Origin of the sequence: Pseudidiomarina insulisalsae, from assembly GCF_003987065.1 — a bacterium.
In the GTDB taxonomy this organism is placed as follows: Bacteria; Pseudomonadota; Gammaproteobacteria; order Enterobacterales; family Alteromonadaceae; genus Pseudidiomarina; species Pseudidiomarina insulisalsae.
Genome location: NZ_PIPY01000008.1, coordinates 57,672 through 114,455, shown reverse-complemented (window position 1 = coordinate 114,455; position 56,784 = coordinate 57,672). Strand labels below are relative to the sequence as shown.

Sequence of the window (56,784 nt, the reverse complement as noted above, 5' to 3'; positions counted from 1 at the left end):
TAAGCGTAGCTGCGCACAACGTTCTTCGGTCAAAGTTAAGCAAATTAAGCCGCGACCAAAGCGGGCCATAAAGTTAATCGCCTCAGGAGTGATGCGATCGGCAGCGATGATCAGATCGCCCTCATTCTCGCGATCTTCGTCGTCCATCAGAATCACCATTTTTCCCTGGCGAATATCTTCAATAATTTCAGCCGCACTGTTTAACTGGCTCACGACACTATTTCTCCTCTTGCTGCACCACCGTGTTTCGGGTAGGCAATAATACGTATGTCATCACCCACCTGAGTGATACTCTCAAACGTCAATTCCGGCACCTGCTCCAGCCCATGAAACGCCGGTAATTGTAGTAATCCGCGACCACTGTCGCCAAGTAACTTCGGGGCCATGTAAATCACAAACTCGTCGACCAGCTCGGCAGCTACCAAAGCACCCGCAAGCTCGGCGCCACATTCAGTCCAGACTTCGTTGATGTCATATTCAATCAACTTATTGAACAGCGCACGTAATGGCAGTCGCCCCTTTGCTACAGGCAAGGCTAAGGTAGTGACATGCTCCGGCCAATGCTCATCACCGCCAGCGCTGTCACGTTGCTCAACGACCCGCAGCACCGGACTGGTTATCGCAAAAAAGTCATGCTCAGGAGGTAACTGACGCAGCCGATCCAGCACAATCCGTAATGGCTGTCGTTCAGCCTGCGGGTGGCGCGCGGTCATGCGGGCCTGGTCCATCAATACGGTACGCGCGCTGGTCAGGATCGCGCCACTTTGCGCCCGGTAACGATGTACATCTAAGCGGGCCTCTGCCCCGGTAATCCATTGGCTTTTACCGTTTGCCAGTGCGGTGCGACCGTCCAGGCTCATTGCCATTTTCAGCCGCAACCAGGGGCGTTGACGCTCCATCCGCGAGACAAAGCCCCGATTCACCTCGCGCGCCTGTTGCTCCAGCAGCCCCACCTCGACGTCAATACCTGCCTGACGCAGTCGCTCAATACCCTGCCCTGCGACCAACGGATTGGGATCACGCATGGCCACTACCACGCGGCTGACCCGGCCTTTGATAAGGGCATCGGCACAGGGCGGCGTACGGCCATGATGACTGCAGGGTTCCAGAGTGACATAAGCCGTCGCGCCATGACTGCGGTCACCGGCTTCGCGCAGGGCATAAACTTCCGCATGGGGTTCACCTGGGCGCTCATGCCAGCCGCTGCCAACTACCTGATTGTCGCGAACCAACACACAGCCCACCTGCGGATTCGGAGACGTGCTAAAGGCGCCCCGGGCCGCAAGCTCAAGGGCCTGTTGCATAAACTGGGTGTCAAGCTGGGCCATGCCGGGCTCCTCGCTTAGTCATTCAGACGGGCGATTTCTTCACCGAACTCGCGAATGTCATCGAAGGCGCGGTAAACAGAAGCAAAACGAATATAGGCGACCTTGTCGAGCGCCTTCAGATTGTCCATCACCAGCCCGCCGATCACCTGACTGGTAATCTCACGCTCGCCAGTGGCACGCAATGCCGACTTGACGTTCTGAATGGCTTGTTCCATCGCTTCAAGGCTTACCGGGCGCTTCTCTAAGGCGCGCAACAGACCGTTACGCAACTTATCTTCATTGAAAGGTTCGCGCGAGCCATCGGACTTGATGACTCGCGGCATGATCAGTTCTGCAGTTTCAAAGGTCGTGAAGCGTTCACGGCAATCGCTACACTCGCGACGCCGGCGCACCGAAGCGCCGTCGGCCACCAGCCGTGAATCAATTACTTTGGTGTCTTGGGTACCACAGAACGGACAATGCATAATGTATTACCCGTAGACCGGGAAGCGTTGGCACAGCGCCTTCACTTCTTCACGTACCCGTTCAATAGTGTCTTCATTACCAATGTCGTCCAGCACATCACAGATCCAGTGGGCGACCTGCTTGGCTTCTGCGGCCTTAAAGCCACGACGGGTAATTGCCGGGGTACCAAGACGCAGGCCCGAGGTCACAAAAGGTGAGCGTGGGTCATTCGGTACTGAGTTCTTGTTCACCGTAATATACGCACGACCTAAGGCTGCATCAGCGTCTTTACCGGTAATATCTTTATTGATCAGGTCGACCAGAAACAGATGGTTCTGGGTGCCACCGGAAACGATGTTATAGCCGCGTTCCTGCATAACATTCACCATGGCATTCGCGTTTTCCAGTACCTGCTGCTGATAGGCCTTAAACTCTGGCTCCATTGCCTCTTTAAACGCCACGGCTTTCGCCGCAATGACGTGGCATAAAGGGCCGCCCTGACTGCCAGGGAACACGCCGCTGTTGAGTTTCTTATGCAGCGCTTCATCGTCTTTACCAGACAGGATTAAGCCACTACGTGGACCCGCCAGGGTTTTGTGCGTCGTGGTGGTGACCACGTCAGCATGAGGGATCGGACTTGGATACAGGCCGGCAGCAACCAAGCCGGCGACATGCGCCATATCAACCAACAAATAGGCACCCACCTCGTCGGCGATTTCACGGAACTTCGACCAGTCGACAATACCGGAGAACGCAGAGAAACCAGCTACGATCATCTTGGGCTTGTGCTCATGCGCTAACTGACGGACTTCAGCGTAATCGATTTCACCGGTGTTCTCATCGAGGCCATACTGCACCGCATTGTAAAGTTTACCCGAGAAGTTAACCCCTGAACCGTGGGTCAGGTGGCCACCGTGCGCCAGACTCATACCTAAGACGGTGTCGCCGGCTTCGAGCAGGGCCAGAAATACCGCAGAGTTGGCCTGCGAGCCAGCATGCGGCTGCACGTTCGCATATTTTGCGCCAAACAGTTCTTTCGCCCGCTCAATGGCCAGGTCTTCAACCATGTCGACGTATTCACAACCGCCGTAATAACGCTTATGCGGATAACCTTCAGCATATTTATTGGTAAGTTGCGAGCCCTGAGCCTGCAGCACCCGTGGACTGGTATAGTTTTCTGAGGCAATCAGTTCAATGTGTTGCTCCTGGCGCTCTACTTCACCAGTCATCGCTTGCCAAAGTTCTGCATCATAATCGGCAATGTTCATGTTGTTTTTTAACATCGGTGCTCCTGACTTCTAACGGGACAACATTTATCGCGGTAGTTTACCAATATACTTGGGTTCACGCCAACTTAAGGGTTAAAATAACGACTTTGTTTCAGCCTGAGAAAGGAACCGTCGCTGTTATGGCACAGTATATCTATTCGATGACGCGGGTGAGTAAAGTTGTCCCGCCGAAAAAGACTATTTTAAAAGACATTTCGTTGTCGTTTTTCCCTGGCGCCAAAATTGGCGTGTTAGGTCTGAACGGCGCCGGTAAATCAACGCTTTTACGCATCATGGCCGGCGTCGATAAAGAAATCGACGGTGAAGCACGCCCGTTGGCTGGCATTGAAATTGGCTACCTGCCGCAGGAGCCGCAGCTGGATGAAAATAAAACCGTTCGCGAAACGGTGGAAGAAGCCGTTGCCGAAGTGAAAGAAGCGCTGGCTGAAATCGACCAGGTTTACGCCGCCTATGCTGACGAGAATGCAGACTTTGACGCTCTGGCAAAACGTCAGGGCGAACTGGAAGCGATTATTCAGGCCAAAGACGGGCATAACCTCGAGAATATCCTTGAACGCGCGGCTGACTCTCTACGGCTACCTCCGTGGGACAGTAAAATTGGCGTGCTGTCAGGTGGTGAGCGGCGCCGGGTCGCAATTTGCCGTTTGCTGCTGAGCAAACCTGACATGCTGTTGCTCGATGAGCCGACCAACCACCTCGATGCTGAATCGGTTGCCTGGCTGGAACGCTTTTTACACGACTACGACGGTACCGTGGTCGCTATTACCCACGACCGTTACTTCCTCGACAATGTCGCTGGCTGGATTCTTGAGCTTGACCGCGGTTACGGTATTCCGTGGGAAGGTAATTACTCATCATGGCTGGAGCAAAAGGAAAAACGTCTCGAGCAGGAAGAGAAATCTGAGAAAGCGCGTCAACGCAGTATTAAACAAGAGCTTGAGTGGGTGCGTCAGAATCCGAAAGGACGTCAGGCAAAAAGCAAAGCACGTATGGCGCGCTTTGAAGAGCTGCAAAGCGGTGATTACCAGAAACGCAACGAGACCAACGAGCTCTTTATTCCGCCTGGCCCGCGTCTGGGTGACAAAGTGGTCGAGGTGCAAAACCTGAAAAAAGCCTATGACGGCCGGGCACTGATTGACGATTTGAGTTTCAGCGTCCCGAAAGGCGCGATCGTCGGTATTATCGGTCCGAACGGCGCCGGTAAATCGACCTTGTTCCGGATGTTAACCGGCAAAGAACAAGCCGACGGCGGCCAGATTCAGTTGGGCGAGACGGTACAGTTAGCCAGCGTTGATCAGTTCCGCGATGACATGGACAACAACAATACGGTCTGGCAGGAAGTATCTGACGGCCAGGACGTGCTACGTATCGGTAACTTTGAGATCAATAGCCGTGCCTATGTCGGCCGTTTCAACTTCCGCGGCAATGACCAGCAAAAACGTATCGGCGAACTCTCTGGTGGTGAGCGTAACCGCGTGCATCTGGCCAAACTTCTGAAAGCCGGCGGTAACCTGCTGTTGCTTGACGAACCGACCAACGATCTCGACGTGGAAACCTTACGGGCGCTGGAAGAGGCCTTACTGGAATTCCCGGGCTCCGCGATGGTGATCTCGCACGACCGCTGGTTCCTTGACCGGGTAGCGACACACATTCTTGATTATCGTGATGAAGGCAAGGTGAACTTCTACGAAGGTAACTACACTGATTACGAAGCCTACATGAAGCAGACCCATGGTGAACACGCGATGGAACCCCATCGCGTGCGTTACAAGCCTATCGGCTAAGATAGCCTACAACAGGACGTTCGCTATGAGGCGAACGTCCTGTCTTTAATTGACCCCGCAGCGAATTGATCCACGGCAATCGCGCGCATCCGCAACTGTTCCACTTTTTTCAGTGATTTCGCTTCATCTGCACTGATCAGGTCCGCCTTGCGGGCAGCTTTCACCAGTTCGTCCCCTGCCAGATTCGGCTCTAACTCGCCACGGCGTTCGGCTTTTTGCAAACGCTTGTAGACCGCTTCATGCTCCTTCATGCCCACAAATGCCAATTCCATATGCCCGGTCATATCCTTGGGATCATCTTTCCAGTAACACAGGAAAGTATGGCGATCGCGGGTCACGCCCGGCTCCATCATGCTGTCGGCAATATCCTGTAGCAGCTCGTCACTTGGCTTACGGTAGTGCATACCCAGCGGGAAGATAGCCAGGCGCAGACTCCAGGCAATCCAACGATTCGGGAAGTTGGCAAAGAAACCTTTAAAGGCTTCGCCGATAGCGTGCAGATGATGCTGCACCGCGTAATCGACATAGACGAAATCGCCGCTCTGACGACCATCGTCCTCATAGCGTTTTAGCACCGCCGACGCCATATAAAGGTGACTTAAAACATCGCCCAACCGCGCCGAGAGCATCTCTTTGCGCTTGAGATCACCGCCCAGAATCAGCATGGCAACGTCGGCCGTCAGTGCCAGCGCCCGACTCATTCGGGTCAGCTGTTGGTAATAACGTGAGGTGGCACCACTGACCGGACTTTCATTAAAGCGCGCGCCGGTGAGCCCCATCCACAGACTGCCAAAGAAGTTACTCGCAGCGAAGCCAATATGCTTGATCAGCAGTTCATCAAACTCGCGCAAGCCCTCTTCTTCGTCCGGGTTTGACGCTGCTTCCATTTCTTTGAGCACGTACGGGTGACAGCGCGTTGCGCCCTGCCCGAAAATCATCAGATTACGGGTCAGAATATTGGCGCCTTCAACGGTAATTGAAATTGGATTCCCCATGTAGTTATGCCCAAGATAGTTCTTAGGGCCCAGCTGGATACCTTTTCCGGCATGAATATCCATGGCGTATTCGATCATGTTACGCCCCATCTCGGTCATATGGTATTTGGTCATTGCCGTGATCACCGACGGGCTTCTGCCGTCTACCAGCGCAGCCACCGTCAGACGGCGCATCGATTCCACTGTGTAATTGGTGCCGCCAATACGACCCATGGCCTCCTGCACACCTTCGAATTTACCGATAGGTAAGCCGAACTGTTGCCGCACGTAGGCATATGCGCCAGTCATACGCTGCGTCACATGGCCGGTGGCAGCCGCAAGCGCCGGTAATGAAATCCCCCGGCCTGCCGACAGACACTCCATTAGCATGCGCCAACCTTTACCAGCGTAATCGGCTCCGCCAATAATCCAGTCCAATGGAATAAACACATCTTTACCACTGGTCGTGCCGTTCATAAATGCCTGGTTTAACGGCAGATGGCGATCACCTGTGGTGACACCGGGATGATCACTGGGGATCAGCGCACAGGTAATACCTATGTCCTCCTTGTCACCGATCAGGCCGTCGGGGTCATAAAGCTTGAATGCCAACCCGACCACCGTCGCTACAGGCGAAAGGGTGATGTAACGCTTGTCCCAGTTCAGGCGAATGCCGGTAACTTCTTCACCCTCAAATTCACCCTTACAGATAATGCCGGCATCTGGAATAGCACCCGCGTCAGAACCCGCCTCCGGTCCGGTCAATGCAAAACATGGAATATCGGTACCGTCAGCCAGTCGCGGCAACCAGTAATTTTTCTGCTCGCTGGTACCATAATGACTTAACAGCTCACCAGGACCCAGTGAATTTGGCACCATAACGGTCACAGCGGCGCTGATAGAACGGCTGGCAATACGCGAAACAATATGTGAATTCGCTGCCGGAGAAAAATCAAGGCCACCATATTCTTTGTCGATGATCATCGCAAAGAACTTCTCTTTACGCAGGTAATCCCAGACCTTTTTCGGTAAGTCGGCATCTTGCTGAACGATTTTGAAATCATCCAACATCGCCAGCAGTTGCTCTAACTGATTATCAATAAATGCCTGCTCTGCTTCGCTAAACTGTGGCGCTTTGGCCTGATGGAATTTATGCCAGTCCGGGCGCCCGCGAAAGAGCTCGGCATCCCACCAGACATCGCCGGCAGTCATCGCTTCGCGCTCAGTTTGTGACAACGGCGGTAATACCCGCTTAAAAAAACCAAACATTGGACGGCTGATAAGACTGCGACGGATCTCTTTCACCGCAAATAGCAGCACCACGGCAACTATTAGTATAATGAGAATTTCCATAACTTATCTGGGCTCCACGGTTGATGCTTTGGAAAGCTCATGCACCGGTGCATCCATACCACCAGCAATGAACGGAATTAAACGATCAATCACCTGATCGGCGGCAACGGCCTCGCCAAAATCTGCGGCAGCAATTTCGCGCAACGCTGGACCCGAAACCTGAGCAAACACAGTGGCCCCTAACACAAAATGCAGACGCCAGAACATGTCGATCGGGCTCAATTGCGGGTTCGCTTCGTGCAGGGCGTCGAGTAACAGCGTCATGACCTCACCAAATTGCTCCATAGTGTAGCGCCGTAAATGACCCTGTATTTCAGCATAGGCGAAACCGAGCAAACTTAGAAATAATGTCGGACCATGTTTTCGCACTTGCCGCATATCGGCAAGCGGCTTACGAAAACAGTTAAATACGTCATTGGTCGAGAAGCCGGGATGAAGCCGATTTAACTCCTGTTGCAGCGACGGCATAAAAACTTCCAGATAACGCGCCATTACTGCTTGAATAAGTGCCTTTTTCGAGCCAAAGTGGTAGTTCACTGACGCCAGGTTGACTTCGGCATCGGCCGTTATCTGCCGCAAGGATGTTTGCTCAAAGCCATGCTCGGCAAACAGCGCCTCGGCCGCATCTAAAATTTTGTCTTTGGTAGTCGCCCGTTTGCCCATAGGGTGCCTCGGTCAGTGCATTCATTCGTGCGGATGTATGTGTTTAGAACATACATTTTAAACATGTGTTTTAATTTAAATGAGTTTTCACTTAATCTCAAGCCAATGGAAGGACTTGCCTACATGAAAAAAATCACCCACCTGCTTTATCTGGGCGCCATCGCTGTGCTGTCAGTGGCCTTATGGCAGCAGTCCACGACTCCCGCCGCTACGCTTTCCCCGGCGGGCGACAACGATAACCAACGCCTGACTCACCAAGGCAGCGAGCGTCTGGCCGCCGCAACGCAGCCAAGCCAATCGGCAGACAGCGCTCCGGTAATGAACGCGAACGCAAATCAGGCCGCGATGTCACAGAACGCACCGCCTATGACTGAGTCTGACCCATTAGCAGGAACTGAACTAAAACTGAGTGAGCTCAAAGAGCAACTCTCACCCGAGCAACTTGATCAGTTAATACGTAACCATTTGAACGTAGATGATGTGGAACAGCGACTGCTCACAGAGGCGGTTGATCAGGACTGGGCGTATGAAATGAAAGAAAATATTATGCTTATGTACGAAGATAACGAAGCATTGCAGACTGCGCAAATCAACAGTATTGAATGTCGCACCACGGTCTGTGTGGTTGAATTTGCTGGCTCTGACACCCCCCTTGACTATATGTCACGATTTCATCACGCCATGGCAACGTCGAACTGGTTTAACAGTGACTATCGCAGTGCGATGATTTCAAACTCAACGGACAACACGCATAAAATACATATTGTCCGCCCCTGAACTAAAAAGGCGCTCAGTGAGCGCCTTTTTTATCGCTAACTGACAGTTAGTTACCGGTGTCTAACTCAGCAAAGTCCTTCACCAGTTGGTCAACCGCCTGCATTTGCTGCAAATAAGGTTCTAACTTGGCAAGTGGCAAGGCACACGGACCATCACACTTGGCCTGATCCGGGTCGGGGTGGGCTTCGATAAACAATCCAGCCAGACCCAATGCCATACCGGAACGCGCCAGCACGGCCGCCTGCGCACGGCGACCGCCCGCTGAGTCAGCGCGCCCACCGGGACGCTGCAAGGCGTGGGTTGCATCGAACATGACCGGGGCCATTTGGCGCATCTCGTCCATGCCCAACATATCGACCACCAGGTTGTTATAACCAAAGCAACTACCACGCTCGCACAGTATCACCTGATGATTATCTGCTTCTGCGAACTTTTTCAGAATGTGGCGCATTTCCTGGGGGGCCAGAAACTGTGGTTTTTTCACGTTAATGACAGCGCCGGTTTTGGCCATGGCCACTACCAGGTCCGTTTGTCGCGCTAAAAATGCGGGTAGCTGAAGAATATCAGCAACTTCCGCCACCGGTGCTGCCTGATGAGGTTCGTGCACATCAGTAATTATCGGAACATTGAAGGTGCGCTTGATCTCAGCGAAGATTTCGAGACCTTTGTCCAGGCCGGGGCCGCGATAAGAATGCACCGATGACCGGTTGGCTTTATCAAACGATGCTTTAAAAACGTAAGGAATACCCAGGCGCTGGGTGACTTCGACGTAATGCTCGGCCACACGCATGGCCAAATCACGGGACTCCAGCACGTTCATGCCGCCGAACAAAACAAACGGCAAGTGGTTACCCACCTGCACGTCACCAACTTTTATCACTTCAGTATTAAACACGTTGTTTCCTTAGCCTGTCGCGATAACGCGAAGAATTTGTCCACAAATATAGGCCATGTAAGTACCTAATGCATAACCTAATACCGCCAGCAACACACCCACTGGCGCCAGTGACGGATGGAAAGCCGAGGCAACGATCGGCGCCGAGGCGGCACCCCCAACGTTGGCCTGACTACCTACGGCCATATAAAATACCGGGGCTTTAATGAAGCGTGCGACCAGCAGCATTAAGCTGGCATGAATAAGCATCCAGATAGCACCAATCAGGAAGTATTTCGGCACTTCGACAATCGCACTGACGTCCATATGCAGACCGATGGTCGCAACCAGAATATAGACAAACAGCGAGCCAACCTTCGAGGCACCTACCCCTTCAAGACGGCGAGCCCTGGTGAATGACAAAGCAACACCTAAGGTCGTCGCAATCACAATCAGCCAGAAGAACTTCTTATCCAGACTGAAATCAACTAAGGCAGGAACGTTTGCCGAAATATAAGGGGCAATAATGTCTGCACCTAAGTGGCCAAGACCGGCAACGCCAAAACCTACGGCGAGAATAAAGACCAGGTCGGGCAGCTTCGGTTCGCGACGGTGCTCGGCTTCGTAATGCTCAATGCGCTCTTTAATACTTTCAATTGCTGAGGTGTCAGCACCAATGCGGGTATCGATTTTTTTACTGTTCGCAGCCATGTAAAGCAACACCGCCATCCACAGGTTGGCAACAATAATGTCGACCGTGACCATGGCTGAGAAGATCTCGCCACCCACCTCATAGACTTCTTTCATTGCCGCCTGGTTAGCACCACCACCAATCCAGCTACCGGCAATGGTGGTCATACCGCGCCACACCGCGTCCGGACCAGCACCCCCCAGCATCTCGGGGAACAGTACCGAGACCAGCAACAGGGCAATCGGACCGCCGATGACAATGCCGACGGTACCGGTTAAAAATAAAATAAGGATTTTCGGACCCAGGCGGAATATTGCTTTTAGATCGAGGCTCAGGGTCAGCAGCACCAGACAGGTCGGTAGCAAATAATCCATCACCAGCGGGTAGATGGCCGTTTCGCTACCGTTCACGATATTAAAAGTATTCAGTAGTGAGGGAACGAAATAGCACAGCAACAGTGCCGGCACCCACTGATAGAACTTCTGCCAGAACGAGTGGGTGCTTTGCTGAGTATAAAAAATAGCACCAAGAATGACGGCAATAAGGCCAAAGATAATACCGTCATTGGTAATTAAAGGAGCTGCTTCCACGTTCACCTCTTATTGTTGTTATGTTCAATGTAAAACGGTTTGCGGGGTGGTCCAGTTTTCTAATTGCAGGCGCAATAATTGCGCGCTTGGATCATCGGGGCATTGTTCGACAAAATACTGGTAGTCGTCAACTGCTACATGATTACAGTCAAGCTCTTCCAGAATGTAACCACGATCGCGAATTTCATAGGGATCGTCAGGCAATATCGCCAGCAGCATATGTACGGTGGTCAGGGCATCGGCAAACCGGCGATCGCTGATCAACGCATGCTTTACCTCATTCAGATAACGCACCAGTACAATTTTCTGATCCGCTGCTTCGAGTTTATCCCAGCTGAAGCTTTCACCGCCTTCGGTGGCGTCTTCAAAACGTTCCTGTACCTGCTGGCCACGCAGCAAGTCGCCACTGGCCGGATCGACAAAATAGCTATGCTGATCGTGGTCAAAGCGTAACAGCGGGTAATCAGGGAAATCAATGAGTTCCAGTACCAGGCCAAAGTGATTCGCTGCCTCTTGCAGCAACAGCGCCAGAGTAAAGGGTTCACCGGTTCGTAAGCGAATGGCGCGATCAATAAGCACCCGCTTACTGCTTAATAGTGGCTCCGGGGCTTTACTGAAACCAAGTTGCCAGTAAAACGCGCGCGTCAACGCGCGTAGTTTTTCCACGCCTTCAAGCTGCGCCAGGCCGGAGTGCTCTTTGAGCTCGTTCAGTTGCTGATAAAACGAACTGACATAAAGGTCACTGTCGGCGTGAAATACGCGGCTGACTTCCCACACAATTTCAATGGTGGGAAGTAATTCATGATCAACATGTTCTAAGTACGAAAACTGCATAGTACCCTTTTGTTAAAGATGGCGAATCGGCGGTGGCCCTCGCCGTGCTTAACCTATCAGTGCCTGTTTGCTGAACGCCACATGCAACAGGAAGGCTATCGAGGCCAGCGCACCGACGAAACCGGCGTAACGCAAGGCAGCGACTTGTGCCTTCATTGCCAGCAGACCAAACAGGATATAGGCCACCAGACCAAATGTTTTATTTAATAACCAGGGCGTCTCCCACGGCCACTGCTGCCAATGCAGCAACATGCCGACAATGGTCAGCAGTAAGAAAGTGTCAATTACGTGGGGAACGATTTTTACCCATTTTTGCCGGGCAACTCTGGCATCAATACTGCGCCAGAAAAAGCGCAGCACAAATAATAACACACTTAGAACAACAAAAGTGACATGCAGGTGTTTTAGCGCAATGTAAGGGATCACGATGCTTCCTTTTCTAATAATTGTTGGACCGCCTGAGCGGCTTGTGGATAGTCGTCTTGCAACAGGCGCTGTATTCGCTGTAAGCGTTGCTCCAACTGTCTGCGTTGGGTCTCCACCTGCATAATGTCACGGTAGGATCGCAATGCGGACATGACGCTGGTAAACAGCTTCTGCGAGGTCAGCTCTGTTTTCGCCTTGTAGTCATTTATATCATAATTTAGTACCACAGCGCGTTCTGGCGCCTGGCCAGGCTGTCCGGTACGCAGAATAATACGTGCCTGCTGGTTGCCTTTTTCTTTTCGAATGTAGTTCGCAACCTGTAAGCCTGCGTCATCGGTTTCCATCACCACATCCAGCAAAACCAGCGCCAGGTCACTGTGCTCATCTATTTTGCTGCGTGCTTCGGCAATGGAGTGGGCGCTGATAAACTCCAGTCCCGCGCCTTCAAACACCACGTCCATCAAGGCCAGACGAGTGACCGCATGGACTTCTTTCTCATCATCGACGATCAGAATCTTCCATTTGTTTTTCGGTAATGCTGGCTTGCCTGACTCTGGCTCGGGCTGCTCATTTGCGAATATAAATTCGTTCGACATAGCTTAATTCGCCTCCTTATTGCGCCAACGTCCATAACTAATGCGCTCCAGATTAGCATAATCGCGCAGGCTTTGAACTGCGCTAAAGCCGCGGCTCGCTAATAAGTCGCGACATCCCTGCGCCTGCTCATAGCCGTGCTCCAGCCACAACCAGCCGCCGGGTTGCAGGTAATCAGGGGCCTGATGAATAATGCTGGCCAAATCTGCAAAGCCCGCGGCATCGGCTACCAACGCTGAATGCGGTTCAAACCGCACGTCTCCCTGCTGCAAATGCGGGTCGTCTGCGGCAATGTACGGCGGATTACTGACAATCAGGTCGTAGTGCTCATCCGCTAAACTGCTGAACCAGTCACTCTGAAAGATCTGCAACGCCAGTTGCAGTCGTGCAGCGTTCGCTTTTGCCAGCGCCACTGCCGCAGCTGACTTGTCGACGGCCGTCACCTGCCACTGCGGACGCTCGCTCTTCAGGGCTAAGGCAATAGCGCCGGTGCCGGTGCCCAGATCCAGAACCCGTGCTTGTGACGGCAGATTGAGCTCGAGAATTTTCTCGACTAACAGTTCGGTGTCCGGTCGTGGAATCAGGGTACTGTCGTTGACTTTAAGTGGTAGCGACCAGAATTCGCGCTCACCTAATAAATGTGCGACAGGTATTCCGGACTGGCGTTGTTGCAGCAGTGCCATAAACTGCTGCAACACAGGTTCACTGACCTCACGCTCAGGCCAGGTATGCAGATAGGTGCGGCTTTGTTGCAGCACATGCGCCAGCAGCACTTCAGCGTCCAGCCGGGGGGTCTCACTGGCGCTGAGACACTGTTGGGCGTGCTGTAACAAAGCACTGATGTGCATGATCAGCCTTGTTGCTCGGCCAATGCCGCCAGCTGGTCCGCCTGATGCTCCTGCACAATCGCGTCGAGAATAAGATCCAGCGCGCCGTTCAGTACTTCATCAAGCCGGTACAAGGTCAGATTGATGCGATGATCGCTGACCCGACCCTGCGGGAAGTTATAGGTGCGGATACGCTCTGAGCGGTCACCACTGCCCACCAGACTACGACGGGTTGACTGTTCTTCATGCCGGCGCTTTTCATCGGCCTGTTGCTGTAGACGCGCCTGCAATACCGACATCGCCTTCGCCCGGTTCTTGTGTTGCGAGCGTTCATCCTGACACTCTACGACAATACCTGAGGGTAAGTGGGTAATACGAATCGCTGAGTCAGTACGGTTTACGTGCTGACCACCGGCACCTGATGCCCGGTAGGTGTCTACCCGCAGATCCGCCGGGTTAATTTCGATCGCCTCGGCTTCCGGCACTTCAGGAAGCACCGCCACTGTACAGGCCGAGGTATGAACCCTGCCCTGCGACTCGGTCTCAGGCACGCGCTGCACGCGATGGCCACCGGATTCGAATTTCATCCGACCATAGGCGCCGTCGCCCGACATATGGGCTATCACTTCCTTGTAACCGCCGTGCTCGCCCTCGTTGGCATTGACAATACTGACTTTCCAGCCATGTTGCTCGGCATAACGGCTGTACATACGGAACAAATCACCGGCGAAAATAGCGGCCTCGTCACCGCCGGCACCGGCACGAATTTCCAGATAGCAAGGCCGGTCATCATTTGGATCGCGGGGTAACAGCAGTACTTGTAGCTCTTGCTCGAGCGTTTCCTGTTTGGTTTGCGCGCTTTCCAGCTCCAGCGCCCCCATTTCGCGCATCTCGGCGTCGTCTTCGGCCAGCATTTCTTCAGCGGCCTGCGCATCTTCCTGCGCCTGTTGGTAATCGCGGAAGCATTTCACCAGCTCTTCAAGCTGTGAATATTCCCGTGAGAGCGCACGGAAGCGCTCCTGATCCGCAATAATGCCAGCGTCGCTTAACAAGTGCTGCACTTCCTCATAGCGCTCAAGCAGCGCTTCAAGTTTGCGGGTAATCGAAGGATTCATCATGAATAAGAAACCTTAGTCGTTATCATTGTAAAGTTGCTGAAACACCGCCAGTGTCTGATAATCACCTTTGGCACCCGCCTCACGCATAGACCGTGTCGGCGCATGTAAAAACTGTTGGGTCAGGCGTTGCGTAAGCTCTGCCATGACCTCTTCGGCAGCTTTGCCCGCCGCCAGCTGATTCCGCGCCCGCTGCAACTGCTCCTGCGCTAGTTGTTCAGTATGCTGTCGAAAATCACGCAGTACGTCGACATGATCCAGGCCGCGCAACCAGGTCATAAAACTTTCGGTTTGCTCGGCAATCATCGCCAGCGCCTGTGCCGCCGCTTCTTCACGGTTACGCATGTTTTCCTGAATAATGCCCTGCAGGTCATCAACACTGTACAGATAAGCATCATTTAGTTCATCGACCTGGGACTCAATGTCACGTGGTACGGCCAGGTCAATCAGCAGCATCGGTTTGCGTTTCCGTTGCTTCAGCGCGCTTTCGATTAAACCTTTACCGATAATCGGCAAGGTGCTGGCGGTGGAAGAAATCACAATATCCGCTTGTGGCAGCAATTCAGGTAACTCGCCAAGCGTATGTGCCTGACCGGCAAACTTGCTGGCAACGGTCTCGGCGCGCATCAGGGTACGGTTGGCAACCATCAGGCGGCTGACGCCAATTTCGGTCAGATGTTGTGCTACCAGCTCAGCCGTATCGCCGGCGCCGACCAATAATACCGATGCCTGTTGCAGCTCGGCGAAAATATGGCGCGCCAGATTTACTGCGGCGAATGCCACCGATACGGCGTTCTCACCCACAGCGGTCTCACTGCGCACCCGTTTGGCAATATGAAACGTTTGCTGAAACAGGCGCTCCAGAATGCCACCGACACTGGCCTGATTCTTGGCAAACTGATAGGCCTGCTTCACCTGTCCCAGTATTTGTGGCTCGCCAAGAATCAAAGAGTCCAGACCACTGGCAACGCGCATCAGATGATCGATCGCCTGCGCGTCAGTGTGACAATAACTATGACTTTGTAATGCTGTGGCTGACACACCATGATAGCCTGCCAGCCAGCCGAGCAGTAAATCGCTGGACGGCGCGCTGGCGCCATCGGCGTGACAATAAATTTCGGTGCGGTTACAGGTCGAAATAATCACCGCCTCGCGCACACCAGTCTGGTCACGCAATGCAGGTAACGCCTGGTGCAACTGCTCAGGTGAAAACGCGATTTGCTCGCGCAAATCCACGGAAGCGGTTTTATGGTTAACACCGAGTGCAAAAATAGTCATAATGAAAAAAAGCGAGCCTCTGGCACAGCAAAACGCCGCTAATTGTACGTTAAAGGCCGCATGATGAAAAGCATACCAACTGTCGGACAAGTCCATGAAACTACGCTTATTGCTGCTGTTCAGTCTCTTGCTAAGCGCCTGTGCAGCGCCTCCTGAAGAAATTCCGGTCACCGCAATCGATAGCAATGCGGTAGCGCGACATCAGGCCAGGGTCGCAGCGTTAGAGCAATGGCAACTGACCGGGCAGCTGGCGTTGTTTAATTTGAGTGCCGACGAGCGTGACGCTGTCTACCTTGAATGGCAACAGCAGCCACAACAACTCAACCTGCGCTTTTATCACCCGCTGAAAGGTACGCTGGCACGGCTGGAACAAGACCCCAGCGGCGCCGTCTATTATGATGAAGATGGCCAGGCTTACTATGGTCGTTCGGCCCAGCAACTGGTGCAGCGCCTGTTTGCCTTTGCGTTACCGGTTGAGTTACTACAGCGGGTGGTCACTGGTGCGCAACCCGCCGACGCCTCGGCACAACGCTACCAGCTTCTGAACGAAGATGAACTCCCCTACGCGCCTTTGTTCAGTTACCGTGTCGCTGCTGAAGATCAGCTATGGACAGTACAGCTGGCCCGTTATGAGGCGCATGGCAGCGCCGACGCGCCGTTATTTTTGCCCACCGACATTGAGCTGATGAGTGAGCAGTGGCGCATTAAATTAAGAGTGAAAGCATGGAAACTATAGTACTGCCCGCGCCGGCAAAACTGAATTTGTTCCTGCATATTACCGGTCGACGCGACAACGGTTACCACGAGCTGCAGACCGTTTTTCAGTTTCTCGACCAGCATGATGTGTTAAGTTTTACCCGCCTGGCAGGCAATGCGATTGAGCTGGAATGTGCGGACCCGGCGCTGGCCAACGACGAGAATCTGGTCGTGCGCGCGGCGCGATTGTTGCAAACACAGCAAAAAGTACCTCAGGGCGTGCGTATGATTCTCGATAAACGCCTGCCCTATGGCGGTGGACTCGGCGGTGGCTCCTCTGACGCTGCCACCACGTTACTGGCCCTGAATCAGTTATGGCAACTGGGGCTTAGCACCACCCAACTGGCGCAGTTTGGCCTTGAACTAGGCGCCGATGTGCCGGTCTTTGTCCACGGCCACGCCGCCTTCGCCGAAGGTATTGGCGAGCAACTTTATCCGGTTGACCCGCCCAGTCCCTGGTACCTGGTTGTTGATCCGGGCGTGCACATTAGCACCGCGGAGTTGTTCCGCCACCCTGACTTAACCCGGGACTGCCAGCCGGTAAGTGTTGACGACTGGCAACAACGTGCCACCACAAATGTGTGCGAACCACTGGTCCGCCGACTCTACCCCGAAGTTGCCAAGGCCCTTGACTGGTTGGTAGAATACGCGCCAACTCGGCTGACGGGTACCGGCGCCTGTCTTTTCGGTACCTTTGAAAGCCAGGAACTGGCTCGTGCGGCGCTTGCTGATCTGCCCGCACAATGGCGCGGCTTCGTCGCGCGCGGCCTGAATGAATCCCCGGTCTGCCAGCAACTGCGGCAGGCTTCAACTGACAACCTGACCAACCATGACTGAGGTTTAGTGTGCCTGACATGAAGCTATTTGCTGGCAACGCCACGCCAGAACTCGCCCAAAAGATTGCTGACCGACTCTATATCAAACTCGGCGACGCCGAAGTTGGCCGTTTTAGTGACGGTGAGATCAGTGTAAAAATTAACGAAAACGTTCGCGGTTCTGACGTTTTTATTATCCAGTCCACCTGTGCGCCGACCAACGACAACCTGATGGAACTGATCGTTATGGTCGACGCCCTGCGTCGCGCCTCGGCTGGCCGTATCACTGCTGTGATGCCGTACTTTGGTTACGCGCGTCAGGATCGCCGCGTGCGTTCGGCACGGGTCCCCATTACCTCGAAAGTAGTGGCCGACTTCCTGTCCAGTGTTGGCGTAGACCGCGTGCTGACCGTTGACCTGCATGCCGAGCAAATTCAGGGCTTCTTCGACGTGCCGGTAGACAACGTGTTTGGCAGTCCGGTGTTGTTAGAGCACCTGCGCAAGCAGGACTTTCACAACCCGGTGGTCGTGTCGCCTGATATCGGTGGCGTCGTTCGCGCCCGCGCCATTGCCAAATTACTGAATGATATCGACCTGGCAATTATCGACAAACGTCGTCCGCGCGCCAATGAATCACAAGTCATGCACATTATTGGTGACGTGCAGGACCGTGACTGCATTATCGTTGACGACATGATCGACACCGGCGGTACCCTGTGTAAAGCCGCTGACGCATTGAAAGCCAATGGTGCGCGCAATGTCTATGCCTATGCTACACACCCGGTCTTTTCCGGCAATGCAGTAGCGAACATCCGCGAATCGAATATTGATCAGGTCGTCGTAACTGACAGCATTCCGTTAAGCAGCGATATGAAAGCGCTGGAGAAGGTCCATCAGCTGACCCTTAGCGGCATGTTATCAGAGGCCCTGCGCCGGGTGAGTAACGAAGAATCGATCTCGGCAATGTTCGAGTATTGATTGAAATCAGAGGGCGTGGGTGGTACTATTCCGCGCCCTCGAATTTGACTGTCGCAAAATGCGTTTGGTCATTGAGGAAAGTGCCGGTATTTGGTCGCGAATAACCGGCTTATTTTTATTTAACGGAGACACTCCAACATGTCGAACATTGATTTTACTATTCAAGCAGAACTGCGTACTGATACAGGGAAAGGTGCGAGCCGCCGCCTGCGTCGCGCAGACAAAGTGCCTGCTATCTTGTACGGTGCGAACAAAGAAGCCGTTTCTCTGACTCTTGATCACAACAAAGTGAACAACATGGCAGACCACGAAGCTTTCTATTCGCACATTCTGACCCTGGTCGTCGACGGCAAGAAGCAACAGGCTATCTTGAAAGACGTACAACGTCACCCATACAAGCCAAAGCTGACTCACCTTGACTTTCAACGCGTTGAGAAAGATCAGAAGTTACACACGCATGTACCTCTGCACTTCCTGAACGAGAAGACTGCGAAAGGCGTGAAAGACGAAGGCGGTGTTGTTGTTCACCACATCAACGATGTCGAAATCACCTGCTTACCGAAAGACTTGCCTGAGTACCTGGAAGTTGACGTAGCAGCGCTACAAATTGGTGACAACCTGCACTTAACCGACCTGCAACTGCCTCACGGTGTTGAGCTGACCGAGCTGACCAAAGGCGAAGATCACGATCAGGCGGTTGTTTCTATCGTTGCTCCGCGTGTTGAGAAAGAAGAAACTGAAGAAGGCGAAGAAGTTTCTCCAGAAGTACCAACCGCTAAAGAAAGCGAAGAAGCTGAAGAAGACAAAAAAGACGAAGAATAAGACCCTATGTCGACAATTCGTCTACTCGTGGGCCTGGGAAATCCAGGCCCCGAATATTCGCAAACCCGTCATAATGCAGGCTTCTGGTTGGTAGAAGAATTTGCCCGCCGGCATGCCCTGACCCTGCAACCAGAAACTAAATTTTTCGGTCACACCGCGCGCTTACAAAAAGGTGCCTGGGACCTGCGTCTGCTTGAGCCTATGACTTTTATGAATAAAAGTGGCAAGGCCGTGGCAGCGCTCGCCAACTTTTTTAAAATTGCGCCTAATGAAATTCTGGTCGCTTATGACGAACTCGATCTGCCTCCCGGGGTTGCGAAGTTTAAAACCGGTGGCGGTAGTGGCGGACATAACGGCATTAAAGACATGATCGCGGCCCTTGGTAGCCCCGACTTTCATCGCTTACGTATTGGTATCGGTCATCCTGGTCATAAAAGTAAAGTGACTGGCTATGTGTTGGGCAAAGCACCCGCCGCCGAGCAGCATATGATGGACGATACCATTGCGCAAGCCTGCAACAGTATAGAACTGTTGCTTGATCAGGATATGCGTGCTGCACAGCAGCAGCTGCACAGTTTTAAAGCACAGAGAGAGAGTTAATATGGGATTCAAATGCGGTATTGTAGGCTTACCTAACGTTGGTAAATCTACCTTGTTTAATGCCTTAACTAAGGCCGGTATTGAAGCAGCTAACTTCCCTTTCTGTACCATTGAACCGAATACCGGCGTGGTTGCGGTGCCCGACCCACGTTTAAATCAGCTTGCTGAAATCGTGAACCCGCAGCGGGTATTGCCTACGACCATGGAATTCGTCGATATCGCGGGCCTGGTAAAAGGCGCATCTAAGGGCGAAGGCCTGGGTAACCAGTTCCTTGCCAACATCCGTGAAACCGATGCCATTGGCCACGTTGTACGTTGTTTTGAAAACGATAACATTGTGCACGTTGCTGGCCAGGTGAATCCGCAAGAAGATATTGAAGTCATCAACACTGAACTCGCGTTAGCTGACCTCGACAGCGTCGAGAAAGCGATTCACCGTTTAGGCAAAAAAGCCAAAGGTGGCGACAAGCAAGCCGTAGCGGAAATCGCCGTGCTTGAGAAATTATTGCCGGCACTGGAAAATGGTGACATGGCCCGCTCGGTTGAGCTGAGCAAAGACGAGCGCGCTACGATTCGCTCGTATAACTTGCTCACGTTGAAGCCAACCATGTACATCGCAAATGTCAATGACGATGGCTTTGAAAACAACCCCTACCTCGATAAGGTTCGGGAAATCGCTGCCAAAGAAGATGCGATTGTGGTTCCGGTATGTGCTGAAATTGAATCAGAAATTGCTGAGCTGGATGACGACGAAAAAGCTGAGTTTATGGCAGATTTAGGCATTGAAGAACCTGGTTTGAACCGGGTCATTCGCGGCGGTTATGAATTGTTGAACCTGCAAACCTATTTCACCGCTGGCCCGAAAGAAGTCCGTGCCTGGACCATCCCGATTGGTGCTACCGCACCGCAAGCTGCGGGTAAAATTCACACCGATTTCGAAAAAGGCTTTATTCGTGCCGTGGTGGTTGGCTTTGACGACTACATTGCCCATAAAGGTGAGCAAGGTGCCAAAGAAGCTGGCAAACGTCGCGAAGAAGGTAAAGATTATATCGTTAAGGACGGCGACGTGATTCTTTTCCGCTTCAACGTTTAAGCCATTCTGGTATGCAAAAAGGCCTGCCTCGCAGGCCTTTTTACGTTGTCGCTACCGGTAAATCACGACGCACGCCCCACTCCGCCCAAGAACCATCGTACAGGCGCACCTGCTGATAGCCGGCCAGACGCGCTGCTACCAGCAAAATACAGGCCGTTACACCCGACCCACAGCTGGTAATCACTGGTTGCTCCGGATCTGACAGGTGCTGTTGCAACAATTGCTGCAGCTCACTGACCGGCTTAAACTCACTACCCTGCAGAACTTCAGCAAAAGGCACATTTTTGGCACCCGGAATATGTCCGGCGCGCATGCCTTCGCGGGGCTCCGGCTGACGACCCCGAAAGCGTTCATAGGAGCGCGCGTCGAGCAACGCAAAGGTACCACACTGACTAACTTGTAGCGCCTGCTCCCAGGTTGCCAGCCAATGCTGCTGCTGTTTTAGCACCACATGCCCCGGCTCGTCCGCAGTGGCATAGGTAGCCGTCACCGGCCGCTCTTCGGCAAGCCACTTAGGTAGCCCACCATTTAAGATCAGTACGTTTTCCATACCTAAAGCTTTGAGGATCACCCAGGCGCGCGGCGCCGAGTAAATGCCCTGATTATCGTACACCACCAGGGTATCGCCGTTGTTGACGCCCTGCTGGCGTAACCACGACTGAACCTGCTCCAATTCAGGAAAAGCATTGGGTAATTGACTGTTCGTTGCCGTCAGATGACGTTCCAGCGCCAGATCAAAGGCACCGGGAATGAGGGTCGCTTGCTCGTAAACTAAGGGTTCGCGGCCGATAATTTTTTCCATACTGGCATCAAATACCTTAACCTTTGGATCGTCCTTATGCTCCGCCAGCCAATGGGTGTCGACCAAAATAGCGTTCTCGGTCATCTTCGTCATAACTCACCCCCGAATCGTTACTTACCGACAATATCACCATGAAACTGTGCCAGAATCGCCAGCAGCTGATTTTGCGCACTTAAGGGGACCTGTTCCTGCTCCATGGCGTGTATGAGGTTTTCCACAATCGCGTTAAATTCCGCGCGGGTGATCGCCATGCCAGTGTGCACCTCAACCATATCAGCTCCCTCGTAACGACACGGCCCGCCCACCAGTTCACAAACATGTTGGCTAATCATCTGGTGGAAACGCTCAATATCGACCCGGGCAAAGTGTTCGATCACCCGCTCATCTTCGGCTATCGCGAACACGAAGGTTGTCATCAGCTGGTCAATGCCAGCTTTTTTCCCCAGTTGCTGATAAAGTTCTGAGCTCAGTGCTGACGATGGTGCCACACTCAGCAGCAGTAGTGCGCCAAACAAAGCCTTTTTTACTGACAACATTCCAGCTCCTAAAAACTTATCTGTAATGACGCATAAGCGCCAGTCTGATCAGGTAAGCCAGCGACTGACTTCAGATCGACATAAGCAACCACCAGCGCCACCGACTTATTCGGAAACCAGCCGACAAACACATCGCGCCAGTCGTATTCCCGCACGAAGCCAAGGTTGTCGGGCTTTTGCCGATATTCTGCGCCGACCAGCCAGTGGCGGTTTAAAAACATCGCCACACTTGCCTCACTCATATAACTGTAGTCGTTATTTTTATCGCCGCCGAAGCCAAGTAAACCCAGTTGGTTCGCTTTGGTTGCGCGCAGGGTGTAATTGGCCACCCAGGTGCGGTCAAACGGACCTGCTAACCAGGCTTTGGCGACACTGGCGTATATATCGGTGCCGGTATCATCATGTGCACCGACCGCCGCCGGCAGTGCAAAGCTCTGATTGCGCTTATGTTGCAGACCGAGACTGAATTGCGGCAGATCGCCATAAATTAAATCACCCAACACACGTACTTTAACGCCGAAAATATCCTGTTTTAACGCGCCACCAATGGTGTTGAGTCCCAGTCGTTGTTTCGCAAAGCTCACCTCGATGCGGTTATCGTAGCTGAAGTTCACACTTTGTACGCCCAGCTGAAAGTCATCAACATCAGCAAAGTTGGCATTGGCGGTCACCCCCCACTGATTTTTCTCAGCATAAGTTGCGGTGGTTGCCCAGGGCACCAGTCCGCCACCACCACTACCCTCTATGCTGCTCACCCCGCCTGTCGCTAATAATTTTCCTTCATTGGCCAGCGCCTGCTCAACACTTAGCGCAGCAACAAGCCCCGCCACCAGCCACAGTCGTAACGATAGAAACTTCATAGCTCTTTTCCTTGAAAAGCGGGGGCGGTCTGCTGTAGCCACTGCTCCAGCTTTGCCGGCGCCAGTGGCCGGCAAAAGTAGTAGCCCTGCAAAGTGTCACAGCCCATCTGTTGCAATAATTGCCAGGCGGGTTCTTCTTCTACACCCTCAGCGACGGTCTTGAGGTTTAACTGACGCGCCAGTGACAAAGTCGACTGTACAATCACGCGGTCACTTTCCTCGTGTTGCAGGCGCCGGATAAAGCTCTGATCCAGCTTGAGCTCATCAACTGGCAGGTATTTCAGTTGCGCCAGTGACGCATAACCGGTGCCATAATCATCCAGCGCGATCTGAATACCCGACTCGCGCAGTTGTGCCAGCCGCAGTTGAGCTTGCTCGAGGTCAGCCATCACTGCACTTTCGGTGACCTCAAGCGTTAAGCGCTGTGGTGACAAACGACGCTGATGCAGTTGCTGAGTTAAATGGCTGACCAGCGCCTCGTTTTGCAGATCAAGCGCCGACAGGTTGATCGCCATCTGCAACGCATGGCCTTGCTCCAACCAGTACTGTTGCTGATCCAAAGCCGCTTCACAAACCCACTCCGTGACCCTGAGAATATCGCCTGACTGCTCTGCCAGCGGAATAAATTCATCGGGGCGGATGATGCCTAATTGCGGATGGTGCCAGCGAATCAGCGCTTCCACGCCAACCACTGTGCCACTACGACAGTCTAGCTTGGGCTGATAATGCAGCTGTAAATGGCGGGCACTGATGGCTTCAGGCAAGGCCTGTAATATCTGTAAGCGGCGCAGATATTCTTCATCACTGCCTTGTTGATAGTCCTCAACTAAACCTTTATTTGTTCCGGCCAGCTGTGCCGCCAATTGCGCCCGGCGTAACAGCACGTCAACGTCATCGCCAAACTCCGGAAAGCGCACAGTACCTGCGCGAAATTCAAGACGATAGGTCGCCTCTTTGACGCGCCAGGGTGTTTCTACTAACGCCATTAAGCGCTCGCGTAACTGTGAGTCAGACAATTGTGACTGTTCTGCGACGACCACGAACTCATCGCCGGCCAGTCGTGTTACATGAGCCTGGTCGCGGTATAAATCGCGCAACCGATTGGCCACCAGACAGAGGATCTGGTCACCAAAGCGCTGGCCCAGACGATCATTTAATGCGCGAAAACGAACAATATTCAGTACCAGAATCATGCCCTGACGTCGGTCCGCTAACAGTCCATGCAAATGCTTTTGCAACGAGGTGCGGTTCGGCAAACCGGTCAGCAGGTCATGCTCAAGTTGGTAAACAATGCGTTGCTCACGCTCAGCGATGGCGTCACGCATGGTATTAAAGGTTTCACCTAACTGACCAAATTCATCGCGGCGTTGCAGGTCCAGGGGGATTTGGTAATTACCCCGCCGTAACGCTTCAGCCGCAGCGGTCAAACGCGCCAGCGGCTGATTAAAATAACGCGCGGTCGCAATGGCAAAGACCAGAGCAACCAGTAAGGTCGCTAATCCAAACCCCAGATACTGGGTACGCAGTACCTGAAAAGGCTGGGTCACATCCTCGCGTGATGTACTGATTAATAAGTCGACCGTACTCAGGCTGGCGATGTGTCCTGCCATTTGCTCTGCGGTTAACCAGCTTTGCAGTTGCCCCTGCTCTGCCGCCGCAATCAACCCCTGCTGCGCCGCAGCAGGAAGGCTTGAGGCAAAAATCAGGCTATGCTGTGCATCGTAAAAGGAAAGATCGGCGTTGGTCAGTTCCTGCAGCGACTGCGCCAGTGCATCATCAAGGCGAAAACCCAACGTTGCATAGGCGATGGTATCGGGGGCCCGCACCGGAACCGTAACCAGCTGAAACAAGTCCTCATCGACCTGACGCAACCCCCGCAACTCAGAAACATCTGTGCTAACCGACAAATCATGCGTGCTCGCCAGCACTTCGCCATCGACACCATAAAGCGCCATTAAATCGGTGCCAATGCGGTCACCATGATTGACCATGGCAGAAACCTGGGTGGCGCGATCACCGCTTGCTACCGCTTCGCGAAAGCCAAAATCGTCCGCCAGGACTTGTGCCGCTTGTAGTAGCTGTTCGCCACGCACCCGTATGAGCTCGGCCAATACCCGCTCACTCACCTGAAGTTCGCGTTCGACCGTCAGTTGCGCCTGCTTTTCGGTGGCCACCGAAACCGCCAGCAAGGTCACCAGCAGCACGCCACCAGCCAGACTGATAAATAGCAACAGTAACCGCGAACGAAAACTAATGCGCATGTTCTTTTAGCTTATTAAAGCGTTGTTGCAGTGCTGACGGCTCAGGCGGCGTTTGTTGCTGCGGCTCAACCGGCAGTTGCACCCTCAGTTCAGTTTGCCCAGCAGGCACGCTTACTTTTTGTTCACTGGTCAGTGTCTGCCCCAGCCCCGGATACCAGACATAAACTTCACCACTGTCGAGGTAAAAATTCACCTGTGCCCGGCCATTTGCATCCGTCACCGTCGACTGCGCACGTGGACTTACGTAAAGGTACGCACGCATGTGATCATGAATATTACACCCCAGCACGACAATACCGGGCTGCTCGAAAGTGATCGCCGGCGCCTCTAAATTACTATAAAGAGGCAACTCGAATGTTTTGCTGGGAGAAAACGAGTACACCTGATGGCGAATATTGTCACTATTGGGAAAACTTACCTGTGTTCCTGGCTGAACAACTGAGATAAATGGGGTAAACAAGCGATTGACCTGATCAATCACAGCTGTTTGCGCGGCAGGTTCAGTGCGCGGTTGATCGGTTGAAACAACTGCTTGCGGCAGCGGCTTGCCGTGAAGATCGGTCACAGTGACCTGTAGCTGACGCGCAGCGGCGGAAACGACTATGAGCGAACTGAGGGCAGCGATAAGTATCAGAAAAAAGCGCCGCGTAATTTGAAAGTTCAGCATTTGCACCCCATGCTTATTGGAACAACATCCTTTTATCAGCTTACGCCGCTAGCACAGGGCAAGATCAAAGAGGAGTCAGCTATGTCGAAAAACGTCCGTACCGAAAAAGATAGCATGGGAGAGATCGACGTACCAGCAGATGCACTCTGGCGCGCTCAGACCGAGCGCGCACGACAAAATTTCCAGCTGAGTCAATTGCATTTCCCGGCACGCACGATCAGTGCACTCGCCCACATTAAAGCTGCGGCCGCAGAAGCCAATGCCGAACTGGACTTACTGACGAACGAGCAAGCCCGGGCCATCGTCAAAGCCGCCGATGCCTTTGCGAACCATCCCGATATGAGTCATTTCCCGCTGGATATCTTTCAGACTGGCTCCGGCACAAGTACCAATATGAATATGAATGAGGTACTTGCTGAATCCGTCAAACGCGCCAGCGGCCCGAACGTCCATCCGAATGATCATGTTAATTGCAGCCAAAGCAGTAATGATGTCATTCCAACCAGTATCCAGGTCAGTTGCGTGCTGGCATTGCATGACATCTGGTTGCCGGCCATTGTGCATTTGCAACGTACCATTGAAAGTAAGGCACAAAGCCTTGAAGAGGTTGTAAAAACCGGTCGCACTCATCTGATGGACGCGATGCCGATCACCATGGCGCAGGAATTGCGCGCTTGGGGAACGCAATTGCATCACTGTCAGGCCAACGTTAATGACGTTTGTGAGCGCTTACGCGAACTTCCGCAGGGCGGCACCGCCGTCGGTACCGGCATTAATGCGCCAGTGGAGTTTCGCGCCAGGTTCTGCGAGGCACTTAGTGAGCGCACCGAGCAACATTTTCATCCGGCCGACAATCCCTTTGCCGGTATTGCCGGTCAGGAACTAAGCCTGCAGCTTGCCGGAGCCCTGAACAGTTGCGCGGCAGTGTTAATGAAGATAAGTAACGATTTACGCTGGATGAACAGCGGCCCGCTGGCGGGTCTGGGCGAAATTGAGCTCACTGCTTTGCAACCTGGCAGCAGTATCATGCCCGGCAAGGTCAATCCGGTCATTCCCGAAGCAGTCGCCATGGTGGCAGCACATGTCGCTGGTAGTTACCAGAGCGTCGCTACCGCCGCCCAGCAAGGTAATTTTCAGCTCAATGTGATGTTGCCATTGGTAGCCTATCACCTGATTGAGTCGATTGAAGTCAGCGCCAACGCCATGAATGCGCTGGCTGATCAGGCCATTGCCGACTTTACGGTGAAACATGACCGCTTGCAGGAGGCGCTGGCGCGCAATCCGATTCTGGTCACCGCACTCAATTCTGTCATTGGCTACAACGAGGCGGCAAAAATTGCCAAACGTGCCTATCAGGAGCAGCGGCCCATTATCGATGTGGCCGAAGAAATGACTGACCTCAAGCGCGATGAACTTGAGCGTTTGTTAGATCCGCAAAAACTTACTCACGGGGGCATCCCCGGAACTTCAGATTAATAAGGAGCACTAAATGAGCAACGAACATGTCGTGATCACCGGCGCCAACCGCGGTATCGGCTTGGAGTTGGCCAAGCAGTTTCATCAACGAGGCGCACAGGTGACCGCCGTCTGTCGGCAACCCTCGCCGGAGCTTGAAGATCTGGGCGTCGCCATTATTGACGGTATTGACGTGACCGAAGCCGATGCCCGCAAACTTCTTGCGGAACGCTTGCACGATGAAACCATCGATATCTTAATCAATAATGCCGGTATTCTTGAAGGTGACGACTTTGAACGCTTTACGCCTGAGTCGATTGCCCGCCAGGTAGAAGTCAATGCCATTGGCCCTTTAAGTCTGACGCGCGAGCTGCGCAATCAGCTTAAAAAAGGCAGCAAAGTCATCATGATCACCTCACGTATGGGCTCGATGGGTGACAATGGCTCAGGTGGTCAGTACGGCTATCGCATGAGTAAAGCGGCACTTAATGCTGCCGGCGTCTCACTCGCCAATGACTTCAAAGACGCAGGCATTCCGGTGGCGTTGTTACATCCTGGCTATGTTCAAACAGATATGACCGGTAATAGCGGCGATATCAGCCCCACTGAGGCAGCCAGTCGCCTGGTGAAACGTATCGATGAACTCGATCTCGATTCCACCGGCTGTTTCCGTCACAGTAATGGCGAAGATTTGCCCTGGTGATTGATAAATAGGGTATTGTTGAACCTGGATGACAAACCATCGCTCCGGCGTATCGAGCGCTGCGGCGATGGTTTTGTCAATACCAAAACTTAGCTGAAATAATTAGTGGCCACCAAAGTTTTCAGACCGCGGAGCTGGCCAAAAAAGTGCGATAAGAATTGACGCAAAGGGTAACAACAGCCCGACAAAGAACCACTTGAATGCACCCAGCTTTCTGAACTGCGCAATTAAGGCGGTAATAACCCCAGAAAGTAATAGAAATAAAAATGGCGTAATTAACATTGTTCCCATCATTCCTTTCCTCATCGCGCTACATAGATTGTACTGCAAGTCATGTTACCTGCTTCTCCAGTACACACAGTAATTTGCTCAAAGTTATTTAGTATCCACTGCATGAGGCCTGACCCTGAGGCTGATACAGCACGATCATAATAACCGCTATCGACCATGCTCCCTGTCGGGGTAATTAAATCATACCCCCCATTTTCAGGTATGGGATATCCCATATCACGGCCACTCCCATCTATAAGTTCAATATCGAATATAGGGGTTAGCTCATTAGAGATGCTGGCCCCAGTAATTTCAATTTGGTAGGTCGTACCATCATCGAACGTCCAAGTAATAGTACCAGTTAAAAAGTCACCGAAAAAAGCACCGAGCACAGGAATATTCGAGATTGCTTTGTCCACCCAGTATGTAATATAAGCGCTTTCATAATCATCTATATTAGCTGCTAGATATTGTCTCATTGCGGACCTGAATGCTGCCTTATCAGCTTCGTTTCCTGCTACAGAATGGGCCGAATCCGGAAACCCCCACAGATCTGAACTGGTAGTAGAAGTATCATAATAGTTATTAATACTCAGATTCATTCCATTAGCTGTATCTAGGAGTGCAGCTACCTCGCTAACGTAGTGCTCAGCAATAGCTCTTAATTCCTGGCTTGCGGCAAGTTCATCATCTAACGGTGCTACAATCGTAGCTACAAGGCTGACCGTTCAGATTAAGCCGTTGCGTAGAAACGCGCACTACCGTTAAATCAAAATTGTTACTTACGATAAAGCGAACTCGACCATCTTCTCCGTACGAGCGTGCTATTGAGATTAGTTGGTTGGACGAACAAGACAGGCAATACTCCCAATTATCCGTTAACGGAGTAACGCTTAGGTTTGCGTTGGCTTTCCCCCCCCCCGCAAGAGCAGTTAGCATGATTACAAAAGTAACATTTATGAATTTTATTAAAATTTTCATAATTTTCACCGCGTTATTTTTGTTTTGATTTTAAATTGTATCCTTTATGTAGAAATTCAACCATAAAACAACAGGGCAAAAGTTGCAACTTGAAGTACCAGAATCATTACACTAAATCATTTATTAAATGGAATCATTCCAAGTTATGGCTTAGCAGTCCGGGCTTGCGGCGATTAAATAGCCAAAGTATCGGTTTTTTGAGCAATCGCGCCAGAGAACGCGTTTTTTTGCGAAAAAGAGGTTGACGCTTGAGCCCCTGATTTGCATAATACGCGCCGCACTCACCGAGAGCAGTTTGAAAAAAATCTTGGTATGGCTACGTAGCTCAGCTGGTTAGAGCACAGCACTCATAATGCTGGGGTCGCAAGTTCGAATCTCGCCGTAGCCACCAACCAAATTGCATGGGCGGACGTGGTGGAATTGGTAGACACGCTGGATTTAGGTTCCAGTGCCTCACGGCGTGAGAGTTCAAGTCTCTCCGTCCGCACCAACCTTTCACGGTGAGCGCAAGTTTTTAAGCCTGAGTTGGGGTATAGCCAAGCGGTAAGGCAGCGGGTTTTGATCCCGCCATTCCCAGGTTCAAATCCTGGTACCCCAGCCAACTTAGAAGCTGTTTGACCGAGAGTTGGGGTATAGCCAAGCGGTAAGGCAGCGGGTTTTGATCCCGCCATTCCCAGGTTCAAATCCTGGTACCCCAGCCACTCTTTCCCTTGCTTGTTGCGGGGGTGGCGGAATTGGTAGACGCGCTAGCTTCAGGTGCTAGTGAGCGAAAGCTCGTGGGGGTTCAAGTCCCCCCCTCCGCACCATCTTTACGATGGTGAATGCAACAACGCAAAAAAAGAACCGCCAGCTGGCGGTTTTTTTATGTCTTCTTTTCAGCATCTTTCAGTACTTGCTGACGTTTTCGCTGATACTCTTCATAGCTTTCTGTCGCGCGTCGCTCGCACTCCATACGCTGACTTTCCGAGTGCAGTTCACGACAGCGTTCGAGCCTCTCATCCTGCCAGCTGTAATACCAGCCTGCGGCGGAGCAGCCGCTCAACAGCAGGCCACTGATCATGACCCATGCAAGTTTTTGACTCATTTTGTCCTTCCCATCGCAGCTTGAATAATCTGTCGTTTGAGCGGCGCGACGTTAGCCACTGCTCCTAATCCAACCGCTACTGCGAGCCGGCTGAACAGGTGCCGACTACGAAAACCGACATGAATGGCATCCATCATACGCATCATTTGTTGATTAGTTTTCATTTGTTGTCGCTCGTACGCCAATAAGGCGTCAGCGACAGGCTTTTGACCAAGTTCAGTCAATAAGCACTGCACGTCGACAAAGCCAAGGTTCACGCCCTGACCGGCTAAAGGATGAATACTGTGTGCCGCATCCCCCACTAAAGCCACATGATGGCCATCTGTATAACGCAAGGCACGTTGCCGGCGCAACGGAAAGCTCGCTGACTTTTGTAAACGAAAATCGCCAATGTGAGGCGTGAACGTCTGTTGCAACTCATCGGCTATAACACTGTCGTCGGCACCGCGCCAGGTCTGTTCGGCGCGATAGTCGATCAAACATGCAAGATGCTTGCCCAGGGGCAATAAAGCATAAGGCCCCTCGGCGCGAAAAATTTCCCAGGTTTTGGCGGGTAACGGTTGTTCGACATCGGCGATAGCAAGCAAGCAGCGCATATCGTAGTCCCAGCCGCGCATGCCAATACCTGCAGCTTTGGCGACTTGCGAATGGGTACCATCGGCACCTATAAGTAAGTCATAAGCCAGTGTTTGTCCGTCGCTAAGCACTAATTGCTGTGACCCCAGCTGATAAGAGGTTACCTGGCATTGCGCCAGCAGGTTTACCTGTGGGCTGGTGCGCAGTACCTGCCAGCACGCGCGGATTAATGCGTCGTTTTCAACCATGACGCCTAAGCGTTCAGCGCCGACTTCTGACGCCTCAAATTCGACCGTCTGGCGGTCGCGGGTGGTGACGCTTAACGCCTGGTAGTCAAAGAACCTTGCGCGGTTTACAGCGTGCCAGACGCCCAGGCTGGCAAGCCAGTCCACGTTGTTGTCGTGCACCGATGAAATACGCAGATCCCAACTTTCGCTCGCTGGCGTTTGATCCGGTGACTGCCCGAGTTCGAGCAAGGTGACCTGATGTCCGTCGCGAACGGCGGCGACCGCTGCACTTGCGCCTACCAGACCGCCCCCTACGATAACCACATGCATAATATCTTCCAGTATGTCGTTGGTTTTCAGCATAATAAAAAATCTTACCTTAAGAAGATACTCTAGCACGGGTAAAAACAGCGCTAAGTAGTCATTTGCAGAACATGATAAGATAGTGCCTACTTGTTTTACCCTTCCAACAGGCCCTTATGGAAACTCCTCAACGTACTGTGGTTATTGCTTCGCTACTGGTATTAGCGGCCGAACTTTGCTTTGCGGGTGTTAGCGCATTGGTGAAATACCTGAGCACTGATGTGCCCTCGGAGCAATTGGTATTTTTCCGTAATTTAATGGCCTTTGTCGTTTTATTGCCGTGGTTGTGGCGCAAAGGCCCAAGTGCATTCAAAACCAAAGCCTGGGGATTTCATTTGAGCCGCGGTCTCGCCGGACTGGCGGCTATGTACCTGTTTTTCTATGCCATTGCCCATATTCCTTTAGCGCAGGCGACGCTGGTGTTGCTGCTGTCGCCCTTTCTGATTCCAATTATTGGCCGTTTTGCCTTTGCCGAAGCGGTGCTGCCACAGACCTGGCTGGCAATCGCGATCGGTTTTATTGGCGTATTTATTTTTCTCAATCCATTCGCCACCAGCTTGTCACCGGTGGTCGGCGTAGCCTTCATTGCCGCCTGTCTTGCGGCGTTTACCAAAACCTTGATCAGGCAGATGTCGGCGACCGAATCGTCCAGCAAAATAGTATTTTATTTTTCCGCATTATCAACACTACTCTCTGCAATACCGCTGTTCTGGCTCGGCTCACCCATTGCTGCCGCACATTGGTTTGGCATACTGGTCATGGGGTTACTGGCGGTCGGCGGACAATTGGGCATGACCAAGGCATTTTCTTTGGCGCCAGCAGCCCGCGTCGGTGTTTTTACTTACAGTTCAGTTATTTTTGCCGCGCTTATGGGCTACTGGTTCTGGGATGAAGCGATTACCTGGCACATGATCTCAGGGGCTGCGATCATTACCGTCGCCGGTTATTTGGCAATTCGCACCCGTCGCAAGGCAGAAACAAGCGGCAAAGTTGGCAGTTGAGCAAAGAACAGGCTAAAATAATGGCCCTTTTGAAATACACCAACGCAAGTGAGCGCAACGAATTTATGAGCAAGAAGTTATACATCAAAACTTGGGGCTGCCAGATGAATGAGTACGACTCAGCTAAAATGGCTGATCTGCTGAAGGCAACCCATGGCTATGAAGTCGCAGAAGAGCCAGAAGATGCTGATTTGATCCTGCTCAATACCTGTTCGATTCGCGAAAAAGCACAAGAGAAAGTGTTCCATCAACTTGGTCGTTGGAAAACCTTAAAAGATCATAAGCCTGAGCTGGTGATTGGTGTCGGTGGTTGTGTGGCCTCTCAAGAAGGTGATCACATTCGCAGTCGCGCGCCTTTTGTCGATATCGTCTTCGGTCCGCAAACGTTGCACCGCCTGCCGGAAATGGTGAAACAGGTACAAACTCACCACACACCAATGGTCGATATTTCGTTTCCGGAAATTGAAAAGTTCGACCGTTTGCCTGAGCCAAAAGCAGAAGGCCCCACGGCATTCGTTTCAATTATGGAAGGCTGCAGTAAGTACTGCACTTTCTGTGTCGTGCCGTATACTCGTGGTGAAGAAGTCAGCCGCCCGGTCGATGATGTGCTGTATGAAGTGGCGCAACTGGCTGAGCAAGGTGTGCGTGAGGTCAACCTATTGGGACAAAACGTGAATGCGTTCCGTGGTGAACACTTTGACGGCTCTATTTGTCGTTTTTCCGAATTGCTGCACCTGATTGCTGCCATTGATGGCATTGATCGCATTCGTTACACCACCTCGCATCCGGTTGAATTTACCGACGACATTATTGAAGCCTATGCCACGATTCCAGAGCTGGTGAATCACCTGCACCTGCCGGTGCAAAGTGGCTCTGACCGCGTATTGACGCTGATGAAGCGCGGCCACACGGCATTGGAGTATAAGAGTCAGATCCGTAAGCTGAAGAAAATTCGTCCTGAGATTGCCATGTCGTCAGACTTTATTATTGGCTTCCCTGGTGAAACCGACGCCGATTTTGAAGCCACCATGGATCTTATTCAGGCAGTCGACTTCGACTTGAGCTTCAGCTTTATTTACAGCGCGCGTCCGGGCACGCCGGCAGCTGATCTGCCAGACGATGTCAGCGAAGAAGTGAAAAAGCAGCGCCTACATATACTGCAGCAACGGTTGAATCAGCAGGCCCATAATCACGCACGGCGCATGCTGGGCACCGAACAGCGCATTCTGGTGACTGGACCATCAAAGAAAGACCCGATGGAAATGAGCGGTCGTACCGAGAACAACCGGGTGGTTAACTTTATGGGTGACCCACGTATGATTGGCAAATTTGTCGACGTGGCGATTACCGATGTTTTTGCAAACTCACTGCGTGGCGAAGTGATTCGCGTCGAAGATGAAATGGGCTTACGGGTGGATACCGCACCACAAACCATTCTCGCGCGTCAGTCGAAAACCCAACCCGATGAGTTGGGTGTGGCAAATTTCATTCCGCCACAGCAGTCGTAACACAAAGAGGTTCATTTGAGTCCACAGCTCACGACACTTGATATTGAATTGGAGCCGGCCGACAGCCGGCGTCTGGCCGAACTCTGCGGGCCGTTCGATGAGAATCTGAAACACATTGAACGGCGCCTTGGCATTGAAATTACCTACCGCAACGAAGCCTTTCGTCTGATTGGCCCCGAGCACACCGTCAAAGCAGCGGCCAAACTATTGCGCGAACTCTATGTCGAAACTGCCACTGTCAAAGGCCAACCGGGCGAAATTGAGCCCCAACAGGTGCATCTGGCAATTCAGCAGGCAAACGTGCTGGAGCAAGGCAAAGGCGACCCGGCGGCAGAGAAGATGACGCACATTAAAACCAAGCGTGGCATGATCAAACCACGTAATCATAACCAGGCAGAGTACGTCCGCGCCATTTTAAGCCATGATGTGAATTTCGGTGTGGGGCCTGCAGGTACGGGCAAGACCTATCTTGCGGTTGCCTGCGCCGTCGATGCCCTGGAGCGTCAGGAAATTCGCCGTATTTTGCTGACCCGTCCGGCTGTTGAAGCTGGCGAGAAACTCGGCTTTTTGCCAGGTGACCTGGCACAGAAAGTCGACCCCTATTTACGTCCTCTTTATGACGCGCTATTTGAAATGCTCGGCTTTGAACGGGTAGAGAAGCTGATTGAGCGCAACGTGATAGAGGTAGCCCCGCTGGCTTACATGCGCGGACGCACCCTGAATGATGCCTTTATTATTCTCGATGAAAGCCAGAACACGACCTGCGAACAAATGAAAATGTTCCTGACCCGTATTGGCTTTAATTCGCGCGCGGTCATCACCGGCGATATCACCCAGGTGGACCTGCCGCGCGGACAAAAATCAGGTCTGCGCCATGTTATTGAAGTCTTGCGCGATGTGAACGACATCAGCTTTACTTTTTTCCAGGCTGGCGATGTCGTGCGACACCCTGTGGTGCAGCGCATTGTGCAGGCCTACGAAGATTTCGACACCCGCGCATGAACGAGCTGACCGTCGATCTGCAAATCGCCTCTGCTGCCACACGATTACCTACCCAAGAGGATATTGAACGTTGGGTTGCGGCAGCACTGGCCGGCCATCAGTGCCAACAAGGTGCGGCAGAACTCACCGTGCGTATTGTTGACGAAGAGGAAGGCCGCGAATTGAATCTTGCCTATCGTGAGCGCGATTACGCCACGAATGTGCTATCGTTTCCTTTTACAGCCCCTGTTCCAATGCCGGTTACCTTGTTGGGTGATCTTATTGTCTGCGCCCCGGTGGTGGCAAAAGAGGCACAGGAACAGGGCAAAACAGAACATGCCCACTGGGCACATATGATTGTACATGGAACCTTGCATTTGCTAGGTTATGACCATATTGAAGATGCCGAGGCAGACCAGATGGAACGCCTCGAGACAAGCATTTTATCCGGCTTAGGGTTTGCTGATCCTTATGCCGAAGTTGGTGACTAAACGGAGCAAAACCAGCTAATGAGCGATGACCATCCCCACTCTACCAGCGGTTCTGCGAGTAAATCGTGGGCAACCAAACTGTTGCAGCTATTTACCGGAGAGCCGAACAGCCGTGAAGAACTCGTCGATTTAATTCAGGACGCCGAAGAGCGCGATCTGATCGATAACGACACTAAAGAAATGATTGAGGGCGTGCTTGATGTCGCCGAACTCAAAGTCCGGGACATTATGGTGCCGCGTTCACAGATGGTAACCATTGATATCAATCAGAAAGTCGATGAGTTTCTGTCCATTGTCATTGATGCCCAGCACAGCCGCTACCCGGTCATCAGTGAAAACAAGGACCATGTTGAAGGTATTTTGCTGGCTAAGGACCTGCTGGCCTATGGCTTTGGCATGACCGATGATGAATTCGCGCTGACCAAGGTAATTCGCCCGGCCGTGATTGTACCGGAAGGCAAACGCGTTGATGTGCTGCTCAAAGAATTCCGTTCACAACGTTACCACATGGCCATCGTTGTCGATGAATACGGCGGCGTCTCAGGTCTGGTGACGATTGAAGATATTCTGGAAGAGATTGTCGGTGAAATTGAAGATGAAACCGACTACACCGAGGACACCAAAGCCGATATCCGCCGGATTAATAAGTCCCGCTATTCGGTAAAAGCCCTCACCACCATCGAAGACTTTAACGACTATTTTGATACCCAGTTTGGTGACGAGGAATACGACACCATTGGCGGCATGGTCGCGCACGGCTTTGGCCATCTGCCAAAGCCAGGTGAAGAAATTGCCATTGGCGGTATTAACTTTAAAGTGACCGGCGCCGATAAGCGGCGCATCCAGCAGCTGCAGGTAAGCTTCCCTGAAGTACCGGCGGTCGACGAAGCGGAAAGCTAACCATGCCGGTAAGTAAACGGCGCTGGCAAGCGGCTCTGAGCCGTATTGCCTGTCTTGTGCTCGGCGCGTTGCTGGTCTTTAGCTACGCGCCCTTTGCGCAGGCCTGGTTGCCTTTCATTGTTCTACCAGCGCTGATCTGGCTTACCCGTCAGAAGACGCCGGCCAATGCCTGGCGCCTGGGCTATTATTTCGGCCTGGGTTGGTTCGCCGCTGGCTTAAGCTGGATCTACGTTAGCATTGATACCTTTGGCGGACTGCATCCCATCGCCTCGGTCGCTATTCTGTTGTTATTGTTTGCCTATCTGAGTTTGTTTCCGGCACTTGCGCTGTTTCTCTGGCGCTGGCTCGCTACGCGCGTGCATCCCCTCGCCTACTGGAGTCTGCCGCTGACCTGGCTGATTGCTGAGAGTTTACGGGGGTGGTTACTGACCGGCTTCCCCTGGCTTGATTTGGGCTATACCCAGACCGATAACTGGCTGAGCGGCTATGCCACCTGGTTTGGCGGAACCGGCCTTGGACTGGTGCTCATCACCATCGCACTGCTGACCGTACGCTTTATCGAACGCCGTAGCTGGCAGCCCCCTACTGTAATTGCCGGTTTACTACTGTTGCCGCTGCTGTTAAGCCAGCTCAATGCCGTTTCCACCACTGGTGAGAAAGCTAAAATAGGCATTGTCCAGGGCAATATTAGCCAGTCGATTAAATGGGATCCTGACCAGCATTGGCCAAACCTGAACCAATACCTGGATCTGACCCGTCAGTTATACAATGCGCATGATGTCATTGTCTGGCCTGAGTCGGCGGTTACCATGCCCGAGCCTTATACCGATGATATTCTGGCAATTATTCACGATGAAATGGTCGAAACCGAGACCGGACTGATTACCGGTATTATCGATATCGAGGGCAGTGACTATTACAACTCAGTTATTGCGCTGGGGCAGGACGGTAGCACCGGCGTCGAAGAACCCTACCACCATGGCCATAGCAACCGCTTTCGCAAACATCAGTTGCTGCCGATTGGCGAATTCGTACCTTTTGGCGACTTAATGCGTCCGTTAGCGCCTTTATTTAATTTACCCATGTCATCGTTCAGCCGCGGTGACTACGTGCAGGCACCGCTGCGCGCCCATGGCTGGCAATTCACGACCGCCATCTGTTATGAGATAGCCTTTCCACAACAGGTCTGGGCCAATTTCACTCCGGCGACTGATTTTTTACTTACTGTCAGCAACGATACCTGGTTCGGCCGCTCTCACGGTCCGGCGCAACACATGCAAATTGCCCGCATGCGTGCCATCGAACTTGCACGGCCATTAATTCGCGCGACCAACAGCGGCATTACCGGTATCACCGACGCGCAGGGCCGCTGGCTGGCGCGCGCGCCGCAATTTACCGCAACGACACTATCCGCTGAGGTCCCTTTGGTGCAAGGCATCACTCCTTATGCGCTGTGGGGTCACTGGGGCGCCTGGGCGCTGGCACTTTTGATCCTGTTCGGTGGCGCATTAGCCGTAGTCATTCGCCGTTAAAATCAGTAAACTGTACGTAATTTTCGGGTCTATTCATTCAGAGTGAGAACACATTATGGAAAATATCCTGGCTGCTATTCTTTTTGCCGTGCTAACTGCCTCGGGTGCGTTAGGCGTTTCAAGTCTTGGCATGTTCCTTTTTCACCGTAATCCGGAAGATCGCGACAGTGAGCAACGCGAGCGTTGGGAATACGGCTTTTTCGGCCTCGCCGGTATCGTAGTTATGTTATTGATGTGGTTCGCACTGTAAGTTCGCGTTTATTTTTCGCCGCCGATTAAATGGATTCTCAGATGTCAAAGATGATGCAGGATAATTACGATCCAGCGCAAATTGAAACCGCCGTTCAGCAACGTTGGGAAAACGACAAGGTTTTTGAAGTCACTGAACAGCCAGGTAAAGAAAAGTTTTACTGCCTTTCAATGTTCCCCTACCCCAGTGGCAAGCTGCACATGGGCCACGTTCGCAATTATACCCTGGGTGACGTGGTCGCCCGTTATCAGCGTATGCAGGGTAAGAACGTGCTCCAACCGATGGGATGGGACGCCTTTGGCCTGCCTGCTGAGAATGCTGCGGTGGCAAATAAAACCGCACCGGCAAAGTGGACTTATCAAAATATCGATTACATGCGCAACCAGCTGAAGTCGTTAGGCTTTGGCTATGACTGGTCGCGTGAAGTCGCGACCTGTCGCCCTGACTATTACCGCTGGGAACAGTGGTTCTTCACCAAGCTGTACGAAAAAGGTCTGGTTTACAAGAAAAACGCCACGGTGAACTGGGATCCGGTCGACAATACGGTACTTGCCAATGAACAAGTCATTGACGGCCGCGGCTGGCGCTCAGGCGCGAAAGTTATCCAAAAAGAAATTCCGCAGTGGTTTATTAAAATTACCGCATACGCTGACGAATTGCTTGATGATCTGGAGCAACTGGAGGGCTGGCCGGAGCAGGTGAAAACCATGCAGCGCAACTGGATTGGCCGCTCCGAGGGCGTAGAAATTGACTTTTCCGTCGTCGATCACGATAAGCCGCTGACAGTTTACACGACCCGTCCAGATACATTGTACGGCGTGACTTACATGGCCGTGGCGGCACAGCATCCGCTGGCACAGGAGGCTGCAGCTAATAAACCTGAACTGGCAGCGTTTATCGAAAGTATTCAGAACACCAAGATGGCGGAAGCTGAGCTGGCGACTATCGAGAAAAAAGGTATGGCCACAGGCTTTTATGCCACGCACCCGCTGACCGGCGAGCAGTTACCCATTTGGGTCGCCAATTTCGTCCTGATGGATTACGGCTCAGGCGCGGTCATGGCCGTTCCGGCACACGATCAGCGCGACTGGGAGTTTGCTACCACATATCAGCTACCGATTAACGTGGTCATTGACCCCGTCGACGGTGAGCATGATATCAGTAGCGGCGCCATTACCGCGAAGGGCATGACCATCAACTCCGGTCCCTACAGCGACATGACCAGTGCTGACGCCTTTGATGCGATTGCAGATGAACTGGCGCGTCAGGGTATTGGCCGCCGTCAGGTTAATTACCGCTTGCGTGACTGGGGCGTGTCGCGCCAGCGCTACTGGGGCACCCCCATTCCGATGCTGAATCTGGCCGATGGCAGCTCAGTTCCTGTTCCCGAAAATCAACTGCCGGTAACCCTGCCAGAAGACGTGGTAATGGATGGCACCCAGTCACCGATTAAGGCAGATCCGGAGTGGCGGAAAACCACTTATAACGGCCAGCCGGCAGAGCATGAAACCGATACCTTTGACACCTTTATGGAGTCGTCCTGGTACTACGCGCGTTACTGCAGCGCGAATTATGATGAAGGCATGCTTAACCCCGAGCAGGCCAACTACTGGCTACCGGTGGATCAGTATATTGGCGGTATTGAGCATGCGATTCTGCATTTGCTGTACGCGCGGTTCTTCCACAAACTACTGCGTGATACCGGCCTGGTGAATTCCGATGAGCCATTTAAACGCTTGTTGACCCAGGGCATGGTCCTTGCTGACAGCTACTATCGCGAAGCGGCTGACGGCAAAATCACCTGGTACTCACCGCTTGACGTCGAGATTGTCGAGCGCGACAGCAAAGGTCAGATCGTCAAAGCTATTCTGAAAACCGATGGCGAAGAAGTCAGTTACGGCGGCATGACCAAGATGTCGAAATCGAAAAATAACGGTATTGACCCACAAGTCATGATCGACAAATACGGCGCTGACACCGTTCGCCTGTTTATGATGTTTGCCGCCCCGCCGGAGGCAACGTTAGAATGGTCGGACTCTGGGGTGGAGGGCGCACAGCGCTTCTTACGTCGGGTCTGGCGTCTGGTCGCTGACTATAGCGAGGTCGCTGAACAGGAGCACAGCTCTGACTTCAGTCAACTGAACCCGGATCAGGAAGAACTGCGTCGTGAAGTGCACCGCACCATTGAAAAAGTGACGGATGATATGGGCCGTCGGCAAAACTTTAATACCGCGATTGCTGCGGTCATGGAGCTGTTAAACAAACTGCAAAAAGCCAATTTAGACAGTCCTGCCGACCGCGGCATTATGCGCGAAGCCCTTGAGGCGGTGGTACGCATGCTGGCCCCGGTCACGCCACATCTGAGCGAGGTGTTATGGCAGCAACTCGGTCATGACAGCGATATTACCTTCGCTGACTGGCCCGAAGTAGACAGCACAGCGCTGGTGGCGAGCAATATTCTGGTGGTGGTGCAGGTCAATGGTAAAGTCCGCGGCAAAATTACAGTGCCAGCTGATGCCCAGCAGGATGCCGTCATTACCGCAGCGGTAGCAGACGAAAACGTGCAACGCTTTATCGGCGACAAGACCATTCGCAAACAAATCTATGTACCAGGAAAACTGGTTAACATTGTGGCCAACTAAGATGCGTAGACTAGCGCTTGTCCTGGCGGTATTCTGGCTGACGCTCGCGCTGAGCGGCTGTGGTTTTCAGTTGCGCGGCAGCTATCAACTGCCGGCTGATCTGGAGCGAGTGGCGATTAATGCGCCACAGTTCAGTGAATTCGCTGAGCAGGCGCGCCAGCGCTTTACTCTGGCAGGCGCTGAGCTGGTGGAACAGGGTGATGTCGTACGCATCGACATTCTCGGCGATCGTCTTAGCCGTCGCACCCTGAGCTTATCGGCCAGCGGTCAGGTGGCGGAATATGAACTGATTTATACCGTCGACTACCGGCTTATTAAACGTAATGGCGCGACGCGCAACCTGCAGGTTGAAGTATTCCGTGATTATCAGGATGACCCGAATTTCGCCCTGGCAAAAACTCGCGAACGTGAACTGTTGGTCGCTGAAATGCGTGAGCAAGCCGCACAACGTATGCTGCGCCAGGTGATTGCGCAACTTGCGGAGAATTAACGATGCAACTGGGTGAACTCGCCAATCATCTGCAACGCCATGGCTTGCCGGCATTGCTCTGCGTGTTTGGTGATACCCCCCTGCTGGTCGATGACGCTTTACAGTTGATTCGCCAGCAGGCACGCCAGCAAGGCATCGATGAGCGCCAGCGTTTGATGCAGGACAGTCAGTTCGACTGGAGCCAGTTGCAGCAGCAAAGTGCCAACCTTGGCTTGTTTTCCAGCCTGCGCCTGATGGAACTCGAGTTACCTGAAGCCAAACCCGGACGCGACGGTGCCGAAGCGCTCAAGCGTTACTGCGCCGAGTTGCCTGAGGACCAGATTTTAGTCATTACCGGACCAAAACTGAAACAGGAACAACAAAAAGCCAAATGGTTTCAGTTGTTGCAGCAGGCCGGTCCGGTGGTGCAGGCCAATAGTCCTGAGCGCCGCCAACTGCCTGCTTTCATTCAACAACGTAGCCAGCGCTATGAATTGTCGCTGACCAGCGAGGCAACCCAGCTGTTAGCCGACTGGTTTGAGGGCAATTTACTGGCGCTTGATCAGGAATTGCAAAAACTTGCGTTAATGGATATGCCACAGCCGCTGACACCTGCGGTGGTCACCGACGCCGCACAGGACCAAAGCCGGTTCAGCGTATTTGCGTTACAGGAAGCAATTCTGGCGGGTGATCTAAAAAGCGCATTAAAACGCTTACAGCGCTTGCTGGAAGAAGAAGCCGAGACGGCCATTCTGAACTGGATGTTACAGCGCGAGCTGGAAAAGCTTGAGCGGCTGCAACAAGGTCGCCTGCAACTGCGGGATTATGCGCAGCTGGGCATCTGGCGTAGTCAGGAGGCCGCCTACCAGGCGTTTGCCAAACGTGTGAGCGCTGCTCACCTCGCCCGCCTTAGTCGCCTGCTGGTAAGGCTGGAATATGCCTTTAAGCGCGACTCGGGGGAAGATCTTGCCACCCTCTACTGTCATATCATTGTGTTGCTTTGTGCACCAGCACAGGAACCCGACTTTATCAGCTCATGTTACGCGTAATTTTTGGTGGCACCTTCGACCCAATCCATAATGGTCATGTGACCACATCGCTGGCTGCTTTTGCCGAACTTGAAGCCAACCAGATGCATGTAGTACCGAGCGCGCAGCCGCCCCACCGCGATTATCCGGGTGCCAGCGCCGGGCAACGTCTGGCCATGGTGAAACTGGCGTTTGCTGAATGCCCGGGCGTACTGCCCGATGACTGTGAATTGCGGCGCGATGGCCCGTCTTACAGCTTATTGACGCTACAGGAAATGCGTCGCCGCTGGCCCGACGACAACATCACCTTCTTATTGGGCAATGATGCCTTTGCCAAACTCGACACCTGGTATGGCTGGCAGCAACTCACCGAAGTTGCCAATCTCGCCGTCATGCGTCGCGCTGATCAGGATACGCCCTGGTCCCCTGCCGTAGAGGCGCTCTATCATCAGCATGGCTGCGACGCGCTGAGCCAGTTTCATCAGCACCGCCAGGGGCAGATTCTGCTACTGGAAACACCGGATGTCGCGATTTCAGCCACCGCTTTACGCGAAGCCATCGCCGAAAATAAAGACTGGCGCGAAAAAGTGCCCGTAAACGTCGCTACTTACATCGAACAGTACCGCTTGTATGGTCTTTAAGCACTGCTTTTTCGCATGCAGCCGTGGTAAACTAGTGGCCAGTGCAAATTAAGGAGACAAAGACTTTTGCAAGCTACACAATTACGCGACTTTGTGGTCGATAAACTTGAAGATTTAAAAGGCCGTGACATTAAAGTTCTGGATGTTCAGGAACAGACCGACATTGCTGAGTACATGATCATTTGCTCAGGCAACTCTAAAACTCATGTCAAAAGCCTTGCCAACCATGTTGCCACCGAAGCCAAACATCAGGGCGTCCCGCCGATCGGCGTTGAGGGTGGTGAAACTTCCGAATGGGTACTGGTTGATCTCGGTGATGTGGTCGTTCATATCATGCAAGAGTCCAGCCGCGATTTTTACGAACTTGAGAAGCTCTGGGGCCCGCGGTAATGCGCATTAAGCTGATTGCAGTTGGCCAGAAAATGCCAGATTGGGTCAGCAGCGGTTACCAGACCTACGCCAAACGTTTACCCGCCGACTGTCAGTTAGAACTACTTGAGATTCCCGCCGGTAAGCGTGGCAAAAATGCTGACATCGCGCGCCTGACCAAGCAGGAAGGCGAAGCGATGTTAGCGGCTATCGGCAAAGGAGACCGGGTGGTTACCCTGGAAGTTAATGGCCGCGCCTGGGACACCCCCAAACTGGCGGAGCGACTGTCCGCCTGGCAAATGGATGGCCGTGATATCAGTCTGTTGGTGGGAGGCCCGGAGGGTCTGGCCGCAGAGTGTTGCGCCATCGCCGATGAGCGCTGGAGTTTGTCGCCCCTTACCTTGCCTCACCCCATGGTAAGGGTTATTGTAGCCGAGGCGCTCTACCGCGCCTGGAGTGTGAACGCTAACCATCCCTATCACCGCGAATAAAGAATGAAACGACGCCGTACCACGATCCGAGACCATCATGCCGAGAATGCCCTGTTCGGTCGCCGGGTCATTTTTGCGCTGTTTGTGGTGGTGACGGTATTTGCAGTACTGCTTACCAATATGTACCAGTTGCAGGTCAAGCAGTTTGAGACCTTCCAGACCCGCTCAAACGACAACCGTATCAAATTAGTTCCACTGGCCCCTAATCGTGGGCTGATTTACGATCGTAACGGCAAAATTCTGGCGGAGAACCGCCCGGTCATGAGCCTGGAGCTCATCCCCGAGCGCGTGCGAGACCTCGAGAAAACCGTACAACGCCTGACGCGTTTACTGAATATCACTTCACAACAACTTGAGCAATTCGAGCGTAACCGACGCCGTGAACGGCGTTTTGAGCAGGTTATCTTGCTTGATCAGCTAAGCGAGCAGCAGGCGGCAACCTTTGCCGCGCGCCAGCACGAGTTTCCGGGTGTCAGTATTGAAGCGCGACTGGTGCGCCATTATCCCTATGGCGATTCGCTTACCCATGCGCTGGGCTATGTTGCCAAGATCAACCAGCGTGACGTGCAACGTCTCAAAGAACAAGGTGTCAACGCCAATTACGCCGCCACCCGCACCATTGGTAAGCTGGGCGTGGAAGCCTATTACGAAGAGCAGTTACACGGTACCGTGGGCTATCAACAGGTTGAAGTCGACATTCATGGCCGGATGCTGCGGACACTGGAAATAGAGCCCCCTATTCCGGGCCAGGACCTGGTGCTGGAGATCGACATTGAACTGCAACAGCAGGCCCAGCAGATTCTCGGTGAGCAGCGCGGTACTATTATCGTGATGGATCCCGAAGATGGCGGCGTACTCGCCATGGTCAGTCAGCCCAGTTACGATCCCAACTGGTTTGCCCAGGGTATTTCGGTCGAGCAATATCGTAGCTTACTCGATTCGCGTCATTCGCCCTTGTTAAACCGCGCCACGCAAGGCGGTTATCCACCGGCGTCAACCATTAAACCCCAGTTAGCGGTGGTCGGACTCGAAGAAGGTATTATTACGCGGCAAAGCAAAGTCTGGGATCCGGGTTGGTTTCAGATTCAAGGCGTGAATCATAAGTATCGTGACTGGTTGTCCTGGGGACACGGTTGGGTCAACGTTGACACTGCTATTATCGAAAGTTGCGATACCTTTTATTACGATCTGGCGCTGAAACTAGGCATTGATACCATTTCGGAACACATGTATCAGTACGGTTTTGGTGAGATGACCGGTATTGATATTGGTGAGGAATCGGCGGCAGTCATGCCCAGCCGCGGCTGGAAACGTGCCCGCTTTAATCAGCCCTGGTATGCCGGCGAGACGGTCTCTATTGGTATCGGTCAAAGCTACTGGACGGTGACTCCCATGCAACTGGCGGTCGCCACCGCGGTGATGGTGAACCACGGCGAACGTCCTGTGCCGCGGCTGCTAGGCGCCATTCGTGACGCAGGTATTGAACTGCCCGCAGTGGTCGAGCAGCGCGAGCCGGTGCAACTGAATAACCCGGAGCACTGGAATGTCGCACTTGATGGCATGGAAAAAGTGGTTTCCAGTATTAAAGGCACCGCCCATAAGGCGTTTCGTGGTGCAGAATATAGCTCGGCCGGTAAAACCGGTACCGCGCAGGTGCGCAGCATTGGCCAGGGTGAGGAATATAACGCGGAGGAGATTGCCGAACGTTATCGCGATAACGCCATGTATGTTGGTTACGCGCCCGTCGAAGATCCGGAAATTGTCATCGTCATTACCGCCGAGAACGTCATTGGTGGCGGCGGCAGCGTAGCAGCGCCTATGGCCCGACGTCTGCTTGACTTTTACTTTGCAGGCAAAAGCAATGCCAGCAAAAGCAATTCTGAAACGGTGACCGCAAATGCTCCTTGATCATCAACGTAGTTCCTGGTTACAACGTCTGCATATGGACGTACCATTGCTGATAGCCTTGCTGATTACCGCGGCGGTCAGCCTGATCACGGTGTATTCTGCCAGCGGCGAGAGTCTGGCCATGACCGAACGTCAGGCCGTTCGTGTTGGCGCCGCCTTTTTTGCCATGTTTATTATTGCGCAGATTCCCTTGGATACCGTACAGCGCTGGTCCCTCCCCCTATTTGCCTGCGGTATTGTGTTGCTGCTTGCGGTCTTATTGGTCGGTGAGTCAAGTAAAGGGGCACAGCGCTGGCTGAATATTGGGGTGGCGACCATTCAGCCCTCAGAGCTGATGAAACTCGCCGTGCCAATGACTATTGCCTGGTTTATTGCCGAGCAGGGTATTCCCCCTACGTTACGGCGCCTGGCCGCAGCCTTCATACTATTAATGATTCCGGTACTAATGATCGCGAAGCAACCCGATCTGGGCACCTCGTTACTGATTGCCTGCTCAGGTATCTTCGTGTTGTTTCTGGCTGGTATGTCATGGAAGCTGATTGGCTTTTTTGTTGTCGCGGTTGGGTCCTTCGCGCCTGTCCTCTGGATCTTCCTGATGCACGACTATCAGCGACAACGCGTGCTCACCTTTTTGAACCCCGAGCGGGACCCACTTGGCGCGGGCTATCAAATCATTCAGTCAAAAATAGCCATTGGCTCGGGTGGTGTCGAAGGCAAAGGCTGGTTGCAAGGCACGCAGTCGCAGTTGGAGTTCCTGCCCGAGCGTCATACGGATTTTATCTTCTCGGTATTTAGCGAGGAGTTTGGCCTGATCGGCGTGATCGCCCTCTTCCTGTTGTATGGTTTTATTATTTTTCGTGGCATGCTTATTGCCATGCGCGCTCAACGCGTGTATCAAAAACTATTAGCAGGCAGTCTGACTCTCACTTTCTTTGTCTATGTGATGGTCAACGTTGGCATGGTATCGGGTCTGCTACCCGTGGTCGGCGTACCTCTGCCTTTAATATCTTATGGTGGCACATCAATGGTGACATTGTTCGCTGGCTTTGGTTTACTAATGGCAATTGCCACAAACCGCAGGTTGATTCACGCCTGAGGTCGGTCATGACACAATTCAGAGGAGCTGCATATGCGTCAGAACAGCAAATTGATTTGGGCAGCGGCACTGACAATCAGCCTCGCAGGTGCCACAGCCAGTGCCCAGACGCCACCTGTAAGCGCCAGTGAACCGGCTGAGCAACAGCAATTTATCGACGAGCTGGTTGCTAACTATCAACTCGATCGAACCACCATCACCGCCTTATTAGCACAGGCCCGTCTCAATGAAGACGTATTGGCCGCGATTCAACGCCCCTGGGAAGCCAAACCCTGGCATGAGTATTATCCTATTTTTCTGACCGACAAGCGCCTGGCCGCAGGTCTGTCATTCTGGCAGCAGTACGCCGATACCCTGGCGCGTGCCGAACAGGAATACGGCGTACCGGCCGAGGTTATCGTTGCTATTATCGGTGTCGAAACCTTTTACGGCAGCTATTTAGGCAAATACTCGGTGCTCGACACGCTCTATACCCTGGGGTTTCATTATCCGCCGCGCGCCCAGTTCTTTCGCAAGGAACTGGGGGAGTTTATTCGTCTGACCGAGGCTGAACAGCTGCCGGCAACGGAGTTAAAAGGCTCCTACGCGGGTGCGATGGGGTATGGCCAGTTTATTTCCTCCTCCTACCGTCACTATGCCGTTGATTTCGATGGCGATGGCGTCCGCGATCTGCTCACCAACCCGGTCGATGCGATCGGTAGCGTCGCCAATTACTTTGCGAAGCACCATTGGCGTGCCAATGCTCCGGTGGCGATCGAGCTTGCCAGCACTGCCCGGCATGCGGACCTGGCCGAAAAGAGCCTGCGCCTGACCGAAACGGTCGCTGAGTTAAAAGCCAAGGGCTTGCAGTTACCCGATGACACAACTCTGGAAGCCGACGCAAAAGCCAAAGTATTTGCCTTTGAACAGCCGCAGGGTGAAGATTACTGGCTGGGTTTGCATAACTTTTACGTGATCAGCCGTTACAATCATAGTCCTCTTTATGCGATGGTTGTGCACCAATTCAGTCAACAGCTCGCTGCGGCGAAAAATACGGCTCCGACACCATGACCCGCTTCTTTCTCAGCTTCATCCTCAGTGCACTGGTCTTGCTCATGGTCGGCTGTAGTTCCGCGCCGCCGAGCCGCTACAGTCAGACCCACGACAGTATCCCGTCGCGCTTGCCTCATGCCGATGAGCTGGTTGAGCCAACCCCAAAAACTGAGCCGCCGAGCCGTCAGGGCAATCGCACCTACACATTGTTTGGCCGCACCTATTCGATTATTCCAGATGCCCGCGGTTATATCGCCGAAGGCACAGCCTCCTGGTATGGCGAGAAATTTCATGGTCATTTAACCTCGAACGGTGAAACCTACGATATGTATGCCATGAGCGCGGCGCACAAAACCTTGCCGCTGCCGACTTATGTGCGGGTTACTAACCTGGCGAATGCCAAATCAGTCGTCGTGCGGGTAAATGATCGCGGCCCTTTCCATGGTGACCGTATTATTGACCTCTCCTACGTCGCGGCCTATAAGCTAGGCATGTTAGCGACCGGTACCGCCCGCGTAAAAATTGAGGCCTTGCATCCCGATGGTCCAAACCAGCAACTTGCAGTCACCGCCCCCTTAGCTGCCCATGATGACGGCGAATACTTTATTCAGGTGGTGGCCGGCAGTGATGCCCAACGTCTCGACAGTGAGGCGACAAAGCTGGCACAAATCTATGAGGTTCCTGCAACTACCCGGCCGAAAAATGGTCTACATGCGGTAATGCTGGGTCCCTTTGCCGCTGCGCAAACGGAGCAGTTACTCATACAATTACGTGCAGACGGTTACACAGACGTATTTCGGGTACCGGTCAGTCCCTGAGCGCTGCCATTCGATACCAGCTGTGGTACTATTCTGCCTGCTAAATCCATATTGATGACAACGTAGAGAAAACCAATCATGCAATCTGTCGTAAAACAGTTGACGCGTGCTGTTGCACTGCTCGCTGGCGCAGTAACTCTGGCTGCGCAAGCCTCCATTATTCCACCGGCTCCGCAAGTGAATGCCAAGGGCTATATTCTGGTCGATTACACCACCGGCTATGTCATTGCCGAAGGTAATGCCGACGAGCAATTGGCCCCGGCCAGTCTGACCAAAATGATGACCAGCTACATTATTGGTCGTGAGATTCAGGAAGGCCGTATCAGCCCTAATGATTTGGTTACCATTAGCGAAAACGCGTGGGCGAAAAACTTCCCTGAGTCATCAAAAATGTTTATCGAAGTGGGTAAGCAAATTAGCGTCGCTGACCTGAACCGAGGCATTATCATATCGTCAGGCAATGATGCCTGTGTGGCGATGGCAGAACATATTGCCGGCAGTGAAGGTGCCTTTGCTGATTTGATGAACAACTATGCCTATGAACTGGGCATGACCAACTCGCATTTTACCAACAGCCACGGTCTGCCTGATCCGGCACAGCGCACCACGGCGCGCGACATGGCAACCATGGGTATTGCGCTGATTCGTGATGTGCCGGAAGAATACGCAATTTACAGCGAAAAAGAGTTCACCTTTAACTCGATTAAACAATACAACCGTAACTCACTGCTGTGGGATGCCAGCATGAACGTTGACGGTATTAAGACCGGCCACACCGAGGAAGCGGGCTACAGCCTGGTCACATCTGCTGTGGAAGGCGACACCCGTCTGGTCGCAGTGGTCATGGGTACCAGTAGCGAGCAGGCACGTAAAATTGAGAGTAAAAAACTGCTCAACTACGGCTTCCGTTACTATGAAACGGTGCAGGCATACAGCGCTGGTGACAGCTTTGTTGACCAGCGCGTCTGGGGCGGCGAGCAAGACACTGTCGCACTTGGCATTGCCGAAGATGCAGTAATTACTTTGCCGCGCGGCCAGCGTGAAAACCTGAAAGCCAGTATTGAACTGAATCAGACACTTGAAGCCCCTCTGGCGAAAGGTGTCGAGGTCGGTACCGTCAGCATTCAGTTAGAAGGTGAAACCATTGTCAGCTATCCGTTGGTCACCTTGAATGAAGTGGTTGAGGGCGGCGTATTTAAACAATTGACGGACTGGGTGCTGCGCAAGTTCGAAAGCGAGTAAACCAACGTCACAGCACAGGGCGAGCAATGAGCACCTACGTCTATTTAAATGGCGACTGGATCGCCCCGGAACACGCAAAAGTCTCGGTCTTTGACCGGGGCTTTTTGTTTGCGGACGGTATTTACGAAGTGGTTCCGGTGTACCAGGGCCGGCCTTTTCTGGCCGAACACCACCTGGCACGTCTCGATCGCTCGCTGGCTGCGCTAGCCATTCCCAATCACGGTGACCCATTCTGGTACGGGCTGATTGAGCAGTTACTGGCACGCAACGCTATCAGTGATGGCCTGATTTACTTTCAGGTCACCCGCGGCGCTGAAACCCAACGCTCGCACCTACCCTTAGGCACCCTAACGCCAACTGTGTTCGCCAGTGTCTCGCCTTTAGCGGTGCACTGGGGCGTGCCTACCCCGGCAAAGGTCACTCTTTGTGAAGACATTCGCTGGTTACGTTGTGACATTAAGAGCATTAGCCTGCTTGGCAATATCATGTTGAAGCAACATGCCCAGGCACAGGGCGCAATGGAGCCGCTGCTGTTCCGTGGCGACCATATCACCGAGGGTGCTTCAAGTAATTATTTCGCAGTGAAGGACGGCGCGCTATATACCGCGCCCACTGACCACTTGATTTTGCCCGGCATCACCCGCATGTGGGTGATTGAATTGGCGCGCCAGCTTGGCCTGCCCGTTTATGAACAACCCTTCCGCGTTAGTGAGCTGACGCAACTTGATGAGCTTTTCCTGACCAGCTCAAGTCGTGAAGTGCAGCCGATCGGGCAAATTGATGATATAATGATTGGCCAGGGTCAATGCGGAAAGATCACCGAACAACTGGTACAGGCTTTCCACGAAAGTAAGCGCAAGCACTGCTCGTCATAAAAGTGCTTAGGAGTAAGAAATGCAAAAAACCCGTTTTGATGAACTGGTTGAGTTTCCATGTCAGTTTACCTTCAAGGTCATGGGACTTGCCAAACCAGAACTTCCTGACGCGGTAGTTGCGGTCGCGCAAGAACATGCGCCGGGCGATTATAGCCCTACCGTAAAACCAAGTAGTAAAGGTAACTATCACTCGGTATCGATTCAGATCCGTGTGCATAGTCAGACGCATATTGAAACGCTTTATAAGGCGTTAGCAGCTATTGAAGACGTTCGCTATGTCCTCTGATCTGATTATTCGCCAACTGGGCCGGCAACCCTACGAGCCGGTTTGGCAAGCCATGCAGAAGTTTACCGACTCGCGTGACGCCGAAACTGCCGACGAGCTGTGGGTATTGGAACATGAGCCGGTATTCACCCAGGGGCAGGCTGGTAAAGCCGAGCATATTCTCGCGCCCGGAGATATTCCGGTAGTGAAGGTCGATCGTGGCGGCCAGGTCACCTACCATGGGCCCGGCCAATTAGTGGTTTATTTTCTGCTCGACCTGCGCCGTTTAAAGATAGGCGTGCGTCAACTGGTGACCCATATTGAGGAAACTATCGTAGCCTTAATGGCGGACCACGGGATCACCGCCGCAGCCCGCCCTGATGCACCGGGCGTATACGTCGATGGCGCTAAGTTATGCTCCTTAGGTCTAAGGATCCGGCGTGGCTGCTCATTTCATGGCCTGGCACTCAATGTTAATATGGATCTCAGTCCATTTTTGCGTATCAACCCCTGTGGTTATGCGGGCATGCAAATGGTACAAACCAACGAGTTAGGTGGCCCTGCCACGGTAGCCGCGGCAGCTGAACGCGTCACTGAGCTCTTTGCCGGGCGACTGAGTTATAACAACATTCACCAACAAACAGGATTCGACAACGCTTATGTCCAAGCCAGTTAGAGTTGAACCGGGCGTCAAGCTACGCGATGCCGACAAAATGGCATTAATTCCGGTAAAAGTGGTCCCAACTGAGCGCGACCAGATGCTGCGCAAGCCCGAGTGGCTAAAGGTAAAACTACCTGCGTCGACGCAGCGTATCGATGAAATTAAACAAGCCATGCGTAAGCACGGCCTGCACTCGGTCTGCGAAGAAGCCTCTTGCCCTAACCTGCCGGAATGCTTCAATCACGGCACCGCGACCTTTATGATTCTGGGCGCTATCTGTACCCGCCGCTGCCCGTTCTGTGACGTTGCCCATGGCCGTCCGTTACCACCAGATCCGGAAGAAGCGGTGAAATTGGGCGCCACTATCCGCGATATGAAGGTGAAGTATGTGGTGGTGACCTCGGTTGACCGTGACGACTTACGTGACGGTGGCGCGCAGCATTTCGCCGACTGTATCCGTGAAATTCGTGCCCATAGCCCGGGCATTCAGGTTGAGGTACTGGTACCGGACTTCCGTGGCCGCATGGACGTCGCGCTGGATATTCTCTCGGCCGAAGCACCGGACGTGTTTAATCATAATCTTGAGACCGTACCACGCATGTACAAAGCGGCGCGCCCTGGGGCTAACTATCAGTGGTCGCTCGATTTGCTCAAGCGTTATAAAGAAGCGCGTTCAGACATTCGCACCAAGTCAGGCCTGATGGTCGGCTTAGGTGAGACCAACGAAGAGATCCTGGAAGTGATGCGCGACCTGCGCGCCCATGACGTTGACATGTTAACCATTGGCCAATATTTGCAGCCCAGCCGTCATCACTTGCCGGTCACCCGTTACGTCACTCCGGATGAGTTCGAAATGTTCCGCGAAGAAGGCGAAAAAATGGGCTTTACCCATATCGCCAGTGGTCCATTAGTACGCTCGTCTTATCACGCGGACCTGCAAGCGGCAGGTAAAGAGGTCAAGTGAGCCTACTGATTTGGTGCTTGCTCATTGCCGGTTTATTACCGATTGCCGCAAAAGCGCCGGTGGTCTATTTTCAGAACCGCGACAGCGGCTATGATAATCGCCACCCGCGCGCGCAACAGCAACGCCTTAGCGGCGCCGGCGCTCGTGCCGTCGCCGGTCACTATAACGCCTATGAGGCCTTCCCGCTGTTTGCTGCAGCCGTGTTACTGGTGATTGCGACCGACAAGGTCACTCTCTTTAACCAGTGGCTGGCTGTCAGTTTTATCGGCTTTCGGGCGCTGTACCATATTTTCTATATTATTAATTGGGACAAATTACGCAGTTTAGTCTGGTTTTTCGCCTTGCTGTGTCCGGTCATTATGATTGCCCAGACTGCGTTAGCGGTCTAAGCCGTCCGCAATCTGCAGATAAACCTCGGGCCAGTAATTGACGTCGTGGTATTCCATTGCGGTCATACGGGCCACAGGCTTCCAGCTGTAAACATCGTCCAGCGCCGCACAGGTGCGGCTGGCATACAGCCCCACTGCCGTTCCCGTTGGCGAGCCTAAACGCCACATACCACTTTCCTGAAGCTCGCCGAGCAGACGCCAGTCGCCCACCGCCTGCCGCCAGGGCAAGCGCTGCCACAACTGTTTTAACTCTGCCGCAGACATCTGCACTGAGTCGGTCAGTACCACGTTCAGGGAAGGATGGTCATAGCTGCCACGACAGTAATGCTGTGCGAGACTTGCCGACATTGGATATTCATCGACAAAGCCCAGCCAGTGCGCCACCTCGTGGGCAAAAACATCCATACGGGTATCGCTGGCAATCACCATTTGCCGGGGGCTTGCGCTTGCGGTTGCCACGTCGCGAATGACAATATGACGCTGGCCGGCTTCGGCCGGTAGCAGAGGCAACTGACACCGCTGATGCCGGCGTTCACCAAAGCTCTGGCAGTCGAGTGCGTCGGGATTTTCCACCCAACGCACTGCAAAGCAAGAGAGCAGTTCCGCCAGCGGATGCCGGTGCCATTGTTCAAACATTTCGAGTACCGGCTTCGCCTCCTGCACCGGCAACCAGACCTGAGTTACCTCGGCCGGTGCGGCGCCCGGGCAACTTGCCCCGTGCATCAATGCCATTGCCCGTGGTAATTCCTGCTGGTACTGCCAAGCTTTCCAGACGATCGGCTGCGCCTGTGCGACACCGTGGCTCAAGCCAAGCGTCAGCAGCGCCAGATTAAGTACGCGTAGCGACTTAGTCTTCCTGTTGCGCTTTATACTGGCTCCATTCCATTTCAACGCCGGCATAACGGTACTCCAAAAACACATGCACGTTGGTGGCGAGCGCCAACTTAAAATAGACCGCCGCGCTTTGCCAGTTCCCCTGCAACTGATGGTACTTGCCTAGGTAAAAATAAACTTCACACAGCCGTTCGGCCAGTGTCTCATGTTCGCTCATGTTTAAGGTGGCGTAGTTGCTAAGAAAGTCCTGCTCAGCGATGCCGTTAACGAACAATTTGACCAGGTTCCATGCCCATGCTTCGTTGTCGCTTAAAATCATCGCCTCGGCAAGCTCATGTGCGGCTGCGCTACGGTCCTGCTCAACGGCAGCAAAGAAACGCCACAACGCCCGGTAGGGGTCATTAGGGTTGCGCTGAAAGAAATAATCAAGATCGTCATAAGCAAGGTCGAAACGATTATCGTAATAGGCCGCGACGCCCCTGTTCAGATAAGCGTACGGATGTTCCGGCTCAAGCTCTATGGCCGCGTCCAGCGCCTCATAGGCCATCTCATATTGCCCCACCTGCGAATAATGAATCCCCAGATAATTATAGGCATCGGCAAGGCGTGGCTGGTATTCCAGCGCGCGGTTGAAATCAATTCGCGAAAGCGTCACCAGGCCAACAGCGTCATACAACATACCGCGCCGATAGAGCAGCTCGCCCATCATCTCGGCATCTAAATTCTCATTATCAGCACTGATAATTTCGTTTAATTTCGCCAGTTCCAGCTGATAATGATCGTCCGCCACCTGCGGCGTCGCAATCAACAGGTTATTAAGGCTATTCTCAGCCGTAGCTGAGGTTGCACTGCATCCTGCAAGTACTGCCCACCCCAGCAGCAAAGTGGCCACTTTCCAATAGCTCATAAGGCATCCTAATCGCAATTTCGAAAGGTTCATCATAACCTACCTTGCGACAAAAAAGAAAAGGGGCCGAAGCCCCTTTTGGTAGAGAATTGTAAAGAAAAACGTCGCCGTCTTATTCGGCTTCGTCTGCACCTTTCTCTTCGTTTGCGTCGTTTTGCTCAGCTTGGGCCGGCTTTTCAGCGGCTTCTTTCATGCTCAGACGTACGCGACCCTGACGGTCGATTTCAAGTACCTTGACCGGAACAACGTCACCAACTTTCAGATATTCGTTGACATCGTTCACGCGTTCTTCAGCGATCTGTGAAATGTGAACCAGACCATCTTTACCTGGCAGGATAGTCACGAAAGCACCGAAGTCTACGATACGCGCTACTTTACCCTGATAGGTACGACCCACTTCAACATCTGCGGTCAATTCTTCAATGCGGTCAATCGCTGCCTGCGCTGAGGCTTGGTCGGTGGCCGCAATACGTACTGTACCGTCGTCATTAATTTCAATGTTGGTGTTGGTGCTTTCGGTCAACTCACGGATAACCGCGCCACCTTTACCGATAACGTCACGGATCTTGTCAGGGTTGATCTTCATTGTGTGATAACGCGGCGCGAAATCAGACAATTCTTCACGTGCACCTGAAATAGCGTCGTCCATCACATTCAGAATGTGCAAACGTGCTGCTTTGGCTTGTTCCAGCGCCTGCTCCATGATTTCACGGGTAATGCCATCAATTTTGATGTCCATTTGCAGTGCGGTCACGCCTTCTTTACTACCAGCAACTTTAAAGTCCATGTCGCCTAAGTGATCTTCATCACCCAGAATGTCCGATAGTACGACAAACTTGTCACCCTCTTTCACCAGACCCATGGCGATACCAGCTACCGAAGCTTTAATCGGTACACCCGCGTCCATCAGCGCCAGTGAAGTACCACAGACCGACGCCATTGAGCTTGAACCATTTGATTCAGTGATCTCAGAAACCACGCGGATGGTGTACGGGAATTCTTCCTGAGACGGCATAACTGCCTGTACGCCACGTTTGGCCAGACGACCGTGACCAATTTCACGACGCTTCGGCGAACCTACCATACCGGTTTCACCGACACAGTACGGAGGGAAGTTATAATGCAGCATGAAGCGATTGTTGCTTGAACCAATCAGATCATCAATCATCTGTGCGTCACGCTCAGTACCCAGGGTCGCTACAACCAATGCTTGCGTCTCACCACGGGTAAATACCGCAGAACCGTGAACGCGTGGCAACATACCAGTAGCAATGTGCAGTGGACGAACCATATCCGGGTCACGACCATCGATACGTTTTTCACCAGCAATAATACGGCTACGAACGATGTCACTTTCTAATTCGTGGAACAAGTCACCAATTTCTTTCGCGTCCAGTGACTCGTCTTCAGCAGTCAGTTTTTCAATAACTTCGTCACGCAGCTTACGGACTTGCTCGTAACGTGAAGCTTTTTCAGTAATGCGATACGCATCGCCCAAGCCGTCTTCCGCCAGCGCTTTAATTTTATCTTTCAGCGCTTCGTTCGTTGCCGGAGCTTCCCAGTCCCACTTCGGCTTACCAGCTTCAGCGACAAATGCGTTGATATTTTCAATCACGGTCTGCATCTGCTCATGACCGTAAACCACCGCGCCTAACATCGCATCTTCAGACAGCAGTTGTGCTTCTGACTCAACCATCAGTACGGCTTTCTCAGTACCAGCAACCACCAGGTCTAGTTTCGACTCAGCAATTTCATCAGTGGTCGGATTTAGAATGTACTCATCATTCAGTACACCGACAC

58 protein-coding genes, 5 tRNA genes and 1 pseudogene (2 of these 64 running past the window's edge) are annotated in these 56,784 nt (G+C 52.9%); 38 read left to right on the top strand and 26 right to left on the bottom strand.

Going from position 1 to position 56,784, the window contains the following annotated elements; translation table 11 throughout:
• The 4 genes in view from ribBA to glyA are tightly spaced (at most 14 nt apart) and all read right to left on the bottom strand, a layout consistent with a single transcriptional unit that may run on beyond the window.
• A protein-coding gene (gene ribBA / locus CWI71_RS08715) for a bifunctional 3,4-dihydroxy-2-butanone-4-phosphate synthase/GTP cyclohydrolase II (RefSeq protein ID WP_126754877.1) crosses the window boundary here: on the bottom strand, positions 1-213 show its 5' end (the start). 906 nt of this gene lie to the left of the window's left edge; only the first 213 of its 1,119 coding nucleotides appear in the window; its start codon is at positions 211-213; its stop codon lies off the left edge, out of view.
• Complete coding sequence (gene ribD / locus CWI71_RS08710; RefSeq protein WP_126754876.1) at positions 210-1,328, bottom strand: bifunctional diaminohydroxyphosphoribosylaminopyrimidine deaminase/5-amino-6-(5-phosphoribosylamino)uracil reductase RibD; 1,119 nt, start codon at positions 1,326-1,328, stop codon at positions 210-212. Before ribD ends, ribBA begins: the two co-directional genes overlap by 4 nt.
• Positions 1,329-1,342: 14 nt before the next feature.
• On the bottom strand, positions 1,343-1,792 hold the full coding sequence (gene nrdR, locus CWI71_RS08705; RefSeq protein WP_126754875.1) for a transcriptional regulator NrdR: 450 nt from the start codon (positions 1,790-1,792) through the stop codon (positions 1,343-1,345).
• A gap of 6 nt (positions 1,793-1,798) precedes the next feature.
• Positions 1,799-3,055, bottom strand: a complete 1,257-nt coding sequence (glyA, locus tag CWI71_RS08700; protein WP_126754874.1) for a serine hydroxymethyltransferase — start codon at positions 3,053-3,055, stop codon at positions 1,799-1,801.
• Between the two features lie 125 nt (positions 3,056-3,180).
• Here glyA and ettA point away from each other — a divergent pair, with 125 nt between their 5' ends.
• Positions 3,181-4,845 carry an energy-dependent translational throttle protein EttA gene (gene ettA / locus CWI71_RS08695; protein WP_126754873.1) on the top strand — a complete coding sequence of 555 codons (1,665 nt, stop codon included), beginning with the start codon at positions 3,181-3,183 and terminating at the stop codon, positions 4,843-4,845.
• 23 nt (positions 4,846-4,868) lie between these two features.
• On the opposite strand, the gene CWI71_RS08690 is transcribed toward ettA, so the two are convergent.
• Entirely contained in the window at positions 4,869-7,172 is a 2,304-nt protein-coding gene (locus CWI71_RS08690; RefSeq protein WP_126754872.1) for an acyl-CoA dehydrogenase, read from the bottom strand.
• A 3-nt stretch (positions 7,173-7,175) separates the two neighbouring features.
• The gene (gene psrA / locus CWI71_RS08685; protein WP_126754871.1) at positions 7,176-7,835 is read right to left on the bottom strand and encodes a TetR family transcriptional repressor PsrA; all 660 of its coding nucleotides are present in this window, start codon (positions 7,833-7,835) and stop codon (positions 7,176-7,178) included.
• Between the two features lie 123 nt (positions 7,836-7,958).
• Between psrA and CWI71_RS08680 the strand changes: the two genes are divergently transcribed.
• Complete coding sequence (locus tag CWI71_RS08680; RefSeq protein WP_126754870.1) at positions 7,959-8,612, top strand: hypothetical protein; 654 nt, start codon at positions 7,959-7,961, stop codon at positions 8,610-8,612.
• A 46-nt stretch (positions 8,613-8,658) separates the two neighbouring features.
• On the opposite strand, the gene kdsA is transcribed toward CWI71_RS08680, so the two are convergent.
• The 8 genes and pseudogenes from kdsA to hemA form a co-directional block, all read right to left on the bottom strand.
• On the bottom strand, positions 8,659-9,492 hold the full coding sequence (gene kdsA, locus CWI71_RS08675; protein WP_420849292.1) for a 3-deoxy-8-phosphooctulonate synthase: 834 nt from the start codon (positions 9,490-9,492) through the stop codon (positions 8,659-8,661).
• A 24-nt stretch (positions 9,493-9,516) separates the two neighbouring features.
• Positions 9,517-10,767, bottom strand: coding sequence for a DUF819 family protein (locus CWI71_RS08670; RefSeq protein ID WP_126754868.1), 1,251 nt, complete (start codon positions 10,765-10,767; stop codon positions 9,517-9,519).
• Positions 10,768-10,791: 24 nt separating this feature from the next.
• The gene (locus CWI71_RS08665; RefSeq protein ID WP_126754867.1) at positions 10,792-11,601 is read right to left on the bottom strand and encodes a SirB1 family protein; all 810 of its coding nucleotides are present in this window, start codon (positions 11,599-11,601) and stop codon (positions 10,792-10,794) included.
• Positions 11,602-11,649: 48 nt separating this feature from the next.
• Entirely contained in the window at positions 11,650-12,027 is a 378-nt protein-coding gene (locus CWI71_RS08660) for a SirB2 family protein (protein WP_241967669.1), read from the bottom strand.
• Positions 12,028-12,113: 86 nt separating this feature from the next.
• Positions 12,114-12,623 (bottom strand): annotated as a pseudogene (locus tag CWI71_RS08655) (response regulator); the annotation flags it as partial.
• Between the two features lie 3 nt (positions 12,624-12,626).
• Positions 12,627-13,469, bottom strand: coding sequence for a peptide chain release factor N(5)-glutamine methyltransferase (prmC, locus tag CWI71_RS08650; protein ID WP_198678768.1), 843 nt, complete (start codon positions 13,467-13,469; stop codon positions 12,627-12,629).
• A 2-nt stretch (positions 13,470-13,471) separates the two neighbouring features.
• Positions 13,472-14,563 carry a peptide chain release factor 1 gene (prfA, locus tag CWI71_RS08645; RefSeq protein ID WP_126754946.1) on the bottom strand — a complete coding sequence of 364 codons (1,092 nt, stop codon included), beginning with the start codon at positions 14,561-14,563 and terminating at the stop codon, positions 13,472-13,474.
• Positions 14,564-14,578: 15 nt separating this feature from the next.
• Positions 14,579-15,841: a glutamyl-tRNA reductase gene (gene hemA, locus CWI71_RS08640; protein WP_126754864.1), complete on the bottom strand. Its 1,263-nt coding sequence runs from the start codon at positions 15,839-15,841 to the stop codon at positions 14,579-14,581.
• A gap of 94 nt (positions 15,842-15,935) precedes the next feature.
• Between hemA and lolB the strand changes: the two genes are divergently transcribed.
• The 6 genes from lolB to ychF all read left to right on the top strand — a co-directional run bounded on the left by lolB (position 15,936) and on the right by ychF (position 20,905).
• A complete protein-coding gene (gene lolB, locus CWI71_RS08635) occupies positions 15,936-16,577 on the top strand; it encodes a lipoprotein insertase outer membrane protein LolB (RefSeq protein WP_126754863.1) in 642 nt (213 codons plus the stop codon).
• Positions 16,565-17,434 carry a 4-(cytidine 5'-diphospho)-2-C-methyl-D-erythritol kinase gene (gene ispE, locus CWI71_RS08630; RefSeq protein WP_126754862.1) on the top strand — a complete coding sequence of 290 codons (870 nt, stop codon included), beginning with the start codon at positions 16,565-16,567 and terminating at the stop codon, positions 17,432-17,434. Before lolB ends, ispE begins: the two co-directional genes overlap by 13 nt.
• Before the next feature lie 8 nt (positions 17,435-17,442).
• Positions 17,443-18,390, top strand: coding sequence for a ribose-phosphate pyrophosphokinase (locus CWI71_RS08625; RefSeq protein ID WP_126754861.1), 948 nt, complete (start codon positions 17,443-17,445; stop codon positions 18,388-18,390).
• A 138-nt stretch (positions 18,391-18,528) separates the two neighbouring features.
• Positions 18,529-19,212: a 50S ribosomal protein L25/general stress protein Ctc gene (locus tag CWI71_RS08620; RefSeq protein WP_126754860.1), complete on the top strand. Its 684-nt coding sequence runs from the start codon at positions 18,529-18,531 to the stop codon at positions 19,210-19,212.
• A 6-nt stretch (positions 19,213-19,218) separates the two neighbouring features.
• Positions 19,219-19,812, top strand: coding sequence for an aminoacyl-tRNA hydrolase (gene pth, locus CWI71_RS08615; RefSeq protein ID WP_126754859.1), 594 nt, complete (start codon positions 19,219-19,221; stop codon positions 19,810-19,812).
• Position 19,813: 1 nt separating this feature from the next.
• Complete coding sequence (gene ychF, locus CWI71_RS08610) at positions 19,814-20,905, top strand: redox-regulated ATPase YchF (RefSeq protein ID WP_126754858.1); 1,092 nt, start codon at positions 19,814-19,816, stop codon at positions 20,903-20,905.
• A 40-nt stretch (positions 20,906-20,945) separates the two neighbouring features.
• On the opposite strand, the gene CWI71_RS08605 is transcribed toward ychF, so the two are convergent.
• From CWI71_RS08605 to CWI71_RS08585, 5 genes are read right to left on the bottom strand one after another with little or no spacing between them, the layout of a single operon-like run.
• Entirely contained in the window at positions 20,946-21,800 is an 855-nt protein-coding gene (locus tag CWI71_RS08605; protein WP_126754857.1) for a sulfurtransferase, read from the bottom strand.
• Positions 21,801-21,817: 17 nt separating this feature from the next.
• Positions 21,818-22,243, bottom strand: coding sequence for a group I truncated hemoglobin (locus CWI71_RS08600; RefSeq protein WP_126754856.1), 426 nt, complete (start codon positions 22,241-22,243; stop codon positions 21,818-21,820).
• Between the two features lie 8 nt (positions 22,244-22,251).
• Positions 22,252-23,103, bottom strand: coding sequence for a DUF3034 family protein (locus CWI71_RS08595; protein WP_126754855.1), 852 nt, complete (start codon positions 23,101-23,103; stop codon positions 22,252-22,254).
• Positions 23,100-25,364 (bottom strand): putative bifunctional diguanylate cyclase/phosphodiesterase, encoded by a 2,265-nt coding sequence (locus CWI71_RS08590; RefSeq protein ID WP_126754854.1) that lies wholly within the window; start codon positions 25,362-25,364, stop codon positions 23,100-23,102. Before CWI71_RS08590 ends, CWI71_RS08595 begins: the two co-directional genes overlap by 4 nt.
• A complete protein-coding gene (locus CWI71_RS08585) occupies positions 25,354-26,031 on the bottom strand; it encodes a methylamine utilization protein (RefSeq protein WP_126754853.1) in 678 nt (225 codons plus the stop codon). The genes CWI71_RS08590 and CWI71_RS08585 overlap by 11 nt, the downstream gene beginning before the upstream one ends.
• An 81-nt stretch (positions 26,032-26,112) precedes the next feature.
• Here CWI71_RS08585 and CWI71_RS08580 point away from each other — a divergent pair, with 81 nt between their 5' ends.
• On the top strand, positions 26,113-27,507 hold the full coding sequence (locus CWI71_RS08580) for a class II fumarate hydratase (protein ID WP_126754852.1): 1,395 nt from the start codon (positions 26,113-26,115) through the stop codon (positions 27,505-27,507).
• Between the two features lie 13 nt (positions 27,508-27,520).
• A complete protein-coding gene (locus tag CWI71_RS08575; RefSeq protein ID WP_126754851.1) occupies positions 27,521-28,189 on the top strand; it encodes an SDR family oxidoreductase in 669 nt (222 codons plus the stop codon).
• A 102-nt stretch (positions 28,190-28,291) separates the two neighbouring features.
• Here the strand turns inward: CWI71_RS08575 and CWI71_RS08570 are convergent, their stop codons facing one another.
• On the bottom strand, positions 28,292-28,480 hold the full coding sequence (locus CWI71_RS08570; protein WP_126754850.1) for a hypothetical protein: 189 nt from the start codon (positions 28,478-28,480) through the stop codon (positions 28,292-28,294).
• Positions 28,481-28,491: 11 nt separating this feature from the next.
• The gene (locus tag CWI71_RS08565; protein ID WP_126754849.1) at positions 28,492-29,061 is read right to left on the bottom strand and encodes a hypothetical protein; all 570 of its coding nucleotides are present in this window, start codon (positions 29,059-29,061) and stop codon (positions 28,492-28,494) included.
• A gap of 693 nt (positions 29,062-29,754) precedes the next feature.
• Here CWI71_RS08565 and CWI71_RS08560 point away from each other — a divergent pair.
• The 5 genes from CWI71_RS08560 (at position 29,755) to CWI71_RS08540 (ending at position 30,246) form a co-directional block, all read left to right on the top strand.
• Positions 29,755-29,831, top strand: a tRNA-Met gene (locus CWI71_RS08560).
• A 14-nt stretch (positions 29,832-29,845) separates the two neighbouring features.
• Positions 29,846-29,930 (top strand) — tRNA-Leu (locus CWI71_RS08555).
• A gap of 36 nt (positions 29,931-29,966) precedes the next feature.
• A tRNA-Gln gene (locus tag CWI71_RS08550) sits at positions 29,967-30,041 on the top strand.
• 25 nt (positions 30,042-30,066) lie between these two features.
• Positions 30,067-30,141: transfer RNA gene (locus CWI71_RS08545), tRNA-Gln, on the top strand.
• 18 nt (positions 30,142-30,159) lie between these two features.
• Positions 30,160-30,246 (top strand) — tRNA-Leu (locus CWI71_RS08540).
• A 56-nt stretch (positions 30,247-30,302) separates the two neighbouring features.
• On the opposite strand, the gene CWI71_RS08535 is transcribed toward CWI71_RS08540, so the two are convergent.
• Positions 30,303-30,524, bottom strand: coding sequence for a hypothetical protein (locus CWI71_RS08535; protein ID WP_126754848.1), 222 nt, complete (start codon positions 30,522-30,524; stop codon positions 30,303-30,305).
• Complete coding sequence (locus tag CWI71_RS08530; protein WP_126754847.1) at positions 30,521-31,690, bottom strand: FAD-dependent oxidoreductase; 1,170 nt, start codon at positions 31,688-31,690, stop codon at positions 30,521-30,523. The genes CWI71_RS08535 and CWI71_RS08530 overlap by 4 nt, the downstream gene beginning before the upstream one ends.
• Positions 31,691-31,806: 116 nt before the next feature.
• Between CWI71_RS08530 and CWI71_RS08525 the strand changes: the two genes are divergently transcribed.
• The 23 genes from CWI71_RS08525 (at position 31,807) to CWI71_RS08415 (ending at position 53,243) form a co-directional block, all read left to right on the top strand.
• A complete protein-coding gene (locus CWI71_RS08525; RefSeq protein ID WP_126754846.1) occupies positions 31,807-32,691 on the top strand; it encodes a DMT family transporter in 885 nt (294 codons plus the stop codon).
• 65 nt (positions 32,692-32,756) lie between these two features.
• Positions 32,757-34,199, top strand: coding sequence for a tRNA (N6-isopentenyl adenosine(37)-C2)-methylthiotransferase MiaB (gene miaB, locus CWI71_RS08520; protein WP_126754845.1), 1,443 nt, complete (start codon positions 32,757-32,759; stop codon positions 34,197-34,199).
• 15 nt (positions 34,200-34,214) lie between these two features.
• Positions 34,215-35,201: a PhoH family protein gene (locus CWI71_RS08515; RefSeq protein ID WP_126754844.1), complete on the top strand. Its 987-nt coding sequence runs from the start codon at positions 34,215-34,217 to the stop codon at positions 35,199-35,201.
• Positions 35,198-35,671 (top strand): rRNA maturation RNase YbeY, encoded by a 474-nt coding sequence (gene ybeY, locus CWI71_RS08510; RefSeq protein ID WP_126754843.1) that lies wholly within the window; start codon positions 35,198-35,200, stop codon positions 35,669-35,671. The genes CWI71_RS08515 and ybeY overlap by 4 nt, the downstream gene beginning before the upstream one ends.
• An 18-nt stretch (positions 35,672-35,689) precedes the next feature.
• Positions 35,690-36,571: a CNNM family magnesium/cobalt transport protein CorC gene (corC, locus tag CWI71_RS08505; RefSeq protein WP_126754842.1), complete on the top strand. Its 882-nt coding sequence runs from the start codon at positions 35,690-35,692 to the stop codon at positions 36,569-36,571.
• Positions 36,572-36,573: 2 nt separating this feature from the next.
• Entirely contained in the window at positions 36,574-38,103 is a 1,530-nt protein-coding gene (gene lnt, locus CWI71_RS08500) for an apolipoprotein N-acyltransferase (RefSeq protein WP_126754841.1), read from the top strand.
• Between the two features lie 55 nt (positions 38,104-38,158).
• On the top strand, positions 38,159-38,353 hold the full coding sequence (locus tag CWI71_RS08495; RefSeq protein WP_126754840.1) for a hypothetical protein: 195 nt from the start codon (positions 38,159-38,161) through the stop codon (positions 38,351-38,353).
• Between the two features lie 53 nt (positions 38,354-38,406).
• Positions 38,407-40,995, top strand: coding sequence for a leucine--tRNA ligase (leuS, locus tag CWI71_RS08490; RefSeq protein ID WP_126754945.1), 2,589 nt, complete (start codon positions 38,407-38,409; stop codon positions 40,993-40,995).
• A gap of 1 nt (position 40,996) precedes the next feature.
• Entirely contained in the window at positions 40,997-41,485 is a 489-nt protein-coding gene (locus CWI71_RS08485) for an LPS-assembly lipoprotein LptE (protein ID WP_126754839.1), read from the top strand.
• Between the two features lie 2 nt (positions 41,486-41,487).
• Positions 41,488-42,513 carry a DNA polymerase III subunit delta gene (holA, locus tag CWI71_RS08480; protein WP_126754838.1) on the top strand — a complete coding sequence of 342 codons (1,026 nt, stop codon included), beginning with the start codon at positions 41,488-41,490 and terminating at the stop codon, positions 42,511-42,513.
• Positions 42,501-43,133, top strand: coding sequence for a nicotinate-nucleotide adenylyltransferase (gene nadD, locus CWI71_RS08475; protein ID WP_126754837.1), 633 nt, complete (start codon positions 42,501-42,503; stop codon positions 43,131-43,133). Before holA ends, nadD begins: the two co-directional genes overlap by 13 nt.
• A 66-nt stretch (positions 43,134-43,199) precedes the next feature.
• Complete coding sequence (gene rsfS / locus CWI71_RS08470) at positions 43,200-43,523, top strand: ribosome silencing factor (protein ID WP_126754836.1); 324 nt, start codon at positions 43,200-43,202, stop codon at positions 43,521-43,523.
• Positions 43,523-43,993, top strand: coding sequence for a 23S rRNA (pseudouridine(1915)-N(3))-methyltransferase RlmH (gene rlmH / locus CWI71_RS08465; RefSeq protein ID WP_126754835.1), 471 nt, complete (start codon positions 43,523-43,525; stop codon positions 43,991-43,993). The genes rsfS and rlmH overlap by 1 nt, the downstream gene beginning before the upstream one ends.
• Positions 43,994-43,996: 3 nt before the next feature.
• Positions 43,997-45,901 (top strand): penicillin-binding protein 2, encoded by a 1,905-nt coding sequence (mrdA, locus tag CWI71_RS08460; RefSeq protein ID WP_126754834.1) that lies wholly within the window; start codon positions 43,997-43,999, stop codon positions 45,899-45,901.
• The gene (gene rodA / locus CWI71_RS08455) at positions 45,891-46,997 is read left to right on the top strand and encodes a rod shape-determining protein RodA (RefSeq protein WP_126754833.1); all 1,107 of its coding nucleotides are present in this window, start codon (positions 45,891-45,893) and stop codon (positions 46,995-46,997) included. Before mrdA ends, rodA begins: the two co-directional genes overlap by 11 nt.
• 33 nt (positions 46,998-47,030) lie before the next feature.
• Positions 47,031-48,047 carry a lytic murein transglycosylase B gene (gene mltB, locus CWI71_RS08450; protein ID WP_126754832.1) on the top strand — a complete coding sequence of 339 codons (1,017 nt, stop codon included), beginning with the start codon at positions 47,031-47,033 and terminating at the stop codon, positions 48,045-48,047.
• Positions 48,044-48,847 (top strand): septal ring lytic transglycosylase RlpA family protein, encoded by an 804-nt coding sequence (locus CWI71_RS08445; RefSeq protein ID WP_126754831.1) that lies wholly within the window; start codon positions 48,044-48,046, stop codon positions 48,845-48,847. The genes mltB and CWI71_RS08445 overlap by 4 nt, the downstream gene beginning before the upstream one ends.
• A 78-nt stretch (positions 48,848-48,925) precedes the next feature.
• Complete coding sequence (locus CWI71_RS08440) at positions 48,926-50,089, top strand: serine hydrolase (RefSeq protein WP_126754830.1); 1,164 nt, start codon at positions 48,926-48,928, stop codon at positions 50,087-50,089.
• Positions 50,090-50,115: 26 nt separating this feature from the next.
• Positions 50,116-50,964: a D-amino acid aminotransferase gene (locus CWI71_RS08435; protein WP_126754829.1), complete on the top strand. Its 849-nt coding sequence runs from the start codon at positions 50,116-50,118 to the stop codon at positions 50,962-50,964.
• 19 nt (positions 50,965-50,983) lie between these two features.
• Complete coding sequence (ybeD, locus tag CWI71_RS08430) at positions 50,984-51,250, top strand: DUF493 family protein YbeD (protein ID WP_126754828.1); 267 nt, start codon at positions 50,984-50,986, stop codon at positions 51,248-51,250.
• Complete coding sequence (lipB, locus tag CWI71_RS08425; protein WP_126754827.1) at positions 51,240-51,905, top strand: lipoyl(octanoyl) transferase LipB; 666 nt, start codon at positions 51,240-51,242, stop codon at positions 51,903-51,905. Before ybeD ends, lipB begins: the two co-directional genes overlap by 11 nt.
• A complete protein-coding gene (gene lipA / locus CWI71_RS08420) occupies positions 51,889-52,854 on the top strand; it encodes a lipoyl synthase (protein ID WP_126754826.1) in 966 nt (321 codons plus the stop codon). Before lipB ends, lipA begins: the two co-directional genes overlap by 17 nt.
• Entirely contained in the window at positions 52,851-53,243 is a 393-nt protein-coding gene (locus tag CWI71_RS08415; RefSeq protein WP_126754825.1) for an MAPEG family protein, read from the top strand. The genes lipA and CWI71_RS08415 overlap by 4 nt, the downstream gene beginning before the upstream one ends.
• On the opposite strand, the gene CWI71_RS08410 is transcribed toward CWI71_RS08415, so the two are convergent.
• The 3 genes from CWI71_RS08410 to pnp form a co-directional block, all read right to left on the bottom strand.
• The gene (locus tag CWI71_RS08410) at positions 53,232-54,143 is read right to left on the bottom strand and encodes a hypothetical protein (RefSeq protein ID WP_126754824.1); all 912 of its coding nucleotides are present in this window, start codon (positions 54,141-54,143) and stop codon (positions 53,232-53,234) included. The genes CWI71_RS08415 and CWI71_RS08410 overlap by 12 nt on opposite strands.
• A complete protein-coding gene (nlpI, locus tag CWI71_RS08405) occupies positions 54,091-54,984 on the bottom strand; it encodes a lipoprotein NlpI (protein ID WP_126754823.1) in 894 nt (297 codons plus the stop codon). The genes CWI71_RS08410 and nlpI overlap by 53 nt, the downstream gene beginning before the upstream one ends.
• A 112-nt stretch (positions 54,985-55,096) precedes the next feature.
• Positions 55,097-56,784, bottom strand: the 3' portion of a protein-coding gene (pnp, locus tag CWI71_RS08400; protein ID WP_126754822.1) for a polyribonucleotide nucleotidyltransferase. It continues 454 nt past the right edge of the window; only the last 1,688 of its 2,142 coding nucleotides appear in the window; its start codon lies off the right edge, out of view — the gene reads right to left on this strand; the stop codon is at positions 55,097-55,099.

Bases quoted from the DNA above. Each gene is read 5' to 3' on its own strand.
- CWI71_RS08495 (WP_126754840.1), top strand. From the start codon at position 38,159: ATGGAAAATATCCTGGCTGCTATTCTTTTTGCCGTGCTAACTGCCTCG.
- holA (WP_126754838.1), top strand. From the start codon at position 41,488: ATGCAACTGGGTGAACTCGCCAATCATCTGCAACGCCATGGCTTGCCG.
- ychF (WP_126754858.1), top strand. From the start codon at position 19,814: ATGGGATTCAAATGCGGTATTGTAGGCTTACCTAACGTTGGTAAATCT.
- lipB (WP_126754827.1), top strand. From the start codon at position 51,240: ATGTCCTCTGATCTGATTATTCGCCAACTGGGCCGGCAACCCTACGAG.
- CWI71_RS08525 (WP_126754846.1), top strand. From the start codon at position 31,807: ATGGAAACTCCTCAACGTACTGTGGTTATTGCTTCGCTACTGGTATTA.
- ribD (WP_126754876.1), bottom strand. From the start codon at position 1,328: ATGGCCCAGCTTGACACCCAGTTTATGCAACAGGCCCTTGAGCTTGCG.
- CWI71_RS08435 (WP_126754829.1), top strand. From the start codon at position 50,116: ATGAGCACCTACGTCTATTTAAATGGCGACTGGATCGCCCCGGAACAC.
- miaB (WP_126754845.1), top strand. From the start codon at position 32,757: ATGAGCAAGAAGTTATACATCAAAACTTGGGGCTGCCAGATGAATGAG.
- ybeY (WP_126754843.1), top strand. From the start codon at position 35,198: ATGAACGAGCTGACCGTCGATCTGCAAATCGCCTCTGCTGCCACACGA.
- CWI71_RS08485 (WP_126754839.1), top strand. From the start codon at position 40,997: ATGCGTAGACTAGCGCTTGTCCTGGCGGTATTCTGGCTGACGCTCGCG.
- CWI71_RS08575 (WP_126754851.1), top strand. From the start codon at position 27,521: ATGAGCAACGAACATGTCGTGATCACCGGCGCCAACCGCGGTATCGGC.
- glyA (WP_126754874.1), bottom strand. From the start codon at position 3,055: ATGTTAAAAAACAACATGAACATTGCCGATTATGATGCAGAACTTTGG.
- CWI71_RS08665 (WP_126754867.1), bottom strand. From the start codon at position 11,601: ATGCAGTTTTCGTACTTAGAACATGTTGATCATGAATTACTTCCCACC.
- ettA (WP_126754873.1), top strand. From the start codon at position 3,181: ATGGCACAGTATATCTATTCGATGACGCGGGTGAGTAAAGTTGTCCCG.
- ispE (WP_126754862.1), top strand. From the start codon at position 16,565: ATGGAAACTATAGTACTGCCCGCGCCGGCAAAACTGAATTTGTTCCTG.
- mrdA (WP_126754834.1), top strand. From the start codon at position 43,997: ATGAAACGACGCCGTACCACGATCCGAGACCATCATGCCGAGAATGCC.
- CWI71_RS08600 (WP_126754856.1), bottom strand. From the start codon at position 22,243: ATGTTGTCAGTAAAAAAGGCTTTGTTTGGCGCACTACTGCTGCTGAGT.
- CWI71_RS08585 (WP_126754853.1), bottom strand. From the start codon at position 26,031: ATGCTGAACTTTCAAATTACGCGGCGCTTTTTTCTGATACTTATCGCT.
- CWI71_RS08605 (WP_126754857.1), bottom strand. From the start codon at position 21,800: ATGACGAAGATGACCGAGAACGCTATTTTGGTCGACACCCATTGGCTG.
- CWI71_RS08565 (WP_126754849.1), bottom strand. From the start codon at position 29,061: ATGAATCTGAGTATTAATAACTATTATGATACTTCTACTACCAGTTCA.
- leuS (WP_126754945.1), top strand. From the start codon at position 38,407: ATGCAGGATAATTACGATCCAGCGCAAATTGAAACCGCCGTTCAGCAA.
- prmC (WP_198678768.1), bottom strand. From the start codon at position 13,469: ATGCACATCAGTGCTTTGTTACAGCACGCCCAACAGTGTCTCAGCGCC.
- rodA (WP_126754833.1), top strand. From the start codon at position 45,891: ATGCTCCTTGATCATCAACGTAGTTCCTGGTTACAACGTCTGCATATG.
- psrA (WP_126754871.1), bottom strand. From the start codon at position 7,835: ATGGGCAAACGGGCGACTACCAAAGACAAAATTTTAGATGCGGCCGAG.
- nadD (WP_126754837.1), top strand. From the start codon at position 42,501: ATGTTACGCGTAATTTTTGGTGGCACCTTCGACCCAATCCATAATGGT.
- CWI71_RS08680 (WP_126754870.1), top strand. From the start codon at position 7,959: ATGAAAAAAATCACCCACCTGCTTTATCTGGGCGCCATCGCTGTGCTG.
- CWI71_RS08535 (WP_126754848.1), bottom strand. From the start codon at position 30,524: ATGAGTCAAAAACTTGCATGGGTCATGATCAGTGGCCTGCTGTTGAGC.
- CWI71_RS08410 (WP_126754824.1), bottom strand. From the start codon at position 54,143: ATGCCGGCGTTGAAATGGAATGGAGCCAGTATAAAGCGCAACAGGAAG.
- CWI71_RS08570 (WP_126754850.1), bottom strand. From the start codon at position 28,480: ATGGGAACAATGTTAATTACGCCATTTTTATTTCTATTACTTTCTGGG.
- pth (WP_126754859.1), top strand. From the start codon at position 19,219: ATGTCGACAATTCGTCTACTCGTGGGCCTGGGAAATCCAGGCCCCGAA.
- nlpI (WP_126754823.1), bottom strand. From the start codon at position 54,984: ATGAGCTATTGGAAAGTGGCCACTTTGCTGCTGGGGTGGGCAGTACTT.
- mltB (WP_126754832.1), top strand. From the start codon at position 47,031: ATGCGTCAGAACAGCAAATTGATTTGGGCAGCGGCACTGACAATCAGC.
- CWI71_RS08445 (WP_126754831.1), top strand. From the start codon at position 48,044: ATGACCCGCTTCTTTCTCAGCTTCATCCTCAGTGCACTGGTCTTGCTC.
- CWI71_RS08690 (WP_126754872.1), bottom strand. From the start codon at position 7,172: ATGGAAATTCTCATTATACTAATAGTTGCCGTGGTGCTGCTATTTGCG.
- hemA (WP_126754864.1), bottom strand. From the start codon at position 15,841: ATGACTATTTTTGCACTCGGTGTTAACCATAAAACCGCTTCCGTGGAT.
- CWI71_RS08530 (WP_126754847.1), bottom strand. From the start codon at position 31,690: ATGCTGAAAACCAACGACATACTGGAAGATATTATGCATGTGGTTATC.
- rlmH (WP_126754835.1), top strand. From the start codon at position 43,523: ATGCGCATTAAGCTGATTGCAGTTGGCCAGAAAATGCCAGATTGGGTC.
- lnt (WP_126754841.1), top strand. From the start codon at position 36,574: ATGCCGGTAAGTAAACGGCGCTGGCAAGCGGCTCTGAGCCGTATTGCC.
- CWI71_RS08590 (WP_126754854.1), bottom strand. From the start codon at position 25,364: ATGCGCATTAGTTTTCGTTCGCGGTTACTGTTGCTATTTATCAGTCTG.
- CWI71_RS08440 (WP_126754830.1), top strand. From the start codon at position 48,926: ATGCAATCTGTCGTAAAACAGTTGACGCGTGCTGTTGCACTGCTCGCT.
- ybeD (WP_126754828.1), top strand. From the start codon at position 50,984: ATGCAAAAAACCCGTTTTGATGAACTGGTTGAGTTTCCATGTCAGTTT.
- lolB (WP_126754863.1), top strand. From the start codon at position 15,936: ATGAAACTACGCTTATTGCTGCTGTTCAGTCTCTTGCTAAGCGCCTGT.
- lipA (WP_126754826.1), top strand. From the start codon at position 51,889: ATGTCCAAGCCAGTTAGAGTTGAACCGGGCGTCAAGCTACGCGATGCC.
- nrdR (WP_126754875.1), bottom strand. From the start codon at position 1,792: ATGCATTGTCCGTTCTGTGGTACCCAAGACACCAAAGTAATTGATTCA.
- CWI71_RS08595 (WP_126754855.1), bottom strand. From the start codon at position 23,103: ATGAAGTTTCTATCGTTACGACTGTGGCTGGTGGCGGGGCTTGTTGCT.
- corC (WP_126754842.1), top strand. From the start codon at position 35,690: ATGAGCGATGACCATCCCCACTCTACCAGCGGTTCTGCGAGTAAATCG.
- CWI71_RS08620 (WP_126754860.1), top strand. From the start codon at position 18,529: ATGTCGAACATTGATTTTACTATTCAAGCAGAACTGCGTACTGATACA.
- prfA (WP_126754946.1), bottom strand. From the start codon at position 14,563: ATGAATCCTTCGATTACCCGCAAACTTGAAGCGCTGCTTGAGCGCTAT.
- CWI71_RS08580 (WP_126754852.1), top strand. From the start codon at position 26,113: ATGTCGAAAAACGTCCGTACCGAAAAAGATAGCATGGGAGAGATCGAC.